This is a genomic window from Plantactinospora sp. B5E13 (assembly GCF_039871775.1).
Classification (GTDB): Bacteria; Actinomycetota; Actinomycetes; order Mycobacteriales; family Micromonosporaceae; genus Plantactinospora.
In genome coordinates, this window is the sequence record NZ_JBDPLT010000021.1 from 1 (window position 1) to 55,099 (window position 55,099).

At 72.0% G+C, this 55,099-nt stretch carries 59 protein-coding genes (1 of these 59 cut by a window edge); 27 read left to right on the plus strand and 32 right to left on the minus strand.

The genetic code is table 11. The annotated features are described in order from the left end of the window. Positions 1 to 131: 131 nt before the first annotated feature. From ABGB05_RS19740 to ABGB05_RS19750, 3 genes are all read left to right on the plus strand, one after another. Entirely contained in the window at positions 132 to 986 is an 855-nt protein-coding gene (locus ABGB05_RS19740; RefSeq protein WP_347654910.1) for an ABC transporter permease, read from the plus strand. Beyond that, complete coding sequence (locus ABGB05_RS19745; protein ID WP_347654911.1) at positions 983 to 2,104, plus strand: ABC transporter substrate-binding protein; 1,122 nt, start codon at positions 983 to 985, stop codon at positions 2,102 to 2,104. Before ABGB05_RS19740 ends, ABGB05_RS19745 begins: the two co-directional genes overlap by 4 nt. A 138-nt stretch (positions 2,105 to 2,242) precedes the next feature. Beyond that, the gene (locus tag ABGB05_RS19750; RefSeq protein ID WP_347654912.1) at positions 2,243 to 3,415 is read left to right on the plus strand and encodes a thiolase family protein; all 1,173 of its coding nucleotides are present in this window, start codon (positions 2,243 to 2,245) and stop codon (positions 3,413 to 3,415) included. Positions 3,416 to 3,504: 89 nt separating this feature from the next. Here the strand turns inward: ABGB05_RS19750 and ABGB05_RS19755 are convergent, their stop codons facing one another. Further along, entirely contained in the window at positions 3,505 to 4,170 is a 666-nt protein-coding gene (locus ABGB05_RS19755) for a hypothetical protein (RefSeq protein ID WP_347654913.1), read from the minus strand. 692 nt (positions 4,171 to 4,862) lie between these two features. Further along, the gene (locus ABGB05_RS19760; RefSeq protein ID WP_347654914.1) at positions 4,863 to 5,513 is read right to left on the minus strand and encodes a hypothetical protein; all 651 of its coding nucleotides are present in this window, start codon (positions 5,511 to 5,513) and stop codon (positions 4,863 to 4,865) included. 411 nt (positions 5,514 to 5,924) lie between these two features. Between ABGB05_RS19760 and ABGB05_RS19765 the strand changes: the two genes are divergently transcribed. Continuing rightward, positions 5,925 to 6,503: a hypothetical protein gene (locus ABGB05_RS19765; RefSeq protein WP_347654915.1), complete on the plus strand. Its 579-nt coding sequence runs from the start codon at positions 5,925 to 5,927 to the stop codon at positions 6,501 to 6,503. A 113-nt stretch (positions 6,504 to 6,616) separates the two neighbouring features. On the opposite strand, the gene ABGB05_RS19770 is transcribed toward ABGB05_RS19765, so the two are convergent. After that, positions 6,617 to 7,288: an NADPH-dependent F420 reductase gene (locus ABGB05_RS19770; protein ID WP_347654916.1), complete on the minus strand. Its 672-nt coding sequence runs from the start codon at positions 7,286 to 7,288 to the stop codon at positions 6,617 to 6,619. 250 nt (positions 7,289 to 7,538) lie between these two features. Between ABGB05_RS19770 and ABGB05_RS19775 the strand changes: the two genes are divergently transcribed. Together ABGB05_RS19775 and ABGB05_RS19780 are read left to right on the plus strand one after the other, a co-directional pair. Next, on the plus strand, positions 7,539 to 8,477 hold the full coding sequence (locus ABGB05_RS19775) for a sigma-70 family RNA polymerase sigma factor (protein WP_347654917.1): 939 nt from the start codon (positions 7,539 to 7,541) through the stop codon (positions 8,475 to 8,477). 94 nt (positions 8,478 to 8,571) lie between these two features. Next, on the plus strand, positions 8,572 to 9,450 hold the full coding sequence (locus tag ABGB05_RS19780; protein WP_347654918.1) for an alpha/beta hydrolase: 879 nt from the start codon (positions 8,572 to 8,574) through the stop codon (positions 9,448 to 9,450). A 134-nt stretch (positions 9,451 to 9,584) separates the two neighbouring features. Here the strand turns inward: ABGB05_RS19780 and ABGB05_RS19785 are convergent, their stop codons facing one another. After that, complete coding sequence (locus tag ABGB05_RS19785) at positions 9,585 to 9,887, minus strand: metal-sensitive transcriptional regulator (RefSeq protein ID WP_347654919.1); 303 nt, start codon at positions 9,885 to 9,887, stop codon at positions 9,585 to 9,587. 151 nt (positions 9,888 to 10,038) lie between these two features. Between ABGB05_RS19785 and ABGB05_RS19790 the strand changes: the two genes are divergently transcribed. Genes ABGB05_RS19790 through ABGB05_RS19800 form a run of 3 tightly spaced genes read left to right on the plus strand, consistent with a single transcriptional unit; the run spans position 10,039 to position 13,553 of the window. After that, positions 10,039 to 10,248 carry a cation transporter gene (locus ABGB05_RS19790; protein WP_347654920.1) on the plus strand — a complete coding sequence of 70 codons (210 nt, stop codon included), beginning with the start codon at positions 10,039 to 10,041 and terminating at the stop codon, positions 10,246 to 10,248. A gap of 28 nt (positions 10,249 to 10,276) precedes the next feature. Further along, positions 10,277 to 11,230: a hypothetical protein gene (locus tag ABGB05_RS19795; RefSeq protein ID WP_347654921.1), complete on the plus strand. Its 954-nt coding sequence runs from the start codon at positions 10,277 to 10,279 to the stop codon at positions 11,228 to 11,230. Between the two features lie 34 nt (positions 11,231 to 11,264). Then, complete coding sequence (locus tag ABGB05_RS19800; protein ID WP_347655023.1) at positions 11,265 to 13,553, plus strand: heavy metal translocating P-type ATPase; 2,289 nt, start codon at positions 11,265 to 11,267, stop codon at positions 13,551 to 13,553. Between the two features lie 30 nt (positions 13,554 to 13,583). On the opposite strand, the gene ABGB05_RS19805 is transcribed toward ABGB05_RS19800, so the two are convergent. After that, positions 13,584 to 14,690, minus strand: a complete 1,107-nt coding sequence (locus ABGB05_RS19805; RefSeq protein WP_347655024.1) for a geranylgeranyl reductase family protein — start codon at positions 14,688 to 14,690, stop codon at positions 13,584 to 13,586. A 184-nt stretch (positions 14,691 to 14,874) separates the two neighbouring features. Here ABGB05_RS19805 and ABGB05_RS19810 point away from each other — a divergent pair, with 184 nt between their 5' ends. The 7 genes from ABGB05_RS19810 (at position 14,875) to ABGB05_RS19840 (ending at position 19,092) form a co-directional block, all read left to right on the plus strand. After that, positions 14,875 to 15,111: a hypothetical protein gene (locus tag ABGB05_RS19810; RefSeq protein ID WP_347654922.1), complete on the plus strand. Its 237-nt coding sequence runs from the start codon at positions 14,875 to 14,877 to the stop codon at positions 15,109 to 15,111. 2 nt (positions 15,112 to 15,113) lie between these two features. After that, positions 15,114 to 16,637, plus strand: coding sequence for an MFS transporter (locus ABGB05_RS19815; RefSeq protein WP_347655025.1), 1,524 nt, complete (start codon positions 15,114 to 15,116; stop codon positions 16,635 to 16,637). Between the two features lie 95 nt (positions 16,638 to 16,732). Further along, a complete protein-coding gene (locus ABGB05_RS19820) occupies positions 16,733 to 16,921 on the plus strand; it encodes a hypothetical protein (RefSeq protein WP_347654923.1) in 189 nt (62 codons plus the stop codon). A 114-nt stretch (positions 16,922 to 17,035) separates the two neighbouring features. After that, on the plus strand, positions 17,036 to 17,524 hold the full coding sequence (locus ABGB05_RS19825) for an Asp23/Gls24 family envelope stress response protein (protein WP_347654924.1): 489 nt from the start codon (positions 17,036 to 17,038) through the stop codon (positions 17,522 to 17,524). A gap of 20 nt (positions 17,525 to 17,544) precedes the next feature. Continuing rightward, on the plus strand, positions 17,545 to 17,916 hold the full coding sequence (locus tag ABGB05_RS19830) for a hypothetical protein (protein WP_347654925.1): 372 nt from the start codon (positions 17,545 to 17,547) through the stop codon (positions 17,914 to 17,916). 2 nt (positions 17,917 to 17,918) lie between these two features. Next, entirely contained in the window at positions 17,919 to 18,467 is a 549-nt protein-coding gene (locus ABGB05_RS19835; RefSeq protein WP_347654926.1) for a hypothetical protein, read from the plus strand. A 22-nt stretch (positions 18,468 to 18,489) separates the two neighbouring features. Further along, the gene (locus ABGB05_RS19840; RefSeq protein ID WP_347654927.1) at positions 18,490 to 19,092 is read left to right on the plus strand and encodes a hypothetical protein; all 603 of its coding nucleotides are present in this window, start codon (positions 18,490 to 18,492) and stop codon (positions 19,090 to 19,092) included. 135 nt (positions 19,093 to 19,227) lie between these two features. Here ABGB05_RS19840 and ABGB05_RS19845 read toward each other — a convergent pair whose 3' ends face one another. Further along, a complete protein-coding gene (locus ABGB05_RS19845) occupies positions 19,228 to 19,701 on the minus strand; it encodes a MarR family winged helix-turn-helix transcriptional regulator (RefSeq protein WP_347654928.1) in 474 nt (157 codons plus the stop codon). Between the two features lie 75 nt (positions 19,702 to 19,776). Between ABGB05_RS19845 and ABGB05_RS19850 the strand changes: the two genes are divergently transcribed. Continuing rightward, entirely contained in the window at positions 19,777 to 20,151 is a 375-nt protein-coding gene (locus ABGB05_RS19850; protein ID WP_347654929.1) for a cupin, read from the plus strand. A 73-nt stretch (positions 20,152 to 20,224) separates the two neighbouring features. On the opposite strand, the gene ABGB05_RS19855 is transcribed toward ABGB05_RS19850, so the two are convergent. From ABGB05_RS19855 to ABGB05_RS19865, 3 genes are all read right to left on the minus strand, one after another. Further along, positions 20,225 to 20,371, minus strand: a complete 147-nt coding sequence (locus ABGB05_RS19855) for a hypothetical protein (protein WP_347654930.1) — start codon at positions 20,369 to 20,371, stop codon at positions 20,225 to 20,227. A 123-nt stretch (positions 20,372 to 20,494) separates the two neighbouring features. Next, positions 20,495 to 22,810, minus strand: coding sequence for an EAL domain-containing protein (locus ABGB05_RS19860; protein ID WP_347654931.1), 2,316 nt, complete (start codon positions 22,808 to 22,810; stop codon positions 20,495 to 20,497). Continuing rightward, complete coding sequence (locus ABGB05_RS19865) at positions 22,807 to 23,613, minus strand: SAM-dependent methyltransferase (RefSeq protein ID WP_347654932.1); 807 nt, start codon at positions 23,611 to 23,613, stop codon at positions 22,807 to 22,809. Before ABGB05_RS19865 ends, ABGB05_RS19860 begins: the two co-directional genes overlap by 4 nt. A 215-nt stretch (positions 23,614 to 23,828) precedes the next feature. On the opposite strand from ABGB05_RS19865, the gene ABGB05_RS19870 reads away from it, so the two are divergent. After that, entirely contained in the window at positions 23,829 to 24,197 is a 369-nt protein-coding gene (locus ABGB05_RS19870; protein WP_347654933.1) for an FKBP-type peptidyl-prolyl cis-trans isomerase, read from the plus strand. Positions 24,198 to 24,329: 132 nt separating this feature from the next. Here the strand turns inward: ABGB05_RS19870 and ABGB05_RS19875 are convergent, their stop codons facing one another. Together ABGB05_RS19875 and ABGB05_RS19880 are read right to left on the minus strand one after the other, a co-directional pair. Further along, positions 24,330 to 25,907, minus strand: a complete 1,578-nt coding sequence (locus ABGB05_RS19875) for a protein phosphatase 2C domain-containing protein (RefSeq protein WP_347654934.1) — start codon at positions 25,905 to 25,907, stop codon at positions 24,330 to 24,332. Next, the gene (locus ABGB05_RS19880; protein ID WP_347654935.1) at positions 25,904 to 27,964 is read right to left on the minus strand and encodes a tetratricopeptide repeat protein; all 2,061 of its coding nucleotides are present in this window, start codon (positions 27,962 to 27,964) and stop codon (positions 25,904 to 25,906) included. Before ABGB05_RS19880 ends, ABGB05_RS19875 begins: the two co-directional genes overlap by 4 nt. On the opposite strand from ABGB05_RS19880, the gene ABGB05_RS19885 reads away from it, so the two are divergent. Next, positions 27,957 to 28,370, plus strand: a complete 414-nt coding sequence (locus ABGB05_RS19885; RefSeq protein WP_347654936.1) for a hypothetical protein — start codon at positions 27,957 to 27,959, stop codon at positions 28,368 to 28,370. The two genes, ABGB05_RS19880 and ABGB05_RS19885, sit on opposite strands and share 8 nt — an antisense overlap. A 183-nt stretch (positions 28,371 to 28,553) precedes the next feature. Here the strand turns inward: ABGB05_RS19885 and ABGB05_RS19890 are convergent, their stop codons facing one another. From ABGB05_RS19890 to ABGB05_RS19900, 3 genes are all read right to left on the minus strand, one after another. After that, positions 28,554 to 29,537 (minus strand): glutamate ABC transporter substrate-binding protein, encoded by a 984-nt coding sequence (locus ABGB05_RS19890; RefSeq protein ID WP_347654937.1) that lies wholly within the window; start codon positions 29,535 to 29,537, stop codon positions 28,554 to 28,556. Next, on the minus strand, positions 29,534 to 30,922 hold the full coding sequence (locus ABGB05_RS19895; protein ID WP_347654938.1) for a hypothetical protein: 1,389 nt from the start codon (positions 30,920 to 30,922) through the stop codon (positions 29,534 to 29,536). The genes ABGB05_RS19890 and ABGB05_RS19895 overlap by 4 nt, the downstream gene beginning before the upstream one ends. A 190-nt stretch (positions 30,923 to 31,112) precedes the next feature. Then, a complete protein-coding gene (locus tag ABGB05_RS19900; RefSeq protein ID WP_347654939.1) occupies positions 31,113 to 32,108 on the minus strand; it encodes an ADP-ribosylglycohydrolase family protein in 996 nt (331 codons plus the stop codon). A gap of 85 nt (positions 32,109 to 32,193) precedes the next feature. On the opposite strand from ABGB05_RS19900, the gene ABGB05_RS19905 reads away from it, so the two are divergent. The 3 genes from ABGB05_RS19905 (at position 32,194) to ABGB05_RS19915 (ending at position 34,412) form a co-directional block, all read left to right on the plus strand. Then, positions 32,194 to 33,267, plus strand: coding sequence for an endonuclease/exonuclease/phosphatase family protein (locus ABGB05_RS19905; RefSeq protein ID WP_347654940.1), 1,074 nt, complete (start codon positions 32,194 to 32,196; stop codon positions 33,265 to 33,267). A gap of 205 nt (positions 33,268 to 33,472) precedes the next feature. Continuing rightward, complete coding sequence (locus ABGB05_RS19910) at positions 33,473 to 33,970, plus strand: DUF2231 domain-containing protein (RefSeq protein WP_347654941.1); 498 nt, start codon at positions 33,473 to 33,475, stop codon at positions 33,968 to 33,970. Positions 33,971 to 34,100: 130 nt separating this feature from the next. Further along, the gene (locus tag ABGB05_RS19915; RefSeq protein ID WP_347654942.1) at positions 34,101 to 34,412 is read left to right on the plus strand and encodes a hypothetical protein; all 312 of its coding nucleotides are present in this window, start codon (positions 34,101 to 34,103) and stop codon (positions 34,410 to 34,412) included. 16 nt (positions 34,413 to 34,428) lie between these two features. Here the strand turns inward: ABGB05_RS19915 and ABGB05_RS19920 are convergent, their stop codons facing one another. Continuing rightward, a complete protein-coding gene (locus ABGB05_RS19920) occupies positions 34,429 to 34,920 on the minus strand; it encodes an N-acetyltransferase (protein WP_347654943.1) in 492 nt (163 codons plus the stop codon). Between the two features lie 11 nt (positions 34,921 to 34,931). Next, a complete protein-coding gene (locus tag ABGB05_RS19925; RefSeq protein ID WP_347654944.1) occupies positions 34,932 to 35,681 on the minus strand; it encodes a 4'-phosphopantetheinyl transferase superfamily protein in 750 nt (249 codons plus the stop codon). A gap of 461 nt (positions 35,682 to 36,142) precedes the next feature. Here ABGB05_RS19925 and ABGB05_RS19930 point away from each other — a divergent pair, with 461 nt between their 5' ends. Continuing rightward, positions 36,143 to 36,493, plus strand: coding sequence for an Lsr2 family protein (locus tag ABGB05_RS19930; RefSeq protein WP_347654945.1), 351 nt, complete (start codon positions 36,143 to 36,145; stop codon positions 36,491 to 36,493). Positions 36,494 to 36,666: 173 nt separating this feature from the next. Here the strand turns inward: ABGB05_RS19930 and ABGB05_RS19935 are convergent, their stop codons facing one another. Then, a complete protein-coding gene (locus ABGB05_RS19935) occupies positions 36,667 to 37,938 on the minus strand; it encodes an Ig-like domain-containing protein (protein WP_347655026.1) in 1,272 nt (423 codons plus the stop codon). Between the two features lie 205 nt (positions 37,939 to 38,143). Here ABGB05_RS19935 and ABGB05_RS19940 point away from each other — a divergent pair, with 205 nt between their 5' ends. Beyond that, complete coding sequence (locus tag ABGB05_RS19940) at positions 38,144 to 38,752, plus strand: DUF1349 domain-containing protein (RefSeq protein WP_347654946.1); 609 nt, start codon at positions 38,144 to 38,146, stop codon at positions 38,750 to 38,752. 96 nt (positions 38,753 to 38,848) lie between these two features. Here ABGB05_RS19940 and ABGB05_RS19945 read toward each other — a convergent pair whose 3' ends face one another. The 5 genes from ABGB05_RS19945 to ABGB05_RS19965 all read right to left on the minus strand — a co-directional run bounded on the left by ABGB05_RS19945 (position 38,849) and on the right by ABGB05_RS19965 (position 42,511). Then, the gene (locus ABGB05_RS19945) at positions 38,849 to 39,298 is read right to left on the minus strand and encodes a DoxX family protein (RefSeq protein ID WP_347654947.1); all 450 of its coding nucleotides are present in this window, start codon (positions 39,296 to 39,298) and stop codon (positions 38,849 to 38,851) included. 164 nt (positions 39,299 to 39,462) lie between these two features. Continuing rightward, the gene (locus tag ABGB05_RS19950) at positions 39,463 to 39,783 is read right to left on the minus strand and encodes a protease inhibitor I42 family protein (RefSeq protein ID WP_347654948.1); all 321 of its coding nucleotides are present in this window, start codon (positions 39,781 to 39,783) and stop codon (positions 39,463 to 39,465) included. A 45-nt stretch (positions 39,784 to 39,828) separates the two neighbouring features. Beyond that, entirely contained in the window at positions 39,829 to 40,650 is an 822-nt protein-coding gene (locus ABGB05_RS19955) for a C1 family peptidase (RefSeq protein WP_347654949.1), read from the minus strand. Between the two features lie 271 nt (positions 40,651 to 40,921). Beyond that, positions 40,922 to 41,839: a hypothetical protein gene (locus tag ABGB05_RS19960; protein WP_347654950.1), complete on the minus strand. Its 918-nt coding sequence runs from the start codon at positions 41,837 to 41,839 to the stop codon at positions 40,922 to 40,924. Positions 41,840 to 41,923: 84 nt separating this feature from the next. Next, on the minus strand, positions 41,924 to 42,511 hold the full coding sequence (locus tag ABGB05_RS19965) for a TetR/AcrR family transcriptional regulator (RefSeq protein ID WP_347654951.1): 588 nt from the start codon (positions 42,509 to 42,511) through the stop codon (positions 41,924 to 41,926). Between the two features lie 74 nt (positions 42,512 to 42,585). Between ABGB05_RS19965 and ABGB05_RS19970 the strand changes: the two genes are divergently transcribed. Next, complete coding sequence (locus ABGB05_RS19970) at positions 42,586 to 43,047, plus strand: GNAT family N-acetyltransferase (RefSeq protein WP_347654952.1); 462 nt, start codon at positions 42,586 to 42,588, stop codon at positions 43,045 to 43,047. Between the two features lie 88 nt (positions 43,048 to 43,135). Here ABGB05_RS19970 and ABGB05_RS19975 read toward each other — a convergent pair whose 3' ends face one another. The 10 genes from ABGB05_RS19975 to ABGB05_RS20020 form a co-directional block, all read right to left on the minus strand. After that, the gene (locus ABGB05_RS19975) at positions 43,136 to 43,948 is read right to left on the minus strand and encodes a class I SAM-dependent methyltransferase (RefSeq protein ID WP_347654953.1); all 813 of its coding nucleotides are present in this window, start codon (positions 43,946 to 43,948) and stop codon (positions 43,136 to 43,138) included. Between the two features lie 113 nt (positions 43,949 to 44,061). Beyond that, on the minus strand, positions 44,062 to 44,958 hold the full coding sequence (locus ABGB05_RS19980) for an ABC transporter ATP-binding protein (protein WP_347654954.1): 897 nt from the start codon (positions 44,956 to 44,958) through the stop codon (positions 44,062 to 44,064). Next, complete coding sequence (locus ABGB05_RS19985; protein WP_347654955.1) at positions 44,958 to 45,704, minus strand: ABC transporter ATP-binding protein; 747 nt, start codon at positions 45,702 to 45,704, stop codon at positions 44,958 to 44,960. Before ABGB05_RS19985 ends, ABGB05_RS19980 begins: the two co-directional genes overlap by 1 nt. Beyond that, complete coding sequence (locus tag ABGB05_RS19990; protein ID WP_347654956.1) at positions 45,701 to 46,765, minus strand: branched-chain amino acid ABC transporter permease; 1,065 nt, start codon at positions 46,763 to 46,765, stop codon at positions 45,701 to 45,703. Before ABGB05_RS19990 ends, ABGB05_RS19985 begins: the two co-directional genes overlap by 4 nt. Next, complete coding sequence (locus tag ABGB05_RS19995) at positions 46,762 to 47,679, minus strand: branched-chain amino acid ABC transporter permease (protein WP_347654957.1); 918 nt, start codon at positions 47,677 to 47,679, stop codon at positions 46,762 to 46,764. Before ABGB05_RS19995 ends, ABGB05_RS19990 begins: the two co-directional genes overlap by 4 nt. Next, a complete protein-coding gene (locus ABGB05_RS20000; protein ID WP_347654958.1) occupies positions 47,676 to 48,875 on the minus strand; it encodes an ABC transporter substrate-binding protein in 1,200 nt (399 codons plus the stop codon). Before ABGB05_RS20000 ends, ABGB05_RS19995 begins: the two co-directional genes overlap by 4 nt. Positions 48,876 to 48,967: 92 nt before the next feature. Beyond that, the gene (locus tag ABGB05_RS20005) at positions 48,968 to 49,345 is read right to left on the minus strand and encodes a roadblock/LC7 domain-containing protein (RefSeq protein ID WP_347655028.1); all 378 of its coding nucleotides are present in this window, start codon (positions 49,343 to 49,345) and stop codon (positions 48,968 to 48,970) included. A 20-nt stretch (positions 49,346 to 49,365) separates the two neighbouring features. Then, positions 49,366 to 51,867: a nitrate- and nitrite sensing domain-containing protein gene (locus ABGB05_RS20010; RefSeq protein ID WP_347654959.1), complete on the minus strand. Its 2,502-nt coding sequence runs from the start codon at positions 51,865 to 51,867 to the stop codon at positions 49,366 to 49,368. Between the two features lie 255 nt (positions 51,868 to 52,122). Then, the gene (locus tag ABGB05_RS20015; RefSeq protein ID WP_347654960.1) at positions 52,123 to 52,782 is read right to left on the minus strand and encodes a helix-turn-helix transcriptional regulator; all 660 of its coding nucleotides are present in this window, start codon (positions 52,780 to 52,782) and stop codon (positions 52,123 to 52,125) included. Between the two features lie 289 nt (positions 52,783 to 53,071). Next, positions 53,072 to 54,361 carry a cytochrome P450 gene (locus tag ABGB05_RS20020; RefSeq protein WP_347654961.1) on the minus strand — a complete coding sequence of 430 codons (1,290 nt, stop codon included), beginning with the start codon at positions 54,359 to 54,361 and terminating at the stop codon, positions 53,072 to 53,074. A 349-nt stretch (positions 54,362 to 54,710) separates the two neighbouring features. Here ABGB05_RS20020 and ABGB05_RS20025 point away from each other — a divergent pair, with 349 nt between their 5' ends. Continuing rightward, the gene (locus tag ABGB05_RS20025) at positions 54,711 to 54,878 is read left to right on the plus strand and encodes a hypothetical protein (protein ID WP_347654962.1); all 168 of its coding nucleotides are present in this window, start codon (positions 54,711 to 54,713) and stop codon (positions 54,876 to 54,878) included. Between the two features lie 153 nt (positions 54,879 to 55,031). Continuing rightward, a protein-coding gene (locus ABGB05_RS20030) for a M14 family zinc carboxypeptidase (RefSeq protein WP_347654963.1) crosses the window boundary here: on the plus strand, positions 55,032 to 55,099 show its 5' end (the start). It continues 2,086 nt past the right edge of the window; only the first 68 of its 2,154 coding nucleotides appear in the window; the start codon lies at positions 55,032 to 55,034; the stop codon falls past the right edge of the window.

A 55,099-nucleotide genomic window follows, 5' to 3' on the forward strand; every position in this document is an offset into this window, starting at 1 on the left:
TCTCACCTGCGAGGTGCCCTCTCGAACCGAGCGATAGAAGCCTGAAGCACTCCTATCCTTCCAGTTCAGAGGGCACTTTCTATCTCCGGGGTCCTGCCGGGCCGATCTTCATCGGTGGATCGAGGCTGAGGATGACCACTTCCGTCCCCACCGCAGATCCGACCGGACCACCCCGGTCGGCTGATCTCCCCACCAGCACGCCGCGCCGGACCTGGGCGCGGGCGGCCCGCCGGTGGACACCCAGCCTCCTGCTGCTCGCCCTGCTCCTCGTCGCCTGGCAGTTCGTGCCCGGGCTGACCGAAACCGAGGAGTTCATCTTCCCGCCCCTGTCGGCGGTACTCGACCGGCTCACCACCCCCGAAACGCTCCACCTCTACCTCTCCAACGCGTGGGTGACCACGTACGAGGCGCTCATCGGGCTCGCGATCGGCCTCGTCCTCGGCGTGCTCACCGGATTCCTCCTCGGCACCTTCTCCGGCGCCCGACGCGCGGTCTACCCCTTCCTCGTCGCACTGCAGGCCCTGCCCAAGGTCGCCGTCGCGCCGCTGTTCGTCGTCTGGTTCGGCTTCGACCTGACCCCGAAGGTGCTGGTCGTCGTCCTGCTCGCGTTCTTCCCGGTCCTGGTCAACACGATGAGCGGGGTGATGAGCATCGACCAGGACAAGGTCGACCTGTTCCGCTCCAACGTGGCGACCCGCTGGCAGCTCTGGCGCCACCTGCTCTTCCCGTGGAGCCTGCCCGGGATCTTCGCCGGGCTCGAGGTCGCGGCGGTGCTCGCCCTGCTCGGCGCGATCGTCGGCGAGTTCGTCTCGGCACGCGAGGGCCTCGGCGTCGTCCTGCAACAGCAGCAGAACACGTACGACACCGCCGGCGTCTTCGCCGTCCTCATCATCCTGTCCGTCATCGGACTGCTCATGAACCTCGCGATCCGCCTGGTCCGCCGCACCGCCCTCTCGTGGAGCACCTCCGAAGGAGCCGAACTATGACCGACACAGTCACCCCGCGACGGCCACGGCGACGGTTCACCGCCGTCACCCTCGCCGCGCTCGCCGGCCTCCTCGCCGCAGCCGCGACCGGATGCGGTCCGGGCGGCGGCCCGGCCGGCGCGGGCGGCAAGGGCGAGACGATCACGTTCGGCATCTCCACCCCGACCATGACCGCGAACTTCGTCGCCCTGGCGGTCGGCAAGGAGGAGGGGTTCTTCGCCGAGGCGGGACTCACGGTCGACGACGTGTTCCTCAAGGACAGCGGCACCGTGCTCCAGGCGATGGCCGGCGGGAAGGTGGACATCGGCACACCGACCCCGGACGTGGCCTTCGCCGCGATCGACCAGGGGCAGGACGTCAAGCTGATCTACAACTGGGCCCGTCGCCCGGTGGCCGCGTTCTCCGTACTCGACAGCAGCCCGATCACCGCGGTCCGGGACCTCACCGGTAAGAAGATCGGCGTCCAGTCCCTCTCCGCCGGTACGACAACCCTGGCGAAGGCGTCGCTCACCCAGGCCGGCGTGGACGTCAATACGGTCACCTTCGTCGAGGTCGGACTCGGAGCCCCCGCGCTCGACGCCCTGCAGCGCGGCCGGGTCGACAGCGTCGTGCAGTACGACGCCCAGTCCTCGGCCCAGATCAGTGCCGGCGCCAAGCTTCGGCTGATCAGCCCGGAAGGCGTCGAGGACCTCTTCGCCACCACGTTCGTCTCGAGTTCGGCCTTCCTCACCAGCGACAGCGCGGCGGTCAAGGGGTTCGGCCGGGCCTGGAGCAAGGCGTCGGTCTGGGCGCTCGCCAACCCGGAGGCGGCCATCCGGATCATGTGGAAGCTCTACCCGGCGAGCAAGACCGGTGACGGTGACAAGGCGATGCAGAACGCGCTCGCCATCTTCAAAGCCCGGATGGACAGCGCGGTGAACGTCGACGACGTGACGACGAAAAAGATCTGGGGGCAGTACGACGAGTCGGCCGTCCAGCACTGGCTCGACTTCGCCCACCAGAACGGCATCACGAAGTCACCGCTGAAGACCTCGGACGTGTACACCAACGCCGATGTCCCCGACTACAACAACTTCGACGCCGCCGCGATCCAGAAGGCCGCCGCCGAAGCCAGGTGAGCGACGGCCTGGCGGACGCCGAGGTAGCAACCGGCGGGAGCCGGCGAGCCCGGCGCGGGTACGAGGCCACCCCAGCAGCCTCGTACCCGCGCCGCCTGTCAGGATGACCACCACCCACCACCTCCGGGAAGGCACATCATGCCCGCGAGTTTCGTCTACGACGCCGTCCGTACCCCCTTCGGACGTTACGGCAAGGCCCTCGCCGTCGTACGTCCCGACGATCTGGCCGCCCACGTGATCGGGGCTCTGCTCGCCCGGCACCCCGATCTCGACCCGGCCACGATCGACGACGTCCTACTCGGCGACGCGAACGCGGCGGGCGAGGACAACAGGAACGTGGCCCGGATGGCCGCACTGCTGGCCGGGCTGCCCACCGCTGTGCCGGGGGCGACCCTCAACCGGCTCTGCGGCTCGGGCGTCGAGGCGGTCATCCAGGCGAGCCGAGCGGTCGAGACCGGCGACGCCGACCTGGTCCTGGCGGGTGGGGTCGAGTCGATGAGCCGGGCGCCGTGGGTGCTGCCGAAACCCGACCGCGCCTTCCCGAGCGCCCACGCGACGCTGCACTCGACGACCCTCGGCTGGCGCATGGTCAACCCCCGGATGCCCGAGCGGTGGACCATCCCGCTCGGCGAGACGGCGGAGATCCTCGCCGACCGGTACGACATATCGCGGGAACGCCAGGACGAGTTCGCGCTCGCGAGTCACCGGCACGCCGCCGCGGCCTGGGACGCCGGTGTGTTCGCGCGTGAGGTCGTCGCGGTGCCCGGCGTCGACCTGGTCCGCGACGAGGGCGTGCGGCGGGACACCTCCCTCGAGGCTCTCGCCGCGCTGCCCCCGGCGTTCCGGCCGCAGGGCACGGTGACCGCCGGCAACTCGTCGCCGTTGAACGACGGCGCCGGTGCGATCCTGGTCGGGTCGGAGCGGGCGCCCTTCTGCGCCGAGCCACTCGCCCGGATCGTCGCACGTGGCGTGGCGGCCAATGATCCCGACATCTTCGGCATCGCCCCGGTCGAGGCAGCCAACCGGGCCCTGGCCCGAGCCGGCCGGAGCTGGGACGACGTGGACGTTGTGGAGCTCAACGAGGCCTTCGCCGCGCAGAGTCTCGCCTGCCTCGGCCTCTGGCCAGATCTTGACCCGAGCAAGGTCAACATTCACGGCGGGGCGATCGCGATCGGGCACCCGCTGGGCGCGTCCGGTGCCCGGATCGTCGGCCACGTCGCACACGAACTGGCCCGACGCGGCGGCGGGGTCGGCGTCGCGGCCATCTGCATCGGCGTCGGTCAGGGCCTGGCCGTGGTCCTCGAACGCTGAGCACGCCCCCACCGGATCCGGATACGCCGCTGGCCGGGTCCCCGTGGTGGGGACCCGGCCAGCGGTCGGTCCTACATCTTGTTCCAGCGTCAGCTGTTGTTCCAGGCGTTGGCGACCAGGTCAGCAGCCTGGTTCTCCCACTTCGCGTACGCGTCCGGGAACGCCGACACCTGCACCTTCTGCGCGGCAACAGTCAGCGGCAGATCATGCCAACCATCAACCTGCTTCAACCCATCCAGGAACGCGGTCGTCGAGTACTGCGGATCAGTAATCTGATCCGGCGAACCCCAACCCGAACTCGGACGCTGCTGGAACAGACCCAACGAGTCATGATCGTTGCTGGCACCCAGATGACCCAGGTTCTCCAACTTCGACTCCTGCAGCGACGTACCGACAGCGATCACCGCGGCCCGCTCGTCCAGACCAGCCTTCTTCGTCGCCTTCACAATCGCCTTCACGTTGTCCGCCTGCTCAGGCGAGATCGGAATCGACGCCTGCTCACCCTGCACACCATGCGGAACCAGCCGGTCCCGCGACGGCTTACCGTCATCCTTCTTGTGGCCACCCTTGTCCACAGTCACCGACTGCGCCACCAGGTTCACCCCGTGATGCTCAGGGGCGGCCTGCGCGGCAACCGCCGGACCAGCGACAGCGCCACCAACAAACGCCAGACCAGTCAGACCCAGCGCCGTCTTACGAACCAGAGAAGTCTCAGTGATGGCCGGAATCCACCGACCGAACAGCATCCTGTTCATGATCGTCGTTCCTTCCAATCGGGGATGAACACCCACACGCAGGGGGGCGCATGCAAGTGCCAGAGAAAGAGAACGGCCCACACCAGAAGAACCAACACTCTTCCGGGGACCAGAAGCTCGATCGCCACGTACCAAGGAGGGCTGGTACTCAAGCGAACGCCATATGTAACGACCGGCAACCCCGGATCATTCCCAGACCCGAACCCATCAACCCAGCTCACCAGCCGCGCTACTCAGCCGTACGCGTAATGTAACGACCCCCAGCCCGCCAACATTCCACCGGATCGAGTTGATCATCAACCGGAACCGGACACCGGAGCCGCAAACCGACAGGCTGACGCCGCCGCCTCGACGGCACCCGCGCGAACCGGACGGGGCCGCCCGCAAACCGCGCTCAACCCCGTCCCGGGCCCGCGCGCCGATCCGCCGCAGCGAGTACAGCCCGAGGCAGCCGTTGCCGTTGATGATCTGAGCACGACGAACCTCACCCCGCCCGGATAAGGGCCATGGCGCTCAGATCATCAACGATCCCGACGAACCTGCCGAACCGGCAACGGCCAACGCCCCCTGCCCGACAGAGAGCACGTCCCGGGGGAACCTGCCGACACCCACCCAAGACGCCGTTGGCCGGGTCCCCGTGGTGGGGACCCGGCCAACGGTCGGTCCTACGTCTTCATCTGTTGTTCCGGGGGTCAGCTGTTGTTCCAGGCGTTGGCGACCAGGTCAGCAGCCTGGTTCTCCCACTTCGCGTACGCGTCCGGGAACGCCGACACCTGCACCTTCTGCGCGGCAACAGTCAGCGGCAGATCATGCCAACCATCAACCTCACGAAGACCCTTCAGGAACGCGGTCGTCGAGTACTGCGGATCAGTAATCTGATCCGGCGAACCCCAACCCGACGACGGACGCTGCTGGAACAGACCCAACGAGTCATGATCGTTGCTGGCACCCAGATGACCCAGATTCTCCAACTTCGACTCCTGAAGGCTGGTGCCCACCGCGATCACCGCGGCCCGCTCGTCCAGACCAGCCTTCTTCGTCGCCTTCACAATCGCCTTCACGTTGTCCGCCTGCTCAGGCGAGATCGGAATCGACGCCTGCGCACCCTGCACACCATGCGGAACCAACTTGTCCCGCGACGGCTTGTGATCGCCCTTGTCCACGACCACCGACTGCGCCACCAGGTTCACCCCGTGATGCTCAGGAGCGGCCTGCGCGGCAACCGCCGGACCAGCGACAGCGCCACCAACAAACGCCAGACCAGTCAGACCCAGCGCCGTCCTACGAACCAGAGAAGTCTCAGTGATGGCCGGAATCCACCGACCGAACAGCATCCTGTTCATGATCGTCGTTCCTTCCAATCGGGGATGAACACCCACACACGCAAGGGGGGCGCACGCACGTGCCAGAGAAAGAGAACGGCCCACACCAGAAGAACCAACACTCTTCCGGGGACCAGAAGAACGCCACGCACCAAGAGGGCTGGCACTCAAGCGAACGCCATATGTAACGACCGGCAGCCCCGGATCATTCCCGGACCCGAACCCATCAGCCCAGCTCACCAGCCGTGCTACTCAGCCGTACGCGTAATGTAACGACCCCCAGCCCGCCAACATTCCACCGGATCGAGTTGATCATCAACCGGAACCGGACACCGGAAACGACCGGCCGACAACCACCCGGGCTCACCCGTGGGTCTCCGACAAACCGGCCAGGGATCGCGGCGCTCGTCGACGGCACGATAGCGTCGCCACGTGGACGAGGGCGGGGAGGGTGCGCGGATCGGTGCCGGACTGGGCGGATGGTTGGCACGGGTGACCTTCACCGACCAGACCACCGACGAGGTCACCGAGTTACTGATCGATTCGGTGGCGGCCTGGGCGATGGCTCAGGGCTGGCGGGTGTACCGCCGCGCGGCGAGTGTAATGCCGCTGCCTCCGCCGTACGCCCACCGGCACTCCATCGTCGACCTCGGCTTGGCCCGAGAAACCGGCCATCCGGTGGTGGTCGAGGTGGATCACTCCGACCGGCGCCGGACTCTCGACAAACTCCGGATGGAGGCGGCGGCCGGTCGCATCCCGATCTGGGTGCGCTGGGGCGAACGTCCGTTCAGTCCACCTCCGGCCCCCGTCACGATGGTGCCCGTCCAGGTGTCGTCCCGATCCGGGCCCGGTCGCACCGGCCGGCTGTACTCGAGGGTCCCGGCACCACAACGGCCGGCACCCGCGCACACCGTGCCCGAGGTCGGGGCGGTCGAACAGGTGGACCTTTTCGGGGCGGGCCGGTCGGACGGCCGGCACCCGCCGACCGTCCGACCGGACCTGGACCGTTAGCGCCGGGGGCACGACCGACCCTTATCGGCGGGGGACGCATCCGGACCGGCGAGGAAAACCGGACCGACCAGCCGGAACCGGTGGCACAGGTCCGGGGACGGTCGGTGGCGGGATCAGCGTCCGCGGGCGAGCAGGGTCCGGACCTGGTCCACGCCGGACGGCTTGCCCGGCCGCTCCCAGAAGTTCGGCCCGTCGGCATAGGCGCCGTAGACCGGGGTGCCCGGCTGGAAGCGTCGGCCCTCGGCGAGCGGACCAGCGTCAACGCTGTCGTAGCCGATCGTGTCGAGGAAGTCGACCAGCGCCGCCTTCGCCCCGGTGTCGTCACCCGCGATCGGCAGCGCGGTGCGGTCGGCTGCCCCCGCCGGCCGGGGCAGCTCCGCGAGGTGCCGGTAGAAGATGTTGTTGAAGCCCTTCACGACCTTCGCCGTCGGCAGGTGCCGTTGCAGCAGTTCACTACTGGTGGTGGAATCGTCGTCCAGCTCCGGGATCTGCCCGTCACGCTCCGGGTAGTAGTTGTTGGTGTCCACGACGACCTTCCCGGCCAGTGGTTCGACGGGAACGCTGGCGTACGCCTTCAACGGGATCGACACCACCACCAGCTCTCCGGCCTGGGCCGCCTCCTCCACAGTGGCGGCCCGGGCCCGTGACCCGAGTTCGGACACCAGGTCACTGAGGGTCTCTGGGCCGCGGGAGTTGCTCAGGACGACGTCGTAGCCGGCGGCGACCGCCAGGCGGGCGAGCGTGCCACCGATGTTGCCGCTGCCGATCAGTCCAATGGTTGTCATATCTGCCCTGAACCCCCGCTCTGCCGGCACCATTCCGATCCTCTACGGTTCGGCGACGGATGTGACGCGATCAACACATGCCCGATATCGGCTGCTTATGTGTTTCGCCGGCTCCGGTAACTTTATCGGGGGCCGCCCCCGGGGAATCGCGAACCGCGGGACCACTGCGGAAATCCACGCTCCGCGGGCGAACTGTCCGTCCACCACCGCACCTGGTGGCGGGGCGCGGATCACCGGAAGGGAAGCTGCTGTGCCGTACCTCGACAGCCCGGACGCGGACCTGGTCCGCAGCGTCCAGTCCGGGGATGCGTCCGGGCTGGGCGCGCTGCTGGCCAGGCACGAGGCGGGCATGAGGGCGGTCGCGCTGAGCCTGCTCGGTTACGGGCCGGATGCCGAGGACGCCGTACAGGACGCGATGCTGACGGCGGTCCGGCACATCGGTGAACTACGGGACCCACACGCCGCCGGCCCGTGGCTCCGGACGATCGTCCGCAACAACTGTCGGGCACGGCTGCGGACGCCGGGGCCGGTGCTGCTCGGCGACGCCACCCCGGCGCTGCCGAGCCGCGAACCGACGCCGGAGGACCTCCTGGAGGCGACCGCGCTGCGGGACTGGGTCTGGCACGCGGTGGGCGAACTGTCCGAACCACTCCGCCTCGTCACACTGCTCCGGTACTTCACCGGCGTGACGTCGTACGAGCAGATCGCCCGCCTCTGCGGCGTGCCGGTGGGTACCGTGCGCAGTCGGTTGAGCCAGGCCCGCGGCAAGCTCACCACGGCGCTGCGGCAGACCACCGACCGGGCGTACGACGACGCGGCCGGGACGAACACAAGGTGGCACCACGAGGCCGAGGAGATTCTCGGCGCGGCGCGGCGCGGCGAGTTCGCCCGGGCGGTGCGGGAGTACTGGTGGCCCGACGCCGAGTTCATCATTCCGAACGGGCAGCGCGCGCCCGGCCTGGACTTCATGATCCGTGGCATGGAGCAGGACCTCTCGCACGGCGTACGACAGCGGCTCCGGCAGGTGACGGCCAGCGGCGACGTGATGGTCTGGGAGGCCGACCTGATCAGCCCGCCGGACAACCCGGAGCACTGCCCACCCGGGCTGGTCTGGCTGCACCGGCTGCGCGAGGGACGGATCACCCAACTACGCATCTTCCATCCCGAACCGGCCCGATCTACCGGCTGAACCAGAAGATCCGCGTTCCGATCGAACTTTTCCCGACCCCGCGTCATCTGGTTCTCGACCAGGCACCCCGCCTGGCAGGACCGCGGGAGAGACGATGAGTTCCACCCTCACCACCGACAGCCCCCTCGCGCCGGGTACGCACAGCGTGGAGATCGACGGAGTACGGCAGGTCTACCACGTCGCCGGGCGCGGGCCGGTCTGCGTGGTGCACTCCGGTGGCCCCGGCATCGAGTGGCGTTACCTGCGGATGCCGGCGCTCGAGGAGCATCTGACGATGGTGTACCTGGAGCCGGTCGGCACCGGCGCGTCCGGCCGGCTCGCCGACCCCCGGGAGTACCGGCTGGAGACGTACGCGCGGTTTGTCCACGGTGTGGTCGAGGCACTCGGGACGCCGAAGGTGTTCCTGCTCGGCCACTCGCACGGCGGGTTCGTGGTACAGCGCTACGCCCTGGCGCACCCGGACCGGGTCGCCGGTCTGGTGCTCTACGACACCTCCCCGGTGACCGGACCGGAATTCTGGGCTGCCGCGATGGCCAACATCGCCAGTTACCCGGCGCGGCACCCGGACCGGCCGGAGGCCGCCGCGATCCCGACGGCGTTCCAGCGGGCGGTGACCGCCACCGACGACGAGTCGATGACCCGGAGCCTGCGGTCGATCATGCCGCTGTACTTCGCCGACTACTGGGCCGACGAGGAACGACTCGCGCCCCTGGTCGCCTCGGTACGGTCCTGGGCCGATCCGCAGCGGGGCGAGCAGCCGCCGTTCGACCTACGGGAGGAGTTGGGCTCGGTCACCGCCCCGGTCCTGGTCATCGTCGGCACACACGACTTCATCTGTGGTGAACCCTGGGCGCGGATGCTGCACGAGGCGATTCCCGGCTCCCGGCTGACCGTACTGGCCCGGAGCGGGCACTTCGGCCACGTCGAGGAGCCGGAGTTGTTCACCCGGGCGGTTGTCGAGTTCGCCCGCTGACCGCCGGCGCCCGCGCCCTGGAGCGGCACGCCCCGTTCCCGGGCGCGGTAACCGCCGGTCCCGCGGTCGGCCGACCGCCACCCGCTTGCCGACCACCGGCACCCGCGGGTCGGCGTCACCCGCACTACGGGGAACTATCCGCGCTTCATCAACCGCCCCACGGCGGCCATCATCTCGGTGGCCATCTCGTCGGCCCGGCCCTCGGCGGCGCCCTCGTGCATGCAGTGCCGGGCGTGTCCGTCGAGCAGTCCGAGTGCCACCTTGTCCAGGGCGGCCTGGATGGCGGAGATCTGGGTGAGGATGTCGATGCAGTAGCGGTCGTCCTCGACCATCCGTTCGATGCCCCGGACCTGGCCCTCGACGCGTCGAAGCCGCGCGAGCAACTGCTCCTTGCTGGCGGTGTAGCCACGGGTCGGGGTGTCGGCTGCTGACGTCATGCAACCAAGCATAGCTAACCCCCCGGGGGTATGCTACGGTCACACCACTACCCCTACGGGGTACCTGTATCACCACGGCGATTCAGCACCCACCTGCCCGCCGGATACCCCCCACGGGTATAGGCTGGCAGGGGCGGAAGGGAGAAGCGAGATGATCACCGAGAAGTACCGGGTCACGGGCATGACCTGCGGCCACTGCGTCAACGCCGTCAGCACCGAGGTCAGCGCCATCCCCGGCGTGACCGGGGTGACCGTCGACCTCGCCTCCGGCGAGGTCACCGTGCAGAGCACCGAGCCGGTCGACGTGGCCGCCGTACGCGCGGCCGTCGACGAGGCCGGCTACGAACTCGTCGACGCCTGAGCCGCTGCCGGAAACGAAGGATGCACCCGTGAACACCGCGATCAGGCTGGGCGGCTTCGTGCTCGGACTCGCGACCGTGTTCGGTGCCGCGTACGGGGTGGGACAGCTGTCCGGCCCGGTACGCGGCACCGCCGCCACCCACCAGTCCGACTCCCCGCACCAGTCCGACCCCGTCAACTCCCGGCCACCGGGCGGACTGCTCGTCTCCGACCGTGGCTACACCCTCACCCCGGCACCGGCCGCCGCCGGAGAGTTCGCCTTCCGGATCAACGGCCCGGACGGGCGGCCGGTGACCGACTACGACGTCACGCACGACCAGCGGATGCACCTGATCGTGGCCCGGCGTGACCTGTCAGGCTACCGGCACGTCCACCCCGTCATGGACCCCGACGGCACCTGGCGGACCGACAGCCCGCTGACCGCGCCCGGCAGTTGGCGGGCGTTCGCCGACTTCGTGCCCCGCGCGGCGGAGCCGTTGACCCTCGGGGTCGACCTCTCCGTGCCGGGTGACTACCGGCCCGAGCCCCTGCCGCCACCCGCACCGGCCGCGCAGGTCGACGGCTACACCGTCCGGCTCGACGGCACCCTGACCCCGGGACGGACCAGCAGCCTCGGTTTGACGGTGAGCCGCGACGGTCGCCCGGTCACCGACCTGCAGCCCTACCTCGGCGCGTACGGCCACCTGGTCGCGCTCCGCGACGGCGACCTGGCCTACCTGCACGTACACCCGGAGGGCACGCCGGGCGACGGACGGACGCCGGCCGGCCCGACGATCACGTTCTCCGTCGAGGTGCCGTCGGCCGGTTCGTACCGGCTCTACCTCGACTTCCGGCACGCCGGCACGGTCCGTACCGCCGAGTTCACCCTGACCGCCGCCGGGCCCGCCGGTCCCCCACCGGCGCCGATGCCGACGCCGACCACCCCGGCACCGGAGGAGACACACTCCGGTACCACCGGCACACCGGGCCACGGCCATGGCTGAACCGGCCACCGAGATCCCCGAACAGGAGGCGATGATGGCACCCGCCGCCAAGCGGCTACCCACGGCGCCGAACCGGATCGAACTCGCGATCGGCGGGATGACCTGCGCCTCGTGCGCGTCCCGGATCGAGAAGAAACTCAACCGGCTCGACGGTGTCACGGCCACGGTCAACTACGCCACCGAGAAGGCCACCGTCGACTACGACAACGGCCACACCCCCGACGATCTGATCGCCGTTGTCGAGAAGACCGGCTACACGGCCAGCCTGCCGCCACCGCCTCGACCGGCCGGCGACGCCACCCCCGAACCGGGCTCCCCGGTCGACGAGCTGCGGACCCTACGCACCCGGTTGTGGGTGTCGTTGGTGCTGACCGTACCGGTGGTGGTGCTCGCGATGGTGCCGGCCTGGCAGTTCACCTACTGGCAGTGGCTCTCGCTCACCCTCGCCGCACCGGTCGTCGCCTACGGTGGGCTGCCCTTCCACCGGGCCGCCTGGATCAACCTGCGGCACGGGGCGGCCACCATGGACACCCTGATCTCGCTCGGTACGCTCGCCGCGCTCGGCTGGTCGGTGTGGGCACTCTTCCTCGGCACCGCCGGCACCCCCGGCATGACCCACCCGTTCAGTTTCGACATCGGAACGACCGACGGCGCCGGCACCATCTACCTGGAGACGGCGGCCGCGGTCACCCTGTTCATCCTCGCCGGGCGCTACTTCGAGGCCCGGGCCAAACGACGGGCCGGCGCCGCGCTGCGGGCGCTGCTCGAGCTGGGCGCCAAGGAGGTCACCGTGCTGCGCGGCGGGGTCGAGAGCCGGATTCCGGTCGACCAGCTCGCGGTCGGTGAGCGGTTTGTCGTACGGCCCGGGGAGAAGATCGCCACCGACGGCGTCGTGGCGGACGGCTCGTCCGCGGTCGACCTCAGCCTGCTCACCGGAGAGTCGGTACCGGTCGAGGTCGGCCCGGGTGACGAGGTGGTGGGCGCGACCGTCAACGCCGGAGGCCGGCTGGTCGTCCGGGCCACCCGGATCGGCGCGGACACCCAGCTCGCCCAGATGGCCACCCTGGTCGAGCAGGCCCAGTCCGGGAAGGCACCGGTGCAGCGGTTGGCGGACCGGATCTCCGCGGTCTTCGTCCCGGTCGTGATCGCCCTCGCGGTCGCCGCCCTCGGCTTCTGGCTCGGCACCGGGGCCGACGGCGCCACCGCGTTCACCGCCGCCGTGGCCGTACTCATCATCGCCTGCCCGTGCGCCCTCGGGTTGGCCACCCCGACCGCCCTGCTGGTCGGCACCGGTCGGGGCGCCCAGCTGGGCATCCTGATCAAGGGTCCCGAGATGCTCGAGTCCACCCGTCGGGTCGACACCGTGCTGCTGGACAAGACCGGCACCGTGACCAGCGGTCAGCTCTCCCTCGTCGAGGTCGTCGCGGCCGACGGCGACCACGCCGACGAGGTGCTCCGGCTGGCCGGGGCGGTCGAGGCCGCCTCGGAACACCCGGTGGCCCGGGCGGTCGCCACGGCCGCCCGGGCCACCGGCGAGCATCCCGAGGTGACCGACTTCGCCAACCGGGCCGGGCTCGGGGTGACCGGCCTGGTCGACGGGCGCGCGGTGGTGGTCGGCCGGGCCCGGCTCCTCGCCGAGCAGGGCCTCACGCTCCCGGCCGACCTGGACCGGGCCGCCGTCACGGCGGAGGCGGCGGGTCACACCGTGGTCCTGGTCGGCTGGGACGGCCGGGCCCGGGGAGCCGTCTCCGTCGCCGACACGGTCCGGCCGACCAGTCGGGAAGCGGTCGCCGGGCTGCGCCGGCTCGGCCTCCGTCCGGTGCTGCTGACCGGGGACAACCAGACGGTGGCCCGGTCGGTCGCCGGCCAGGTCGGCATCGACGAGGTGATCGCCGAGGTACTGCCGGCGGACAAGGTCGACGTGGTACGGCGTCTGCAGGCCGAGGACCGGGTGGTGGCGATGGTCGGGGACGGGGTCAACGACGCCGCCGCCCTCGCCCAGGCTGACCTCGGACTGGCCATGGGCACCGGTACGGACGTCGCCATCGAGGCCTCCGACCTGACCCTGGTACGCGGCGACCTGACCGCCGCCGTCGACGCGATCCGGCTCTCCCGGGCCACCCTGCGAATCATCAGGGGAAACCTGTTCTGGGCATTCGCCTACAACGTCGCCGCGCTGCCCCTGGCCGCCGCCGGAATGCTCAACCCGATGATCGCCGGAGCGGCGATGGCCTTCTCCTCGGTTTTTGTCGTCGGCAACTCGCTGCGGCTACGCCGCTTCACGCCGTACCCCGCCGGTCGGCGCGCCACCACGCAGAGCTGACCGGCACCGCCGGTCGGTACCGCGCGGCGGTCAGCCCAGCAGGGCCAACGCCGCGCGTACCGGCCGACGGGTCAGGGTCTGGTCGAAGGTCGCCTCGCCCCGGCAGAAGGCGGTGAACATCCGCCAGCCCGCCGGAGTGGCCAGCATCGTGTGGAAGATCCCGGGATGCCGGGAGAACGCGGTGAGGATCCGGTGTCCGGCCCGCATCGACGGGACGAGCTGGTCGTGCACCGCGCGGACGTACCCGTCGAGGTCGCCACCGGCGGCGGCGGTGCCGGCGAGCGTGCCCGAGCGGAGCGCGAAGCTGATCCCCTCCCGGGTCCACGGTTCGAGCAGCCCGGCCGCGTCCCCGGCGACCAGTACCCGGCCCCGGCGCAGCGGGGACTGCTCGGCCCGGCAGCGGGTGAGGTGCCCGGAGTCGTGCGCCGGCTCCAGACCGTCGAGGCCGAGCCGGTCGACGAAGCCACGCAGGTAGCGCCGGGTCCGCTCGCCCTCGCCCCGGCCCGCGATGACGCCGACGGTGAGCCGGTCGCCCTTGGGGAAGACCCAGGCGTACGAGCCGGGCAGCGGCCCCCAGTCCAGCAGCAGCCGTCCCCGCCACTGTCGGCGGACCGGCTCGGGAACCGGGATCTCCAACTCCAGCCCCAGGTCGACCTGGCGGTACTCCACCCCGACGTGCCGCGCCGTGACGCCGGCCGAGCCGTCCGCGCCGACCGCCACCCCGGCCCGCAACTCCGAGCCGTCGGCGAGCCGGACCCGTACGTGGTCGGGCTCCTGGTCGAGCCCCCGGACCGCGACCCGTTGCCGGATCTCCGCGCCCGCCTCGACCGCCGCGACCCGCAGCCGGTCGTCGAACTCCTCCCGGCGCACCATGGTGAGCAACTGCTCCGGGTGGCGGCGGGTGAATCCGCGTCGCCCGTCGGCGGTGAAGGTGACCTGGTCGACCCGGTCGTCCGCCGGTACGTCGATCCGGGCCGCGGCCGCCGCCAACGAGGTGCCGATCAGCCCACCACCGCAGGTCTTGTAGCGGGGGTGCTCGGCCTTCTCCAGTACGACCGTCCGCGCCCCGGCCCGGGCAGCGGCGTACCCGGCGGAAAGTCCCGCCGGCCCGGCGCCGATCACGGCCACGTCCCACATCACGGGTAGCAGCGTAGGGGACGCCGGCGGCGGCACCGGTCAGGGGCGCGGCCAGCCGGCCCCGGTCGTCGCCGGGCCCGCGCCGGTCGGCGGGTCGGGGATCCGGTGGAATCTTCCGCGTCACGGCGGGTAATCGCGGCCTCGCGAACTGCCCGACGCATCGTGCACGGGCGAGGAGGTCATCATGCGACAGCTGAATCTCACCGACCTCGAACAGCGGGTGTACGTCGCGGTCACCGCGCTGGAAGCCCGGGGCCAGGTGCCGTTTCCCGAGGCCATCGCCGCGGAGGTCGGCCTGCCGGAGGAGCAGTTGGCGACGCCGCTGCACGTACTCGGCGAGAAGAACCTGCTGCACCGCGAGGACTCACCGCTGGAGGGCCTGGACTTCGGTCCACGCTGGTGCTCCCAGCAGCTCGCCTGACCATGGGCGACGTGCCGGACCGGGACCGGTCCCCACCGGGCTCCGGGGGGCTCCCGGGCAGCCGGGCCGGCGACCGCCAGCGCCGCCAGGTCCTCACGATCGGACTGGTCGCCGCGTTCATGACGCTGCTCGACGTGAGCATCGTGAACGTCGCGATCCCGTCGATCCAGCGGGCCATCCGGGCGGACTCCAGCGACCTGCAGTGGATTCTCTCCGGGTACGCGCTGACCTTCGGGCTGATGCTGGTGCCGGCCGGACGGTTCGGTGACGCCCGGGGCCGCCGTACGGTGTTCATCATCGGTCTCGCGCTCTTCACCGCCGCCAGCGCGGCGGCCGGCCTGGCCGGGTCACCGGCCTGGCTGATCGGCGCCCGGCTGCTCCAGGGTGCGGCGGCCGGCCTGGTCAACCCACAGGTGGTCGGACTGATCCAACAGCTGTACCAGGGGGCGGACCGGGGGCGTCCGTTCGGGTTGCTCGGCGCGACCATCGGCATCTCGACGGCGGTCGGTCCGCTGCTCGGCGGCGCCCTGATCGAACTCGGCGGCCCGCACGAGGGCTGGCGGTGGGTGTTCTTCGTCAACATCCCGGTCGGCATCGTGACGATCGTCTTCGGCTGGCGTCTGCTTCCGACCGGGACCGCCGGTGGACGGGCCCGACGACGGCAGAACCTCGACCCGTTCGGCGTGCTGCTGCTGGGAGTCGGGGTGGTGCTGCTGCTCCTGCCGCTGGTCCAGGAGCGACAGTGGCAGGGCCCGCTCAAGTGGCTGCTGGTTCCCGCCGGTCTCGCGGTACTGGGCGGCTTCGTCGGCTGGGAACTCCGGTACCGCCGCCGCGCCGAGCCGCTGTTCGACCTGGCGCTGTTCCGGCTCAGGTCGTACACCCTGGGTGTCCTGATCGGGCTGCTCTACTTCGCCGGCTTCGTCGCGGTCTTCTTCCTGTTCACGCTCTACCTGCAGATCGGGCTCCGATACACCGCGCTGGAGGCAGGACTGGCCGTCACCCCGTTCGCCGCCGGTTCGGCGGTCACCGCGGCCCTCGGTGGCCGGGTCGTCAACCGTTTCGGCCGACCCCTGGTGGCGATCGGACTGGCCACGGTCGTGGTGAGCCTCGGCGGGGTGGTGGCCGCGCTGCACGTCGTGCCCGGTCGTGGGGCCCCGCTGGCCACCGCCGTACCGCTGCTGCTCGCCGGCCTGGGTAGCGGCCTGGTCATCACCCCCAACCAGACGCTCACCCTCTCCGAGGTGCCGGTCGCCCAGGCCGGCAGCGCGGCCGGCATGTTGCAGACCGGCCAGCGGATCGGGGCCGCCGCCGGCATCGCCGGGGTCGGCGCGATCTTCTTCAGCGTCCTGGCCGCCACGCACGGCGGCTGGTCCCGGGCGTTCCGGGACGCGCTCCTGGTCACCATCGGCTTCGTCGCGGTCGCCCTGGTCGCCGCGATCGTGGACAGTCGGACCGAACGGCTCGGCGCGTCGGGCGGCGGTTCGGGTGCGGGAGCGCCGCCCGACCGATCCGGCAACCAGATGTGACCTGGATCACAAAATATTCTGGTCGTCAGGGGTTCGACTCGGCCGACAACGTGTATGCCACTGCGGACCTGCCGCCGCGCCACCGGGAGGAACACATGTCCCGTCAACAGTTCGGTTTTGTCGCCGGTTTCCTCATCGCGGCGGTGTGGGCCGTCGCCGGTTTCGGTGCGGCGGCCGGCGCACTGCTCGCCGGGCTGGTCGGCTGGCTCGTCGTACGGGTGATCGACGGTGACATCACGGTCGGTGGCCTGGCCGACCGGGCGTCCGCGTCCCGTCGGCAGTAGCCGTACGGGCCGGCACGGCCAGCGCCGGACCGCTGGCAGTAGCCGTACGGGCCGGCACGGGACCACCGGCGCCGGGGCGGAGTCACCGCCGCCGGCAGGAATTGGGGGCAGGAGATGGCCGACACGAACACCGCCACCAGGAACGACCACCGGGAGAAGACGTCGTCCGACAGGTTCTCCCTGCCGGGAGGCGAACCGGCCCGGGCCCAGATCACCACCGACCGGGGCCGGACCAGGATCGCGGAGGGCGTGGTCGCCAAGATCGCCGGCTTCGCGGCCCGGGAGATCCCGGGCGTGCACTCGATGGGTTCCGGGATGGCCCGGCGGGTAGGACAGTTGCGCAACCTCGTCCCCGGCGGCGCCGAGACGGTCCGGCAGGGCGTCTCGGTCGAGGTCGGCGAACGGGAGGCGGCCATCGACCTCGACGTCGTCACGTGGTACGGCCAGAGCATCGTCGACGTCTCCGACGCGATACGCCGCAACGTCGTGGAGCGGGTGCAGAGCATGACCGGCCTGGAGGTCGTCGAGGTGAACATCAACGTCGACGACGTGTACGTCGAGGGTGACCAGGACGGCGACGACGGCGCGCCGCGGGCGCACTGACGGACCGGCGGTGATGGGCGATGGCAACAGGTACGACAATCGCGGCTGGGACACCGACCAACGGGGAGGGCGCCGGACCGGATCCGGCGACGGTCGCGGAACAGGTCCGGACGGCGGTGCTCGGGGTGGCCGGGGTGGCCGGGCTACACCCGGGCACCGGAGGTGTGGAGGTGGCGACCCAGTTCGCCGGTGGGAAGATCAGCGGGATCCGGCTCGGTGACCCGGTCGAGGTGCACGTCAGGATCGACCCGGTGCCGATCGGGCCGCTCGCCGAGCAGGTCCGGGACGCGGTGCGGACCGTACTCGCCACGTTCGGCCAACACCCCTCGGTCGACGTCGTCGTGGCGGACATCGGTCTGGTCGTCCCGTCCACCGACGACGGACGGAGCTGACCGTGCGTCTGGTCAACCGGGTCGCCGCACTGCTGCTCACGCTGGGCCTGCTGCTCGGCGGCCTGCTGCTGGTGGCCGAGGTGGTCACGGTCGCGCTGAACCGCCCGGGGCTGGTCGCCGACCACGACGGGTGGTACCGGACCCTCACCAGCACCCGACTACGGGATCCGTGGGTCCGGACCGGGATCATCGCGGCCGGGGTACTCGGCCTGCTGGTCCTCTTCGGACAGCTGGTGCGCTGGAAGCCCGACCGGCTGCCAGCCCGGCTCGCCGACGGCTGGCACCTGCAGCGCCGCTCGGTCGAACAGCACCTGGCCGGTACGGCGGACGGGGTGGCCGGGGTCGCCTCCGCCGCCGTGGTGGTCCGCCGGCACGGAGCCGGCTGGCGGACCCGGGTCCGGGCGGTCGGCGAGGCGTCGCTCGCCCCGGCGGTGGAGACGGCGGTCCGGCGGGAACTGGAACGCCTCGGCGCCTCGGCGGACGACCCGGTCGGGGTGGACATGGTCAGGCCCGGACCGGCCCGACGGACCGGGATCAGGCTCCGACGGTGATCGGGGAACTCGGGGTGACACCATGACGAACAGTCGGCTGCGGGTGCTCTGGACCGTGGTCGGTCTGGTGCTGACCGCGATCGGGGTGGTCGGCCTGATCGCCAGCCTCGGTCACCTGGCCGGCGTCGACGAGGACGCGCCACTGCTCTGGTCCGGCCTGCTCGACCTCTGGCGGGACATCGACCCGTGGGGGCTGGTCATCCTCGGCGTACTCGGGGCGTTCTTCGCCTGGCTCGGCTTCCACCTGCTCGGCCGGCAACTCCGGCCACAGCGTTATCCCGTGATGGGCGACCTCGACCTGCGGACGACAACCGGACCGACGGCCGCCGAGACCGACCTGCCCCCCGGCGTCACCCGGGTACGCGGTGCCCGGCTGGTCCGGGGCCTCGAACGGGATCTGGCCCGGGACCCACAGGTCCGCAAGGCGTCCGTCACCCTGGCCGGTACGACACCGCGGCCGGAGCTCTGGATCGACCTGCGACTCAGTTCCCGGGCCGGTCTGGCCGCCGTCCGGGAGCACGTCACCGCCGCCGTCGGACGGTTCCGGGACACCTCCGGGCTGGAGCCCAGCCGGCTGGAGGTCACCGCGCGGATCGACCGCACCGGGCCGGCCCGGGTCCGCTGACTCAGACCCGGAGCCGACGGGCCACGACGACGTCAGACAGGCTCGACCGGGTGCGTGGTCGCGAACGCCGCACCCTCACGAAACGCCGCACCGTCGCGAGCCGACCGGTGTGGTCAGCCGGTCCGCGGAGGCGGCTCACCAGATCGGGCGCAGCGGTGGCGGGGAGTCGCCGGCCAGGTGTCGGATCAGTCGGGCCAGATCGGCCCGCAGGGCGACCAGGTCGCCGGGACCGACCCCGGAGGCGAGTTCGGCCTCCAGGTCCCGCAGCACCCCACCGGCGACGGCCAGGTGTGCGGTCGCCTGGTCGGTGAGGACGACCAGCCGGCGCCGCCCGCCGTCGGGATGGGCCTCACGCCGCAGGTAGCCGCGCCGCTCCAGGTCGTCGACGAGCTGTCCGGCGGCCTGTTTGGTGACGCCGAGTCGCTCGGCCAACTCGGTGGCGGTCGCTCCGGGGCCCTGCAACACCTGGAACACCATCCCGTGCACCGGACGCAGGTCCGGATAGCCGGCGGCGGCCACTCGGCGGACGAACTCCGCGAGCACGAGCTGGAAGCCCATGCCGAGCAGGAAGGTGAGGTCGGTGCGGGCCAGCGGATCCTCTGTGGTCACGCCTCATCTTGACACGCCCTGAGTCAAGCTGCTTGACTCGTAACACAAGTAAAGCACTTTTACTCAGGAGGCAACATGATCGTGGTGACCGAAACCGACGAACGCACCATCCGGTCAGACAGTGGCGCCGCGTTCGGGCTGGCCGCACCGAGCCAGGGCGGTCGGGAACTCGCCACCTGGCGAGTCCGGATGAATCCCGACACGGCCGGACCGCTCCACGCCATCGACCGGGAGCAGGTGTGGATGCCACTGACCGGATCGTTCGCCATCACCGTCGACGGCGCGACGCGGACAGTGGGCGCCGGCCAGGCCGCGATCCTTCCGGCCGACGTGGTCCGGCAGATCCGGTCCGGCGCCGAGCACGCCGAGGCACTCGTCTGCATGCCGGCCGGCGGCACCGCCACCGTGCCGGGAGAACCGGAGCGACGCGAGCTGCCCTGGGCCCGCTGACCCCAGCGTCCGCCCACACCCGGCGCGCCGCTCGTCCACAACCCGCCGTCGCGGCCGACTGACCGGGGTGGCGTCAGATCCAGCCGTACCGGCGGGCGATGCCCGCCGGTACGAAGCCGGTGCCGCCGCCGTACCGTCGCCGTAGGTCGCTGACCTGGACGACGGTTTCCCGGTCGGGCGGGGCCAGCACCGGACCGGCCGCCGTTGTCGTCTGACTCATGGACTCGATTGTTTGCTCCGGCGGGGACCGTCGGCAGTGCGCCCACTCACCGGTTCTGATGCGTTCCACCCGGCCGCCGCCATGACGTTTCTCATGTCAGGCCGGACATGGCGCCGCGGTAACTCAACGGGCGGGCGCGAACGCGACCGGATGGGCCTGCCGACCCGCCACCATCCGGCTGAGCAGTTCCGGCTCGCCGGGACGGGCGAACCACCAGCCCTGGGCATGGTCACAGCCCATCGACCGCAGCAGCTGGGCCTGCTCCCGGGTCTCCACCCCCTCGGCGGTGACGGTCAGGTTGAGACCGTGGGCCAGCCCGACCACGCTCGCCACGATCTGCCGGTCCGCCGGGGTGCCGGACAGTTCCGGGGTGAGCCCCTCGACAAACGCCCCGGCGATCTTCAGTTCGCGGACCGGTAGCCGGCGGAGATAGGCCAGATTGGAGTAGCCGGTGCCGAAGTCGTCGACCGCCACCCGTACCCCGTGCCGGGCCAGCACCTCGAGCGCGTCGGCGGGCCCCTGGGCGGGACCGAGCAGCGCGCTCTCGGTCAGTTCGAGCTGCAGCTGACCAGCCGGCAGGCCGACCTCGTCGAGGGTCGCCAGCAGCTCGTCCGCCAGACCGACGTCGTGCAGCTGCCGGGCGGAGAGGTTGATGCTGACAAACGGCGCCCGGTCGCCGAACTCCCGGTACCAGGACGCCGCCTGCCGGCAACCGCGGGTCAGCACCCATTTGCCGAGCTGTCCGATCAGCCCCAGTTCCTCGGCGAGTTCGATGAAGATCTCCGGAGCCACCGGGCCGTACTCCGGATGGGTCCAGCGCAGCAGCGCCTCGGCACCGACCGGTACGCCGTCGCGGAGCCGGACGATCGGCTGGTAGCGGATCACGAAATCGTCCTGGTGCAACGCCACCCGCAACCCGGAACCGAGCGTCGAGCGCAGCGCCTGGGCGTCGTGCCGGCCGGCGTCGTAGACCTCGTACCGGTCACCACCGGCCGCCTTCGCCCAGTACAACGCGACGTCGGCGGCGCGCAGCAGGTCCGCCGGCTGGTGGTGCGGGATGCGGTCGTCGGTCACCCCGACGCTGGCCGACACCGAGAGCTGGTGCCCCGCGGCCGGGATCGGGCGTCGAACGATGTCCACCAGCCGCTCCGCGACCCGGACGAGTTGGTCGAGGTCCGCACCGTCGCCCGCGACGATGACGAACTCGTCGCCGCCGAGCCGACCGGCCAACCAGCCCGGCCGGGCGGCGCAGGTCGCCAGCCGGTCCGCCACCGCCCGGAGTACGTCGTCCCCGGCCGCGTGCCCGAACGAGTCGTTGACGGTCTTGAAGCCGTCCAGGTCCAGGTAGCAGATCCCGACCTGGCCGGTGCCGGTACGCCGGCCCAGCAGCTCGTGCAGGTGTCGCAGCACCAGCGTACGGTTCGGCAGGTTGGTCAACGGATCGTGCAGGGCCTGGTGCGACAACGCCGACTGCAGGTGGTGCCGTTCGGTGTCGTCCTGCGCCGTGACGACGAGGTACTCGCCCCCGTCGTCGAGGACCGGTGCCAGCGAGAGGCGGAGCCACACCGTACCGCCGTCCGCCCGGCCGAAGGCCGCCTCCAGTTCGGCATGCGTCCGCTCGCCGGAGGTCAGTTCGCGGATCGCCTGCCCGACGGCGACCCGGTGCTCCCGACGGGCCAGGCCGGTCAGCCGTCGCCGCTGGAGGTCGACGACCGGGCAGGCGAGCATCCTGGCGAGGGCGGGGTTCGCCTGCACGATCCGGTCCTCGAGATCGATGACGCAGATGCCGCTGGCGGAGGAGACGAAGAGCGCCTCGAAGCGCGCCTCGCTGGCCACCCGGGCCCGTTCGGCGGACCGGCGGGCGGTCAACACCGCCCGGATGATCGATTCGAGTTCCCCCTGGGTCCGCTCCCGCAGCCCCCGGGCGTAGCCGGCGGCGAGCGCGCCGAGCAGCGCCGCCCGGGGGCTGGGATCGGCCACCTCGGCCGCACCTGGCCCGGGGTCAGGACGGTGCGCCACGGCGGCACCGGGCGGCAGGGCGGAGTCGGACGGGACGGCGGCATGGGACGCGACGGCGGGACCGGCCGCGACGGCGGAACCGGACGGCGGATCGGCGACGGGCGGCACGACGGCGTGCTCCGCCGGCGGAACGGGCAGAAGGTCGACCAGAGTGGCCAGGGTGACCGAGACCGCGGCCACGTGGGTGAACCCCTCGGCGACCAACGCCATCCCGATCTCCCGGGCCACGACGGTGCCGTCCTCCGGCCCGGTCAGCCGCTCCGCGTACCCGCGCAGCCTCTCCCGCAGGTCGTCGGGGCGTACCGGCACGTAACTGACCCGTGTCAACGACCGGGCCCAGTGTCGGGCGAACTCGTCGAGCGCCGCGGAGGTCGGATCGGGCTCGTCGGCCGAGGCCGGCCCGTCATCGCCGTCCGTCACAGTTTGCGGCCCACCCCGGCGTAGATGAGAGCGCCGGCGAACCGGTCGTCGACCTCCAGGGTCGGGTCGGGACGCCAGTCCGGCAGGTTCACCAGTCCCGGCTCGACCAGTTCGAAGCCGGCGAAGAACCGTTCGGTCTCCGCCCGGTCACGCGCGGTCAACGGCGTCGGTGTACGTCGGTAGAGTTCCCTGATCCGCTCGTCGGACTCCTCGCTCGCCCCGTGCGCGCCCTGGCTCAGCACCAGATAGCTGCCGGCCGGCACCCCCTCGGCGAGGCGGGCGATCGCCGAGTGTGGGTCGGCGGAGTCGGGGATGAAGTGCAGCAACGCGACCAGCAACAGGGCGACCGGCCGGTCCAGGTCGAGCAGCGCCTGGTCGCGGATCTGGTCGAGGATCTCCCCGGGGCGCCGCAGGTCCGCCTGCAGCACCGCGGTCCGGTCGTCACCGGCCAGGATCGCCCGACTGTGCGCCACCGCCACCGGATCGATGTCCACGTAGACCACCCGGGCGTCCGGGTTGCTCCGGCGGGCCACCTCGTGCACGTTGTTCGCGGTCGGGATCCCGGAACCGATGTCGAGGAACTGGTCGATCCCCCGCTCGGTGAGGAACCGGACCGCCCGGGACAGGAAGGCCCGGTTCGCACGGGCGTACCGGACGGCGTCGGGCCAGGCCGACTCGGTCTGTCGGGCGATCTCCCGGTCGACCTCGAAGTTGTGAGATCCACCGAGCCAGACGTCGTATATCCGGGACGCGCTGGGCCGATCGATGTCGATGTCGTCAGGCGCCCAATCCGGTCTTGCCACGGCCTCACCCCACCAGCTCGACACTCGGCTCCGGGAACTGCCACGGCACGCCGCACCGGCGGAGTCCGGGTCGGCACCGGGATTCCCGAGCCGACAGCGTACCGCCGTCGATACGTGTTACATCGAGACACGCCACCATGGGTTCGCCAGGTGGCCACCCTGGCGCGCCGACCGACGTACGCGATCTTGACCGCGACCCGTCGTATGGTCTTCGGATGGAAAAGCCCACCGTGGGGAAGGTCGAGGGCCCACCCCCGACCGACCTTGTCATTGAGGACATCACCGTCGGCACCGGCCAGGAGGTCGAGCCGGGCCGATGGGCCGAGGTGCACTACGTCGGCGTCTCGTTCGACACCGGCGACGAGTTCGACTCGTCGTGGAGCCGGGGCAAGCCGTTCGGCTTCCAGGCCGGCCGTGGCCGGGTCATCGAGGGCTGGGACCGGGGCGTGCTCGGCATGCGCGTCGGCGGCCGGCGCAGGCTGGTCGTCCCGCCACATCTCGGATACGGCAACCAGGGTGTGGCAGGCGTGATCAAGCCGGGCGCCACGCTCGTTTTTGTGGTCGACCTCGTCGGCATCAAGTAGGTCACCCGACGGCGGGGTCGGGGTGTCCGTACGACGCTCCGGACCCCGCCGTTCCCCCCTCCGGGTAACCGACGCCGCTCGCCCGCCGTCCCCCGCGGTTCGGCCGGTCGGCCACCCGGTCGGCCACGCCGCTCAGGTGTTCGGGCCGTCCGGCCGGGCGGTCGGCGGGAAGGGCAGTACGGCGACCGCGACGTTGTCGTGCCCACCCGACTCGACGGCGAACCGGGTCAGGTCGCGGGCGACCGCGATGGGTGCGCCGCCGCCCGGGCCGGGAACCCGTACCGCCAGCGCCTTCGGATCGCTCAGGTAGTGCGACAGGCCGTCGGAACAGAGCACCAGCCGACCCTGCCGGCTGGGCTGGAACGTCACCACCTGCGGATCGGCGTCCCTCGAGTCTGCGCCCAGCCACCGGATGAGAGCCCGGGAGGTCGGGTCCTGTTCCGCGCCGGGCGGCACCGGACGACCGGCCTGGATCTGCGCGACCACCGAGTCGTCGATCGTCAGGCAGACCGCGTCCTCGACCGCCCCGTCCGAGCCGAGCCAGTAGGCGCGGCTGTCCCCGATCCAGCCGACCGTCACGGAATCGACGGTGACCACGGCGGCGACGTAGGTGCAGCTCGGCGGCACCTGCCCGTCGTCGGCGGCCGCGGTGGCCCGGGCCGCCGCGGCCGCTGCCCGACCACCGGCGACCATGGTCTCGACGGCACCAAGTCCACCCGCCAACGCCGACAGCATCGCCGTCAGGCCGCCCTCCGCCGCCGCGTGCGCGGCGATGTCGGCCCGCAGCGACGTCGACACTCCGTCGCAGACGACCGCGACGGTCGCCGACCCGAGCCGCCCGACCGCGATCGCGTCCTCGTTGCGACGCCGCCGGGCCCGGTCGGTGACCGCCGCCACCGTGCCGAGGTCCAGGTCCGACCGGTCCCGGCCGACGTTCCACCGGTGTCCACAGCGCGGACAGACTCCGGGATTGCCCGACGGCACGGCACCGCAGCCCGGACAGGGCTGGCCGGCCGCCCTCGAGGAGAGCCAGGGCGTGGCCGGACCGACCGGCGCGGGATAACCGGACGACGGGGGATGACCGACGGACGCGGGCGCGGCGGGATAGCCCGCGGCGGGTCGGACCGGGGTGGCGGAGGTGACGGGGGTGGACCGGCCGACCGGGCGGGAAGGCCCGGCGAGCGCGTCGAGGCCGCCCGGCACGACCGGATCCGGCACTGCCCCGAGGGCTCGGGACGGTCCGGCGAGCGCCTCGAGGTCGCCTGGTACGACCGGATCCGGCAGTGCCCCGGAACCGCCCTGGCCGGTGGGAACGCCTGCCGCGACACCGGCCGCCGCCGGAACCGGACCGGACGGGCCACCCGGGCCGGCGGGCCCCGCTTGCCGCTCCGCCTGTGGCCAACGGGCGGTGACCGGGGCGGACGGCCGACTCCAGCCCGTCGTCTGGTCCGCCGACCCGGCCCGGCCGACCGGCCCGGAAGATCCGAACGAGCCCGATCCCGTACCGGCGGTGGTGGGCGTCCCCGCTCCGCCGTCACCGGCCGGAACCCCCGACCAGGCCGTCGCCGCGGTACCGACCTCCGTCACCGGTACCCGGTCCAGTTCCCGGCCACACTCCTCGCAGAACCGGTGCTCCGGCGCGTCCGGGGGCCCGTGCTCCGGACAGGGCTTCGGCACACTGCCGGCGGTACCGGCACCAGGGGCTGTCATACCAACGTCCTCGGTCGGACCGCGTTCGCGTGGTCCACCAGCGCGATGCGGAGCTGTGGTTCGCGGGCCAGTTGCGCCAACGTCCGGTACGCCCGCTCCAGACCGAAGCGGAGGCCCCGCTCGGTGAGTTCGTGACCGAGGATCCGCGTACCGGACGCCGGTGCCGACCGGTTCCTGAGCCAGGCGAGCGCGACCTCCAGCACCTCGATGGTGAGTCGGGTCTGCCGCTCGACATCGAGTTCGAGTCGTTCCAGCCGCGCGGACGCCCGGAGCAGGTCGTCCGGTCCGGTCGCCCCGGCGAGGCCGGGCAGGCTGGCCCGTACCGCCGCCACCTGTGCGGCGATGTGCTGGCTCGAACTGTCGGGCACCTGGTCGAGCACGGCCAGCGCGCCGGCCCGGTCACCGGTCAGGAACCGGATCCGGGCCAGCCCGAACGCGGCGCTCAGGTAGCCGCGGTCGACCCGCCACACCCGGTCGTACAGCCTGGCGGCCAGCGCCCGGTCTCCGCTGCACTCCGCGCTCGCCGCCAGTGCCAGTCGGGCCGCCGGCTCGCCGGGCAGGACGTCGTACACGGCGTCGAACGCCACCCGCGCCTCGGCCGGCCGGTGTGCGGTGAGGGCCAACAGACCCCGGTACCAGTCGACCCGCCAGTCGTACGGGTCCGCCGCGCCGAGCCGGTCCAGGTCGGCGGCGGCCCCGGCCAGGTCGCCGCGCTCGATCCGGGCCCGGGCCAACCGCAACGCCACCTCGACGCTACGGACCGGGGCGTTGTTCAGGTGGTGGACCAGCTCCCCCGGGTCGGTGGTGCCGAGCGAGGCGAGGAATCCCGCCCCGGGGTCGAGCACGTCCACCTGGGGCACCGGAAGCGCGGCGGCCACCGCGGGTGGGGCGGGTGCGATGGCACCGGACGGGATCCCGCCGCCGGCTCCCCCGGACCGGCCGGCCGGCCCCATCGTCACCTCGCCGGCGTCGGTGCCGAAGGCCCGCCGCTCCGGGGTGAACTGCCGGGACACCACCGGCCGGGGCAGCCCGTCGGCGGCCGAGAGCACCTCCCGCAGGACGCCGAGCAGTTGTTCGCTCATCTCGCCGGCGCTGGAGAACCGCCGTTCCGGATCCGAATGGGTGGCCCGGCGCAGCAGGCGGTGGTACGACATCTCGGCGGCGAACAGCGGCGCCTCGGCCGGGTCCGGTAGACGGTTGGCGTAGGCGCTGGAGAAGCCGCGGAAGTCCAGGCTCAACACGGCGAGGGCCCGGCCGACGGTGTAGATGTCCGAGGCCACCGACGGGCCGACGGTGCCGACCTCCGGTGCCTGGTAGCCGGGAGTGCCGAAGATCGCGCTGGTGAGGTCGTCGACGTGTCGGACGGCACCGAGGTCGATCAGCTTCAGCTGTTCCTCGGCGTGGATGACGTTGTCGGGTTTGAAGTCGCAGAACAACAGGTTCCGGTCGTGCAGGTAGTCCAACGCGGGCAGGATCTCGATGCCGTAGGCGAGCACCTCCGGCAGGGGCAGCGTCCGCTCGCCCCGGTCGCGTCGACGGGCGAGCAGCATGTCGCGCAGCGAGTGGCCGCCGACGTACTCCATCACGATGTAGCCGACCGGGGTGCCGGTACGCGGGTCGGGGTGCTCGACGAAGTCGTGGATCTTGACGATGTTGGGGTGGTCGAGCTCGACCAGGAACCGACGTTCCGCGACCGCCGAGGCCATCGCGTCGGCGTCGGAGGTGTTGATCAGTCCCTTGAGGACCACCCAACGGTCGCTGACCGTGTCGCTGACGTTCCGGTCCCGGGCCAGATAGATCCAGCCCAGCCCGCCGTACGCGAGGGCGCCGAGGATCTCGTAGCGACCGTTGATCACGTCGCCCGGGCCGAGCCTGGGCAGGAACGAGAACGCGGTGCCGCAGTGCGGGCAGAAGCCCTCGGCCCGGCCCGGCCGGCCGTCCCGGCCCCGGCCCACCGGCTTCTCGCAGCGGGCGCAGAACCGTCGCGCCTCGGCGACCTGCGGGTCGGCCATCACCGCGGTGGCCGGATCACGCAACGGGACCCGGGCGATGTCCACCAGTCCGGCCCCGAGTCCGCCCCGGGCGGCACTCCGCGACCGGCTGGAGCCGCGCGGTCCGGAACCCACCGTGCCCCGGCTGGGCATCGTCCCGAGGCCGCTCGGCACACTGCCGGAGACGCTCGGCGTCCGCCCACCGACACTGGCTGCCGTACCCGGGCCGGTGTTGCCGGACCCGCCCGCCGCCCCGGCGCCGGAGACCGGGGCCGCGCCGTGCGACGACGGCGGACCCGGGACCGGCGCATGGGACGGCGGACCCGGAACCGGGGCCGGGCCGGGCGCGGGCGGTCTGCCGGCACCGGCGGTCGGGACCGCGGCGCGGCCGGTACTGCGACCGGTGACCCCGGACGGGCGGGCCGACGTCGGCCCGGTGGACGGCGCCCGGTCGCCACAGCGGTCACAGTGACCGTCCGGACGGTACGAACCCGGGCAACCGGGCCGCAGACAACGGACGCTCATAGGTACGGCTCCCTTCGGCCCGGCGCGGGACGCCCGCTCAGGCTGCTCCGACAGCACCGGGGACGCGCGACGGTGCCGGACGACGGCCCGCCGGCCGGCACCACCCTGGACCGGACTCTCTCGCGCACGGTCAGTCCCGGTACCGGGCGGTGGGTGGCGACGGCGCCGGCCCCAGCGACCGAAGCCAGCGGTTGTAGAGCTGGGTCCAGGTGCCGTTGGCCCGGATCTTCGCCAGTACGCCGTTCACGAACCGGACCAGTTCGGGAGAGTCCTTGGAGATCGCCACCCCGTACGGCTCGTCACTGAACCTCGGCCCGACGACCTCGGTGTTCGGATCCTGGGCGGCGAGCCCGGCCAGGATGCTGTCGTCGGTCGACACCGCCACCACCTGGTTCTGCTGCAGCAGGACCAGACAGTCCGTCCAGTTGACCACCGAGACCGGTACGGTCCCCTGTTCCGCGATGTTACGGATCGAGGTGCTGCCGGCCGCCGCGCAGACCTTCTTGTCGCGCAGGTCCCTGATCGACCGGATCCCCGAACCCCGGTGCACCAGGATCCGCTGGCCGGCGGTGAAGTACTCGGTGGAGAAGGAGACCTGCTGCCAACGTTCGCAGTTCATCGTCATGGTCCGGACGACCAGGTCGACGCTGCGGTCCTGGATCACCTTGATCCGGTCGGCGGAACTGATGGCCCGGAACTGGATCTTGCCGGGATCACCGAAGAGCGCCCGGGCGACCTCCCTGGCGATGTCGATGTCGAAGCCGGTCAACTGTCCGGTGAGCGGGTCCCGGAAGCCGAACTGGTAACTGTTCTGGTCGACACCGACGATCAGCCGCTTGCGCTTCACGATCTCGGCCATCGCCGAACCGGACGGCATCTGCTGCGGAGCCGGCAACGCCCCGGTGGGGCGCAGGCTGAGCCGGGGGTTGCACGATCCAGACGAACCCGCCGGTCCACTCGGGATCACCGCCGGATCCTGCATGCCGACCGGTCGGGGCGGATCTGTCGGCACCCGGTTGTCGGGCAGCGCCTGGTTGTCGACACCACAGCCGGCGGTGACCAGCAGGACAAGGACGCCGGCGAGCAGCCGGCCGGCGCGCAGCCGGACTCTCATCGATACTCCGCTATCCGACGCTGAACTCCGAACACGGCCCCGATCAACATGAGCAGGGTCAGCCCGACCATGCCGACGTCGGCGCCGGTCAAGGCCCGGCCGGCGCTGGCCGCCTCACGCTCGAACCGCTCCCCGTTGTGGGTGATGGCCTGGGCGAGGACCTCGTCGAGCTCGGTGAAGATCGCCGCCGTGGTCCACCCCTCGCTACCCACGGTCGTCTGCACCGCCTTCTCGTAGTCGCCGGCGTCGTCGTGCTGGCGCACCTGGCGGTGCGTGATGGTCCACGCCTGGGCCTTCAGGACCGCCGTGCCCACCGCCTCGCGGGTGGTCTGGTCCGACGCCGCCGCCTGCGCCCGGCCGAGCAGACCGCCGGTGCCGTCCGGACCCACCAGCCGGGCCATGACCACGCCGAAGTCCTCCTCGAACGCGGCGCCGTTGCCCCGGGCGACCAGGGTCAGCGCCTCGTCGGCCCGGGCCTGCAGACCGGCGATCCGGGCCTCGGCGAGCAGGTTCATCTGCGCGGACCCGTCGTCGCGGCTCGCCCGCAGGTAACTGCCGGCCGCGACCGCCGACACGGCGAGCCAGCCCACCAGCAGCACCAGAGCACCGGTGCTGACCACCAGTCCGACGTTGAGCAACCGGTTGGTCCGCCGCGTCAGGTAGAGCTGGGCCAGCACAAGACCGCCCAGGGTGGCCAGCCCGAGCAGGGTCGCGATCCACGGGAAGCCGGCGGCCCGGTCCCGGGCCGCGTCCAGTTCGTCGGAGGCCGCGCCGTACAGCTCCTGCGCCGCCGGCAGCAACTCGCCGCGCATCAGACCGGAGGCCTGCTGCAGGTAGGCGACGCCGAGCGGCAGGCCCTGCCGGTTGTAGCTCCGGGCGGTCTCCACCAGACCGCTGTAGACCGGGAGTCGGGCGGTGATCCGGGCGATCGCCGAGACACTCCGCCCGTCGGTGGCGGCCGAGACCACGGTCAGCGCGGCGGCGGCGTCCGCCAGGTCCCGCTGGTACCGGTCGCGCAGGACCGGCGGTTCGAGGCCGTTGGAGAGGAACGCGCTCGCCGCGGTCGCGTCCGCGTCGGAGAGGGCCCGGTAGAGGTTCTGCGCGGCGACGAGCAACTCACCGCTGCGGGCGGTGACACCACGGACCAGATCGGCCCGCTGCCGGACGCCGACCAGGGCGGCCATGCCGGTGAGCAGGCCCAGCACCAGCACGGCGGCCAGGATCGCGGTGAGCCGGCCGGGGGTCTGCCGCAGCGGGGCGGTGATCCTCTGCAGCGCGCCGGGCGGTTTCGGTGCGGACGGGGTGGGCTGTGCCGGCACCGGCGGCTGCGGCGGCGCGGCCGTCCGGCCGCGGGGAACAGCGACCGCCGGCCCGTGTGAACCCACCCGTAACCTCCCCATCCCGACCACGGAACCCCGCGACTCCAGCCGTACGCGGATGGTCGGGTCATGATGACCGGGTTCAAGGTAACCAATCAGCTCAACCGGTGGGGGGCGGGGTGGCGGCCCCCGGCTGACCTGGACCGGCCAGGGTGGACGGCGCCGGCGGAAAGCGCGGAGCGGGTCGCGCGCCCGGTCATCCGGGACGGCGACCGTTGACCGGTCCGGCCGGGTCGCCGGTGCCGGGCCGGGGCGGACCGGGCGCGGTCGGCAGCTCCGGCAGCGGTTCGCGACGCGCCAGCCAGGTCGCCGGTATCCCGTTCGGTCCCCGACCGGTGTACGTCGCGACGATGCCGCCGACGATCGCGGCCGTGGTGTCGACGTCCCCGCCCGCCTCGACACAGGCGAGGACCGCCGACGGATAGTCGTCCAGGTGGGTCGCCGCCGCCCAGAGCGCGAACGGCACCGTGTCCTGCGCCAGCACCCGCGACCCGTTACCGAGCTCGTAGGCGGCCTCCGGGACGCCCGCGCCGAGCAGCCGGCGGGCCCGTTCGACGCCGGCGCGTACCTGGCTGTCGACGAGGTGGCCGAGCACCACGTCGAGCAACTCGCCGGGCTCCGGACGGTCCCGGACCCGCCGGGCCCAGCCGGCCTCGGCGGCGGCGACCGCCACGGCCACCGCGCCGAGGATGCCCTCCGGGTGGGCGTGCGTCACCTCCGCCGACCGCATCGCCTCCAGCGCCGCCGAGCGGGAGTCCCCGGCATGCCAGGCGCCGAGCGGGGCGACCCGCATCGCCGCACCGTTGCCCATCGAGCCCTGTCCGTCGAAGGCCGCCCGGGAAACGTCCCGCCAGTCGCCACCGTCGCTGATCTGCCGCAGGATGACCACGGCGCCACCGCCGTAGCCCCGGTAGGGGTCGAAGCGGGCGGCGAAGGCGGCGGCGAGCCGGTCCTGGTCGACCCGCCCGCCGGGGTCGAGTTCGGCGACGAGCACGCAGGCCATCTCGGTGTCGTCGGTCCACGGCCAGACCGGTTCGGGCAACCGTCCGCTCCGCAGGTCCGCGACCGACGTGCCGGGTACGAAGAACTGGGCACCGAGCGCGTCGCCGACAGAGAGGCCGTCGAGGCTGTCCCGACAGAGGTCGTGATGAGGACGGTGGTCCCGGGAGGAAGGGTGGTCGCGAGAGATCATGTCGACCGTCATCATGGCATGGCACACCCCCCGCCTCTCGGCGACGGAACCGGCGGCGGGTCACCCTTCGGACGGAGCACCGACGATGACATCCGGGGAACCCCGACCTGGCCGCGCCGGCGGGGCCCGGAACGCGCTGCTCCGCCGGCTGCCCTGGCGCGGGGACCTGACGGTCGGACGGCGTACCGGTGCCGGCGCGTGCCCCGGGCGGGGCCCCGCGTCACGACGCGGGCGCCTGCCGGCGGCGCTGGCCGTCCTGCTCGCCGCCCTCCTGCTCGGCCACGGTCACCTGCCGAACACCCCCGGCCGGCTGGGCAGCCTGCTGGAGACGTTCCTGCCCTGGCTCGGTCTGGGTGTGCCGGTCCTGGTGGGGGTCGCGCTGCTGCGCCGCCCGGTCGTCGCGCTGCTCGTACTCCTGCTGCCGGGTACGGCATGGCTCGGTCTCTTCGGTGCCGACCTGTTCCCGGTCGACGCCGCGCGGTACGACCTCACCGTCGTGCAGCACAACGTCAGCGACGAGAACCCGGATCCGGCGGGCACCGCGCGGACGCTGCTCGACATCCGGCCCGACCTCGTCGCGGTGCAGGAACTGACCCCGGCCGCGCTGCCGGCGTACGGGACGACGATGGCCGCCGAGCTTCCCCATCGGGCGGTGCACGGCACCGTCGGCCTCTGGTCGAGGTTCCCGTTGACCGACGTGCGCCCCCTGGACATCCGGCCGGCCGGGTTCGGCCCGGACTGGAACCGGGGTCTGCGGGCCACCGCCCGGACGCCCCGCGGTGACGTCGCCGTCCACGTGGCCCACCTGCCCTCGCTGCGGCTCGGCCTCCGGCACGGCTTCCGGTCCGGCTCGCGCGACGAGAGCGTCACCCTGCTCGGCGACGCGGTCGCCACCGAACCGGTGGACCGGGTACTGCTGCTCGGTGACCTCAACGGCACCGTCGACGACCGGGGGCTGGCGCCGGTGACATCGCGGATGACCTCGACCGGGCCACGCTTCCCGTTCAGTTGGCCGGTGGCGCTGCCGGTGGCCCGGATCGACCACGTGCTGGCCCGTGGTGCGACGATCGCCGACCTCTGGGCGCTGCCGGCGACCGGAAGTGACCACCTGCCGGTGGCCGCCCGGGTCTGGTTCCCCGACGGCGCCCCGGGACGGTGAGGCGGATCGGCCGACGACACGCCGAGGTACGAGGTGGACGGATGACCCTGTCGGCACACCGGCGGGCTGACGCCTCTGTGCTTCGGCGTGCCGGATCCGTACGCTTGCCTGGGCCATGCACAGTCGTCGCTGGGAGCCGGTACGACTCCGGTACCCGGTCGAGCGGCACGGCCGCCACTGACCAGTCCGCCCCGAGGAGACATCGGTGCTCGAGGAGTTCATGGGGGTGCCCACCCATCCCCTCCTGGTCCACGCCGCGGTGGTGTTCGTGCCGCTGCTCGCCGTCTCGGCGGTCGCGTACGCCTTCGTGCCGCTCGTCCGGCCGCATCTGCGCTGGGTGCTGGGCCTGCTGGCGGTCGCGACGCCGGTCGCCGCGCTGCTGGCGAAGCTCTCCGGGGACGCCTTCTTCGCCCGGCTCGAGTCCGGCGACCGGATCAGTCCGGAGTTCTACCCGAAGCTGGAGTCCCACCAGCAGCTGGGCAACCTGACGCTCACCGCGGCGGTGCTGCTCGGTCTGCTGACCCTGGCGCTGGTCTACCTGGTGGCCCCGCAGCCCGGGACGGATCCCGCCGGCACCACCCGGGCCCGTCGGGTCCTGCCCCAGGTGCTGGCGGTGTTGACGCTGCTCGCGGCCGGGGCCAGCCTCTACTACGTGATGCGCACCGGTGACTCCGGCGCGAAGGCGGTCTGGACCGGACTCTGAGCCACCCGGACGCCGCCCGCCCCGCCGGGTGCCGGACGCCACCCGAACACGTTTCCGCGACCCCGAGCAGTTCGGGCCGGCTCGGGGCATGCTCAGAGGGGTAGGCGGCGGCTGGTGAAGGGGGTACGGCGTGAAGGACTACGACGACGACTGGACCGAGGACCAGCGGGCCCTCTACGACGAGTGCTACGACCTGGGCGAGTCCTGGGCCGCCGATCCGGACACCCCGGCCGACGAGTTGCAGGACGTGCTGAACCTCGCCGAGCTCGACGAGGACGAACTCGGCGAGGTGGACCTGACGTACGCGCCGCTGGTGGACGCGGTGGCCGAGGCCACCGGGGAACAGGTGACCAGTGTGACCGCCGACCGGGACGATCCGGCGTTCCGGGGCTTTGTCGACGGCGCCCGGGACGGCGCCGAGGAGAGCGTCTTCGGTCTCTGACCCCGGTGCTCGCCGCTCAGTGGTTCCGGTTGTCGAGCCGCAGCACCGGGGTGGACGACGGCGCGAAGCCGAGCGACCGGTAGAGCGCCTCCCCCTCCGGGCTGGGCCGCAGGTCGACGACCGCGATCCCGCGTTCCCGGTACCACTCCAGCAACCGTTGCACGCAGGCCCGGGCATATCCCCGCCTGCGGTAGCCGGGCTCGGTGGCGACGTTGAACACGTACCCCGACTCCCCGGTCGGGTTTTCCGGGTCACCCAGCCTGGACTCGACAACACCGACCGCACACGCCACGAGTCGCCCCGGCACCGGGCCCGCGGCGGGATCCGGCCGGTCCACCACGAACGCGGCCAGCGAACCGTCGCCGAGTCGCCGCCGGAGGGTCCGCGCCGCGAGCTGCTGCCAGGGACCGGGCTCCGGGACGACGCCGCGCATGCCGGCCAGCATCACCGCGCGCAGTCGGACCAGTTCGGGCGTGTCGGCGACGACCGCGGGACGTACCTCCACCACGACGGGGAAGATTATCCGGCGGGACGGTACGCCGTGGCGACGGCCCCGAGCGGCAGCGTGGCCTGGGTGATCCGTACCGGCAGCGGGGTGAGGAGCGCGACGGCGGCGGTGTAACCCGGTCCCGCGTCGAGGTCGTGCAGCTGCGCCGGCGCGTCCAACGGCCGCTCGGCGGCCCAGTCGACCAGCCGGGCCGGTTCCTCGGGCGGGCTCACGGTGACCGTGTTCATCGGTACGGCGAGACCGTGCCCGGTCGCCTTCAGCAACGCCTCCTTGCGGGCCCAGTATCCGAAGAACGCCCGTCGGGCGTCGGGCGTCGACAGGTCGCGCCACCACCGCAGTTCCGCTGGCGAGAGTACCGCCGCGCTCAGTGCGGCCACGTCCGTCCCGTCCGTCGTCTCCTGCACGTCGAGACCGACCGGCACCGACGCCACCCCGACCGCGACCCAGCCCCCGGAATGGGTGACCGAGAACTCCAGCTTCGTCGCCGGATACGCCACCACCGGTTTTCCGTGTCCGGCTCCGCAGTGCCGACAATGCCGGGAGAAACGCAGTTCCGCCGGGGGAACTCGGAGATAGTGACCGAGCAGCAGCCGTACGCCGACATGTGCTGCCTGGTAGCGGTCCCGGTCGGCGGCCTGCCGGAAGCGCGCGTGCCGAATCCGCTCCCCCTCGTCGAGTACGTCGAAGTCGCGCCAGTACTCCACGCCGATCGGCAGTCGCCACACCTGGCACTCGTCGGTCGTCGGCGGCGCCAATTCCACCGGTACCGACTCCACCGACCCGGCCGGACCGGGTGTCGGCGGGCCGGACGACTCGCCGGATGAACGATCTGCTCGGCTCAACGGGCACCACCAACGGTCGCGGATCCGGCGTCGGCACCGGGACCCGGGCCGACCTATCCGCGAGCATGCCAGCCCGTCGGCCCGGCGGCCAGAGCGGTTGAGCCGAACGCCGGGGCGCGCCGGCCGCTTCCGGGCCGGGGTCGCGCTCCGATCCGGACCACCATGCAATGATCCAGACCGCCACGGAAAGTGGCACACCGACGCCACCGGCCCGGGCCGGAACAGTTCCGGCCGGCGCATACCGGGTCGCCCGGGGCGGGCGGAAAGGTGGGGGTGGTGGGCGGAGTGGAACGAGAATTGCCCGATGTCTTGCAGAATTGCCCGCCGATCAGTCAAACTCAACCCCTGGAAATAGATTTGTTCACGAGGAGTAATCGACCATGGCGAAGCAGGTAATCACACTGCTGACCGACGACCTCGACGGCGGCGAGGCGGACCGCACCGTCGAGTTCGGTATCGATGGCGTCAACTACACGATTGACCTGTCGGATAAGAACGCCGGCAAGCTCCGGAAGGCGCTGGATGTCTACATCCACGCGGGCAACCGGGTGGGGCGGGGTCCGGTGGAAACCCGTCGCACCGGCCGGCGTGGCGGTTCGACGAGCCCGACTCGGAGCGACCGGGAACTGAACCGAGCGATCCGCGAATGGGCGGTTCAGAACGGCTACGACGTTTCCGAGCGTGGACGCATTCCGTCGTCGGTGGTGCAGGCGTTCAACAGCCAGCGGTAAGGGCGTGACCGGCCCGTACGGGCGCCCTGCCGCCGGCTTCCCGTCGCGACCGGGACCGGGTGGCGGGATCCGACCCAGCCGTCGGCACCGCGCCGTCCCGGACCGCGGGGTGCCACCGACGACTTCCGTCGGTGGCACCGGTACGCGTACGTTCCGACCGAGCTACCCAACCACTACCGCCCACCGCTGGAAGGTGTCGGTGTCGGCGCCTTGTCGGCGGCGGGCGGGCCACCGTTCCCCGGGCCGGCCGGCGCCGGAGGAGCCGGCTTGAGGTCGGCCGGCACCGGCAGCGCACTTCCCTTGACGAACTCGTCCCAGCTCACGTTCCAGGCCGTCCACCCGTTGCCCTGGTCCAGCTTGACCTCGGTGCCCTTGATCGTGACCAGGTCACCGATCCGGGTGGTCTCCATCAGCCAGTCCGCGTTGGCGTTCGAGACGTTGGTGCAGCCGTGTGACACGTTGCGGCTCCCCTGCTCACCGACGGACCACGGCGCCGCGTGGATGAACTCGCCGCCCCAGGTCAACCGCTGGGCGTCCTCGACCTGGACCACGTACGGGTCAGGGGAGCCCGTGGTGTCGAAGATGGTCGACTCGTGCTTCTCCATGATTACCATCTTGCCGCTGGACGTCGGCGTGCTGCTCTTGCCGAGGCTCACCGGGATCTTGCGGATCAGCCGGTCGTCCTTGAACACCGACATCTGCTTGGTGGCGTTGTCGATCTCCAGGAACAGTCGGTGGTCGCCGATCCGGGCCTTCCCGGTCCGGTCGGTGTCGCCGTAGCTGCCGCCGCCCATCGGCACCCCGTCGAGTGCCGCCCGGACACTCAGCCGGGTGCCCGGCTGCCAGAAGTCCGGCGGCCGGTAGGAGACCTGCCGTCCGTTCGCCTCCCAGGCCCAGACGCCCGGCTGCGGCGGATCGCTGCTGACCAGCAGGCGTCGTTGGATGCCCGCACGCTTGTCCTTCGGGATCTCCGAGTCGAACGAGACCGTCACCGGCATCGCCACGCCGTACGTCTGCTTGTCCTGCACGTTCAGGTTGGTGACGGTACGTCTGGCCGGCTTGTCCATCGTGGTGAAGGTGGTCTGCTGGGTGACCGTCTTACCGGCGTCGTTCTTCGCCGTCACCTGGGCGGTGTATGTCCGTTTGTGGCCCAGCGCCCGGCTCGGCATCCACCCCGAGCCGTCGGCACGCATCGCCCCGTCGACCCGTACGCCCTTGTCATCAGTCACCACGACCTCGGAGATCTTTCCGTTGCCCACCGTGGTACCGATCTCCGCACTGGTCGGCAGATTTCGACTCTCCGGCGCCGGGGTGATCGCCAGCGTGGGTGGTGCCGGCGCCGGCCGGGACGCCCGTCTGATGGGCCCACCGGTGCAGCCGGCCAGCACCAACGGCACGGCGGTCAACAGCATCATCAGCAACAACACACCTCGACGCCTCAACATCATGCTCCACCCACCCCATTTCCCTCCTGCTCTCCAGATCGCATTCCGGCGCGTCCGTCGGCGACCCACGCGGCGCGTTCAGGTGTGGACCGCCGGTAACCCCCGAATCGCCGCTCATCCGGGCGGTAAACCCGCGGCGCCGGCGAAGCTTCGGCCCGTCTCGACCGGGTCCCCGCGGCCGGGTCCCTTCTGGCATCCTGCCCGGATGGGAATCAGCCTCGCTCCAATCCCGACACCATTGGCCTGGGAGGTCGAACCCGCCGAGTGGCACCACAATCGCGAGACGGGGCTCACCGTGACCGCACCGGCCGGAACGGACATGTTCGTGGATCCCGCGGGCGGTGAGCCGGTACTCAGCGCGCCCCGGCTGCTCGGCCCGGCCCCCTCCGGCGACTTCCGGCTCTCGGCCCGGGTCCGGGTCGACTTCGCCGCCACCTACGACGCGGGCTGCCTGCTGCTCTACGGCGGGCCACGGAACTGGGCGAAACTCGCCTACGAGCGGTCGCCGCAGAACACCGCCATGGCGGTCTCGGTGATCACGCGCGACGTGTCGGACGACGCCAACGGCTTTGTGGTACCGGACGGTGCGCCCCTCTGGTTACGGGTGAGCCGGGTGGGGGCGGCCTGGGCCTTCCACGCCAGCACCGACGGGTCCTGGTGGCACTTCGTCCGCTACTTCCGGCTGGAGGCACCGGACGAGCCGCTGCGGGTGGGCCTGGAGGCGCAGTCCCCGACGGGGTCCGGCTGCACGGTGGAGTTCGACCGGCTCGGCTTCGCGGTGGGCCGGCTCGCGGACCTGCGCGACGGCAGTTGACCACCATCGGTGGAACACGGCGTCGCGCCCGTTCCCGCGTCCGGCCGGGGCCGGGGTACGGAGAACGGGCGCGACGGGTGGCTGACGGCCGCTCGGTCAGCGGGCGGGCGCGGCCACCGGCTCGGGGCTCTCCACCACGCTCCGGGTGCGGCGTCGGGCGAGCGCGGCGTCCAGTGACCACCGCCCGCCGCCGAGCGCGGCGACCAGCAGGAAGGACCAGCAGAACATCGCGGCGAGTTCACCGCCGTTGTTCAGCGGCAGCAGGGCTTCCGGCTGGTGCACCACGAAGTACGCGTACGCCATCGAGCCGGAGCAGATGACGGCCGCGACGCGGGTGCTGAGGCCGACCAGCACGAGTACGCCGCCGACGAGCTGGATCAGCGCGGCGTACCACCCGGGCCAGGTGCCGAGCGGGATGGCCTCGCCGCTGCCCCGGTTGCCGCCGAAGACCCCGAACAGGGACGCGGCGCCGTGCAGGGCGAACATCAGGCCGAGCACGACCCGGAACAGGGTGGTGACGGTCTCGCTGACGCGGACGTTGGTCATGGGACACTCCTTGCGGCTGACAGGAAGTAACGGTCGGGTCCCACGGCGAAGTCACGGTAACCAAATGCATCGAAGACTGTCAATAGTTGCTGCTCCGCATGCATGACGCCGCCATACCCATCGTCACCCCACCGCGTCGACCGCCGCTGGCGGATTGACCGGCGTCACCGCACGGCGATGCTCACCTCGAACCGTCGAGCCACCGGCCCGGCCGGCTCCCAGCCGCGCCGCAGCGCCAGCCGCAGCGTCGTCCGGCCCTCGCCGACCACGCTGAACCGGAGCTGCCGGCTCCCCCCGGCGCCCAATCCGCCCGACCCGGGCCGGAAGACGTCCCCGGCGGGGGCGACCACCCGGTCGTCGAACGCCTCGAGGTGCCACCGGTAGCCGGAACTCGGCGTCTCACCGAGTTCGACGACAACCAGGTCACCGGGGACGGCCGCGTACGACCGCCCCGCGTCGCGCTCGGTCAGCTCATGGCGGGCCACCGGCGAACCTCCGATCCGCGGCCCGGGGTCGGACCACGTCCCGGTTCAGTGTGGCAGCTCCACCGCGCAGCACGCCTCCCCGCGATCCTGGAGCAGACCGTCGAAGTCGCCGCGCCTCATCTTGAACCGGCCGCCCTGCCCCCAGTCCGCGCCCCAGGAGTTCTGGAACAGGTAGGCGTCCTCGTCCTCGATCCGGTCGAGCATCAGATAGCAGTGGCCACCGCTGGCCGCCCCGGTCGGCTTGACGAACCCGTCCGCGTCCGGGTTGAACATGTCACTCGTCCAGGCGGTACCCACCACGATCGACCCCTGGCTGTCGATCCACTCGTCGATCTCCGCGGTGGTACGCGCGAAGGCGAAGGCGGCCAGCCGTCCCCGCTCCCGGACCGCCAGCGCCCCGGACCGTACGGTCGAACCGTTCTCCTTGCCCGGCTCCCCGTCGATCACCTTGCACTCGTAGTAGAGGGCGTGGCCGTCGGCGTTCTGGTAGGTGCCGGCGACCGGCATCGCGTCCACCCAGCCGGCCCAGCCGAATCCCACGCAGTGCCCGGTCTGGCCCTGGTCCAGCTGGACGGTCAACTCCCAGGCCGGGGCGGCGTCCCGTTTCGCGACCGGCTCCCGCTGGGTCCGCAGCCAGCGCCAGAAGACCAGGTACGCCCGCCAGTCCGAGAAGTACGGCGTGTCGGTGAGGATCTGCTCGACGGTCATCTGCCGGATCGACTCCGGCGGCTCGGCGATCTCCAGCAGTCGGGGGATGTCCCAGTCCCGCGCGTCCGGCTGGTAGCGCCAGCCGAGCAGCTGCGGGCCGGGCGTCGCACTCGCACTCGTCTGTGGTGGATCCACCGCGAAGCGCCTCTGCTGCTCCATCGACTCACCTTTCTCGACCGGCCGGCCGCGGGCGCCGCCCGGGCCCTACCGGGTGGGTGGGAGGCGGCCGGCCGCACCCGAGGGTGACGCCGGGCCGTTCCCGGCCCGTCCACCGTCGTCGTACCGGATCGGGAACGGGCCGGTCCGCGTCGAGGCCGCCGCGCCTCCCATTCTGCGCCGTTGGGTCCGGGCACGGGTCGGTTCAGCGGAGCCGTCCGGCGAACTGATCGGCTGGAAACCGGGCAGGCTGATCGGCTGGAACACCGGGGAGCTAATCGGTTGCAAGGTCGGCACACTCCGTCTCGTCAGGTAGCAGCGGACGCAGCGCGACCGTCCAACGGTCGTCGCCGGACGTCCACGGGGTCTGGGCGTTCGCCTTGGTGGCCATGGTCAACAGTTCGGACAGGGCGGCACCGCGCAGTTCGACGCAGCCCGGATCCGGGCCGGGCCCCAGCGACGGGCCCGGCAACGCCGGGCCGGGCCAGGCCAGCGCGGGCTGCGCCGGGAGGCCCTCCGGGTCCCCGGGCCAGGCGGTGGCCAGTGCCGCCACCGCGCTGGGCTGGTACGGCTCGGCCGGGCCGACCCGGTCGGCGCCCAGGGTGCCGGCGAGATCGGTGAGTGCCGCCACCAGTTCCCGCAGTTTCGCCCGACCGGCCCGCTGAGCTTCGGTCAGCCCGTCCGAAGGCGCCCCGCCCTCGGCCGACCCGTCCGGCTGCTGGAAGCCCGTGTCCAGGGCGTACACCTCCAGGACCTCGGTACCGGTGGCGAACCTGACGGTGAAGCGGGTCGAGGGGACGTCCGTGATGGAGGGCCGGCCAAGGTCGGTCCCGGCCTCGACACCGGCGGCCCGGGCCCGCTCGATCAACCGGTCGACGTCCTCCCCGGCGATCCGCTGGACCTGGACGTTCGGCAGCGCCGGGCCGGGAAAGGCGAGGGTCTGGGGCCCTTCGGTGATCACCCGTCCGTCGGCGTACACCGTCACCATCGGCAGCCGGCCGAGCAGGATGGCCGGGGTGACGTAGCCGCCGGTGTGCTCCACCCGCAACACGACCCCGGACGGGTCGGCAGCGTCGGCCACGGGCAGGCCGGGGGCACCGGCACCGGTTCCGTCGGCGCCCTGGGCGCAGGCCGTGACCAGTAGGAGCAGGGAACCGGCCGCGATCGCCGGGAGAGTCCGCCAGTTGTTCATGACCGGTCTGACGGATCACCGCACCGTACGGTTCCCGTGCCATCGTTTCCTCGCGACGACGACGGAGTCGCCGTGGCCATCGTCCTACAGCCGCGACAGCGATCCGACCGCGGCGTCGACGGCCGCCTGCTGCAGCTGTGCCGGATAGGTCTCCGGGTCGACCGCCGCCAGGGTGTTGAGCCCTTCGACGAGCGCGACCAGGTGTTTCGCCACCCGGTCCCGGTGGTCCAGCGGCCAGTCCGGATGGCTGGCGGCGACCAGCCGGGCGATCCGGCGACAGAAGGACCGGTTGTTGGCGGCGTGCAGCTCCGCGAGCCGGGGATCGGCCAACGCGGCGGCCAGGAAACCCAGCCAGACCCGGGCCTCCTCCCGCTTTTCCGGAGTCAGGCAGGCGGCTTGGAGGAGGACCGCGCGCAGCACCTCCGACGGTGGTCCACCGGCCGCCTCGGCCGCGTCCGCCCGTTCGGCGGTGCGCTGGTGCAGCAGCTCACGGGCGTGGACGAGGAGTGCCCGCTTGTCCGGGAAGGTGTGCAGCACCAGACCGGTCGTGCACCCGGCCCGCTCGGCGACCGCCCGCAGGGTGAGCCCCGACAGGCCCTGCTCGGCCAGGACCGCCCAGGTCGCCGCGGAGAGCCGGGCCTGCTGCTCCGGCAGGTCACGTTGTCTGCTCACCGCACCCCTTCCACCGAATCCGTTACCGTAACGCATGTTACGGTAACGTCCGTTACCAACGAGAGGAGCGGCGGATGGCCGGGACGGTGCTGGTCGAGCTCGCCGACTGGGACTCCCCGGACGGCGCCCGGCTGCGCGCGGCACAGCGGGCGGAACTGGACGCGCGGTACGGCAACAGCGACCACGAACCGGGCGAGCCCCCGTCGGCCGGCAGCGTCGCGGTGTTCGTCATCGCCCGCGCCCCGGACGGCACACCGCTCGGCTGTGGCGGACTACGCTTCCTCGACCACAACTCGGCCGAGATCAAGCGGATGTACGTCGTACCGACCGCCCGTGGCACCGGAATCGCGGTGGCCATCCTCCGGGCGCTTGAGGAGCGGGCCCGCCGGCGCGGGGTGGAGTCGCTGCTCCTGGAGACCGGCACCGCCCAGCCGGACGCGATGCGCTTCTACGAGCGCGAGGGCTACCGGCGCATCGACAACTTCGGCCCCTACCGCGACGAACCGCTGTCGGTCTGCTACGCCCGTCAACTGTGACGGACTCGGTGGGACCCGGGGCGTCGGGCGGGCCCCGGTCGGCCCGGTGCTGGTGGCGGGTCCGGACCCGCCACCAGCATCCACCGGGTCAGGACAGTGGTCGGGCCGCCCGCCGCCCCCGGGTGGAGACGAACTGGTACGACAGCGAGGCGAACGCGGGGTCCCGGGCCAGTTCCCGGAAAACGTGCAACTGGTCCGCCGACAGACCGGTGGCGAGCAGCCGCGGTTCGAGCTGACGGGAGTTCGTCTCGTGCAGGGACGCGCCGGTGGAGCCGCCGGGCCAGCTCTGCGAGTGGGTGATGGTGTCCACCTCCCCGAGACCGGCCAGCACCATCTCGGTGTGCACGTCCTGTGCCCAGGCCAGATCCGCACCCCGGTCCTGCAGGATGCCCAACGTCGCCTCCATCACCTCCTGGAAGAGCTTCGCCGCGTCGTCGGTCGGCGCGGCCAGCACCCGCAGCCCTGCCGTGCAGTCGAACTCCTCGACGACCAGCCAGCCGCCGGGCGCCAACGCGTTGATCAGTTCGGCCAGCACCCGGCGCCGCTCGGGCAGGTGCAGCAGCACCAGGCGGGCGTGGATCACGTCGAACGGCCCGCCCTCCGGCGCCCCGGTCCGTACGTCGTGCTGCCGTACCACGAGATTGCCCTCGGAGACCAGGTGCGAGGGTTCGATGTCGGTGGCGACGACCAGTCCGGTGGGGCCGACGGCCCGGGCCATCAGCCGGGCGATCGAGCCGCCCCCGGCGCCCACCTCCCAGCACCGTGCACCGGGGCCGAGCACCGGGGCCAACCGGTCCGCCGTTATCGGATCGAGGAACGTCTCCAGGGCCCGCATCTGCGCCTCGGCTTCCGGCGAACGGTTGTCGAAGGCGTAACCGGTGCGAACAGGGGTGGTTGTCACGATCGGTACCTCCTTGTTGATGATCTGTGACGACGGCCCGCCCATGCTTCATCGCGCGTCGGCACCGGAGGGGATTCCGGGGTGCGGAACGCGAGGACGTGGTACGGCGTACGTCAGGGTGCGGACGAGGACGAGGGAGTGACTGTCGAAGGGGAGGATGGTGCGGTCGGGGATTCGGATGGCAGAGCAGGCCCGCCCGGGCCGCCGACGGGACCGGGACGGGCGGGGTCGGACCCGTTGCGGGCCGTCCCCGGGTCGGACGGAACCGGTACGCTCCCGTCCACGGTGGCCGCGCCGGCCACGCTCAGCAACGCCTCGACCGGCGCGGGATCGGCGCGTACCGCGGCCGACGTGTCGGTGAAGACCACCCGGCCGTAGTCGAGCACGGCGATCCGGTCGGCGACCTCGATCGCGTGCGGCAGCTGTTGTTCGATCACCAGAATGCTCAGCCCGGCCGCCGCCAGCCGGCCGATGAGTTCCCGGACCCGGGCCGCCAACTCCGGGGCGAGCCCTTCGCCCGGTTCGTCGAGGAGCAGCACCCGGGGCTGGGTGAGCAGCGCCCGGGCGATCGCCAGCATCTGCTGCTCGCCGCCGGAGAGCTGGTCTCCCCGGTGCCGCAGCCGCTCGGCGAGCCGGGGCAGCAGTTCCAGCACCCCCGGAACCGTCCACTGCGGACCGGACGGCGGTACGCCCCGACGCCGAACCCCGGCGGCGAGGGTCAGGTGCTCGGCCACGGTCAGCCGGGGAAACACCCGGCGCCCCTGCGGCACCAGGCCGACGCCGGCCCGGGCCACCCGGTGCGCGGGCCGGCCGGCCAGGTCGACCCCGTCGACCCGGACCTCGCCACGGTACGGCCGGAGCAGACCGGCGACGGTGTGCACCAGGGTGCTCTTGCCCGCGCCGTTGCGGCCGACCACCGCCTGCACGGCACCGGCCGCCACCTCCACCCCCACGTCGTGCAGGACGGTGCCGCCGTCGTACCCGACGTGGAGTCCGCTCACCCGCAGCATCAGCGCACCGCCTCGGCGTAGGCCCGCCGGACCGCCGACGAGTCGCGGATCTCGGCCGGCCCGCCGGTCGCCACGTGCTGTCCGTCGTGCAGCACGGTGACCGTGTCGGCCAACGCGTACACCAGGTCGAGCCGGTGTTCGACCAGCAGCACCGACACCTCCCGGGACAGCTCCGACAGCAGGGTGACCAGCCGCTGCACCTCGACGCTGGAGAGCCCGGCGGCGGGCTCGTCGAGAAGCAGCAGCCGGGGCTGGCCGGCGAGCGCCATGGCGATCTCCAACTGGCGCCGCTGACCGTGCGAGAGATGGGCAGCGATGCTGGTCGCCACGTCGGTCAGGCCGACCCGGTCGAGCAGTGCGAGCGCGGGTTCCCGCAGCCGGCTACGGAACCGTCCCGGCGTGACGACGCCACGCAGCCCGCCGGCCCGCCGCCAGGCGGCCACCTCGACGTTCTCCCGCGCGGTCAGCGACGGCCAGACGGCCGGACGCTGGTGGATGCGACCGATGCCGATCCGGGCCCGTCGGGCCGGCCCGAGTCGGGTCACGTCCCGGCCGGCGAAACCGATCCGGCCGGCGTCGGCCCGGGTCGCGCCGCCGATCAGGTCCAGCAGGGTGGTCTTGCCGGCGCCGTTCGGACCGATCAGGGCGTGCCGCTCCCCCTCGGTGATCCGCAGGGTCACCCGGTCCACGGCGGTCAGCGAGCCGTACCGCCGGGTCACCGCCTCGGCGGCCAACAGGATGCTCATCCGGGCACCTCCGAGCGGGTCCGCGCCGGGTCGGTGCGGGCCGGCCCGCTCCCCGACGGCCGGTCGGGCCCCGGATCACCGGGCCGGGAACGGGTCCGGGCGCGGGACCGGAACAGGGCGGCCACGTCGGCGGCGGAACCGGCCACGCCCCGCGGGAAGAGGTACGCGGTCAGCACGAACAGACCGCCGAGCACCAGCGGCGCGTGCCCGGGCAGCTGCCCGGAGACCCAGTCCCGGACCGCGATCACCAGGGCGGTGCCGGCGATCGCGCCACCGATCGACGTCGCCCCGCCGATCACCACCCCGAGCAGCAGCAGCGCGGAGATGTCGAAGCCGAAGTCGGCCGGCGACAGGTACTGCTGCGCGGTGACCAACAGCGAACCGGCGACCCCGGCCACCGCCCCGCCGGCCACGAACGCGGCCGCCAGGTAACCGGTGACCGGATGCCCACTGGCCCGCATCCGGGCCTCGTCGTCCCGGCTGGCCCGCAGCAGCAGGCCGGCCGGGCTCCGCAGCACCATCAGCACGATCGCCACCACCACCGAGACCACAACGAGGGTGTAGAGATAGCGTGCCTGGTCGCTGTCCAGCACGCCCATGCCCCAGACGGGCCGGATCGCCGGCATCCCGGCGAGGCCGTCCGTCCCTCCGGTCACCGAACGCCACCGACTGGCGGCGGTCACCGTCAGTTCACCGATGGCCAAGGTGATCATGAGAACCACCACGCCCCGGGCGTAGACCACCAACGGCACGGTCAGCGCCGCGAACAGCGCACCCGCGGCCGCGCCGGTCAGCACCTGCACCACCCCGACCGACGAGACGTGCAACCCGACCAGGGCACCGGCGTAGGCGCCGGCGGCGTACGGCCCGGTCTGGCCGAGCGTCGGCAGCCCGGCCACCCCGGTCAGCAGCGCGACGCTCACCCCGACCAGACCGAGCACCAGGGTCCGGGCCAGCAGCGACGTGGTGTACGGGTCGGTCAGCCAGGGCACCGCCACCGCGACGGCGAGTACGCCGACCACGATGACCTGGATCAGCCGGCGACGGAGGGTCCCGGTCACGTCGTACCTCCCCAGCGGAGTCGGAGTCCCCGACCGGGCAACCCCCGGGCCCGGACCGCGAGCACCGCCGCCATCGCCGCGAAGAGCAGGAACGGGGCCACGGTCGGGGCCAGCGCCACGCCGAGGGTCTGGATCTCCCCGACCGCGAGCGCGGCCAGCAGAGTGCCCCGGACCGAGCCGAGTCCGCCGAGCACCACGACCACGAGCGAGAGCAGCAGCACGGTGTCGGCGGTGGTCGGGGCCGGGCCGATGATCGGCGCGCCGAGCACCCCCGCGGCCCCGGCCAGCGCACCGGCGGTGCAGAGCACACCGATCCGGATCCGCGCCGGGTTCACCCCGAGGGAGGCGACCATCTCCGGGTCGTCGACCGCAGCCCGGACCAGCATCCCGGCCCGGGTCCGGGTCACCGCCAGCGCGAGCAGCACCGCGATCACCATCGCCACGCCGATGAACCCCAGCCGGTACGCGGCGTACCGGTGGCCGGCCACCTCCACGGTGCCCTCCAGCGCGGCTGGGATCCGCACCGGCAGACTGTCCGGCCCGAAGGCGGCGACCAGCAGCGCGCCGCCGGCCAGGGCGACCCCGAAGGTCAGCAGCGCCTGGGTGAGATGGTCGCGCCGGGCGACCGGTGCGAGCAGCCCGGCGAGCAGGCCGCCCGCACCGGCCCCGGCAACCACCCCGACGGCCAGGGCCAGCAGGAGGCTGGCCCAGCCGCCGTCGGCCAGCGCCGCCACGGTGTACGCGCCGACCGCGTACAGGGTGCCGTGCGCCAGATTGAGGATGTTCGCCACCCCGAAGCAGAGCACCAGTCCGGACGCCGCGACGAAGAGCAGCAACCCGTAGGCGACCCCGTCCAGGGCGGGAATCAGGTACGGGTCGATCGCGTCGGTCACCCGCGCCGCGTACCCGGTCATCCGCCCACGGTCGCCAGGTCCCCGACGACCGTGTTGGAGAGTGCCCGACCGTCCTGGCGAACCTGCCGCAGATACCACTTCTGCACCGGGGAGTGGGTCGTCGGAGAGAACTGCCAGGTCCCCCGGGGGCTGTCGATCTGGCCGAGTCCGGCGATCGCGTTGTTTATCTCCTCCGGGGTGGGGTTCGTCCCCGCCGCGCCGATCGCCTTGTCCAGGACCGCCGCCGCGTCGTACGAGGCCATCGCGTACGTGGTCGGCGAGCCGTCGTGGTCCTCCTTCCAGGCCGCGACGAAGGACCGGTTCTCCGCGTTGTCCAGGTCGGGCGAGTAGTTCAGTACCGAGTAGATGTTCTTCGCCGCCTCGCCCTGGGCGTTCAGCACGCCGCCCTCGGTGAGGAAGCCGGCCGCGTAGAGCGGCAGGTGGCTGATCTCCGACTGGGCGTACTGCTTGACGAAGTCGACCGCGGCACCGCCGGCGTAGAACGTGTAGACGGCCTCGGCACCCGACGCCTTGATCTGGGCGAAGTACGGGGTGAAGTTGGTGGTCGCCGGGAACGGGGTCCACAGTGTCTTGCCGTCCGGATTGGCCAGCCTGCCACCGATCTTGGCGAAGGTGTCGGTGAAGCCGCGCAACTCGTCCCAGCCACCCTGGTAGTCGGGGCCGATCGCGAAGACCTCGCCCTTGACGTTGTCCCGGACGTACTCGGCGATGGCCTCACCCGGCTCGTCGGAGAGGTAGGAGGTGGTCCAGATCCGGGCGACGTCCTTGAGTTCGGGCCGGCCGTTCGAGCCGACGAACGGGATCTTCGCCTCGGTGAGCAGCGGGTAGACGGCGGCCACCGAACCGCCGCCGACGATGCCGGTGAGCACGTGCACCCGATCCTGTTTGATCAGTTTTGTCGCGGCCGGTACGGCGGTCGGCGCGCCGTTGCCCTCGTCCGCCACCACCAACTCGACCTTGTGCCCGCCGAGCTTGTTGTCGTGCATCTTCAGGTAGAGCTCAAAACCGTCGCGGATCTCGGTGCCGACCGCCTCGTACGTGCCGGAGAGCGAGGCGAGCAGACCGATCTTGATCGTGTCCGGTGCGCCGCCGCCGTTGGCGCCGCTGTTGCAGCCGCTGGCGGCGACGGTCAGCCCGAGGGCGAGCAGCGCCCCGGCCAGGGCACGACGCCGGCTGGTACCGGTGGGAAATGGCATGGGTCTTCTCCAGGAGGGGGTGGAAGAGGATGGTGGGGATGTCCCGGGGAGCCGGGAGCCGAGCCGTCCGGTGCTTGTCGCGACCGCCTCGGTCACCGCCCCTGGGTCAGCGCGGCCCGGGCGGTCGGGGTCAGCACGTCGCCGATCCGGTTCGCCAACTCGGTCATCTCGTAGGAGACCTTGCCGACGTCGCAGTGGGGTGCGGCGAGGACCAGCAGCGAGGCGCCGTCGTTGAACGCCATCGAGAACATGAAGCCGCCCTCGAGCTGGGTGACGTTCGAGATCACCGCGCCGGCCTCGAAGAAGCCTGCGGCCCCCCGGAGCAGGCTGACCAGGCCGCTACCGGTCGCCGCCAACTGGTCGGCCCGGTCAGGCGGCAGATTCCGGGTGGAGGCCACCATCAGGCCGTCGGCGGAAATCGCGATGGCGTGGCTGACCTCCGGGGCCCGTTCGACAAAACTGTCCAGCATCCAGCCGAGGTCTCGTTGGTTCACGTCGTACTCCCTGTCGCGTCGCTTGTCGCCGAGGCGTTGACCAGCTTGGGACGGCGGGCGGCCACACCGCGGGCGTAGGCGGACATCGCGTTGGCCACCTCGGCCGGGTCCCGGTGCTCCGCGCCCTGCTGACGTGGAACCGGCGTGACGCCGCCGGGTACGAGGTGCCGCTGCGGCTGTCGTTTCGGCAGCCCGGACTGGGTGGTGGCGACGATGTCGGGGTTGACCACGCTGGTGGCGGCCCGCCATCCCTCGTCGGCCCGGGTCTGCCAGTCCGACACCGGTTGACTGACCGTGCCGTTCGCCGTGGCCGGTGCCGGCGCGGGCCAGCTCGGCGGCGGCTCCACGGGCACCGCCGGGGACGTTCCACGGTCGGTTCGGAACCAGTGGTTGACCTGCTGGAAGATGACCAGCTCCTGGGTCTGGTCGTCGCTGCGGTCGCCGCGCCGGGGAGCCGGTTGGAAGACCGAACCGGCCGGCAGCGCCCGTTCGGCCGGCGGTTGCCGGTTCGGACTCCGGCCGTCCGGCGGCCCGGGATACGGCTGCCCGGTGGTGACCGGGCCACGGGCCCGGGACTCCGGAATGGACGCGAGCCGTCCGGGGGCGAGCAGTTGGCTCTCCGGCGGCACGGGTCGGATCAACGCGGCCGGCAGGGAGATCTCGGCGATGGTGCCCAGCTTGGGGCCGGGCCGCAGCTCGACCGTGACGCCGAGCCGGTTGGCGAGCTGCCCGACCACCACCAGACCCATCGCCCGGACCGCCGCGACGTCGGTCGCCGGTGGTCGGGCCAGCAGGTCGTTGAGCTGCCCCAACCGCTGCGGGGAGAGCCCCACGCCCTCATCGCTGACCTGCAGGATGACCCGGTCGCCGAGACTGCGTGCGGTCACCCACGCCTCGGTCTCCGGCGGCGAGTACGACGTGGCGTTGTCCATCAGCTCGGCGAGCAGGTGCACGACCTCGTCGACCTTGTCGGCGACGACCGCCACGTCCGGGTCGACCACGCCGATCCGTACCCGGGTGTAGTGCTCGATCTGGGACAGTGCCGCCTGGACGACCTTCTGCATCGGTACGTCCTCGTGGCGTACCCGGCCGACGCCGACGCCCCCGAGCACCAGGAGGCTGGCGTTGATCCGGCCCATCCGGGTGGCCAGGCTGTCGAGTTTGTAGAGCTGCTGCAGCCGTTCCGGGTCGGTCTCGTCCCGTTCGACCCGGTCCACCTGGGCCAGTACGGCGTCGACCAGTCGCTGCTCACGCCGGCTGAGGTGGACGAAGATGTCCGCGGTGTTGGCCCGCATGACGGCCTGCTCGGCGGCGGTGCGGACGGCCGCCTGGTGCACTGCGGTGAACGCCTGGCCGACCTCGCCGATCTCGTCTCCGCTGTACGCCTCCAGGTGGGACGTCGACTGCCGGGCCAACGTCTCGGGGTGGATACCGGCGCTGTCGATGTGGCGCAGTTCGGCGACCATCGCGGGGAGTTCGGTGAAGGCGACGGAGTGGGCCGCGTCGCGCAGCCGCCGCAGCCGGCGGGTGATCTGCCGGGCCACCGCCCAGGTGACCAGCACGGTGAGCAGCAGGGCGACGGCCGTCGCGGCCGCCTCGGCGATCGCCCGCCACCGCTGTTCGACCCGGGCGGCGTCGACGTCGTCCAGCACCGCCGCGTCGACCCGCTGCTGTACGTCGAAGAGCCGGGCGGCCCAGCCCTGGGTGGCGCCGATCCAGGCGTTGATGTCGACGTCGAGCGGAGCACCGATCTCGGCGCGGGAGACCTCGTCCTGGAGACGCTGCAACGTCAGCGCCTCCTTGCCGCTGCCGGCCTGCTCCCACCAGACGTCCCACTCGCTGCGGGCCAGGCCGAGGAAGGAGAGACTGGCCTCGGTGAATCCGGTCCGGGCGGCCGTGATGTCCTGCTGCATCGCCGGGGTGAGCTGTCCGGCCGCGATCGCCCGCAGCACCGCGACCTGCTGCTGGCCGAGCGACTCCGCGGTCTTCGACAGCGCGGCGGCGGCCCGGATGCCGTCCGCCACCTCGGCCGAGGCGACTCCCTGGGCGATCGCCTCCCGGTAGGCGAGCAGGTCGGCGACGATGATCCGGTAGCTGAACGTGGTGGCGGAGACCGCCGCGTGTGCGGCGGTCCGCACCTGGGCCCGCAACGGCGGGAGGGCGGCCAACGCCTTGTCGACCCGGAGCAGAACCGCCTCCGGGCCGGCGGTCACCGCCGGGATCCGGGCACGTTGTCGGTGGTAGCGGGCGACGATGTCGTCGGTCTCGGCGGCCTGCCGCGCGTAGGTGTCCTGTTGGCGGGCGCCGGCCGAGGTCAACAGATCGGCCGCGGCGGCGCGTTCCCGCTGCAACTGGTAGGCCAGCCGGCCGGCCTCCGCGCCGAGTTCGGCGAGCCGGCCGAGGTCACTGGCGCGCTCCGCCTGCCGGACGCTGTCGGCGAGGGCCAGGCCGGCGAAGCCGACGACCGCCACCAACGGCGCGGCCACGATGATGCGCATCCGTGAGGCGATCTTCCAACCGCGTCGACGTACGGGCTGGGGCCGGGCCGCGTGGGATCCGGTGGTCGTGGCCAAGACTGACTCCCACGGCTCGTCATCGAGGAGATCTGCACCTTGCAATTAGCAAGTCCCATTCCGCCGGACGGCGGGGACGGATGACCAGGGTTCTCGGTGGTACAAACAGCTCGTACCACTACTTGTACCCAACAGCGGACCGACAGTCACTGTCACGGTGCTGGCGGACGGCATCACCGGTCAGCCGCGCCACCGGGCGGCGCCGGCCCGACCCCGGCGGGGCTCGGACGCCCGCCCACGCCCCTCCCCGGTCAGCCTCCGCCGGTCGACGGCCGGCTCGGCAGCCGGCTCCCCCGACCGGTCGGCCCGGTCCACACCCGGGTCCCGCAACTCCGCCCGAACCCCGGGCGTCGCCGCCCCGGGCGTCGCCAGGCCCGCCCGGGCCAGGGCCAGCTCCACCGACGACCGTTCCACGTCGGAGGGCAGGTGGACCCGGAGCATCTGGTCGATCAGCCCGCGCAGCTCGTCGATCGCCTCCACCACCGCCCGCCGGTCCCGGTCCTCCGGGAGCGGATCAACACCGGCCGGCTCTGCCCGTTCGGACCCGGCGACCCGGGGACCGCGCCGACCGTCCGCGGCGGCCTGCTCCTCCGCCACCCGCGGCCACAGCTCGGCGAGCCGACCACCGGTGCCGAGCACCTGGTCGCAGCGGATCGCCAACTCCTGGCTACCGAACCGGCGCCCCGCCTCCACCGCCGCGACGGTCTCCCGGCTGAACCGGACCCGGTCGGCGAGCGCGCGCTGGGTGAGCCCCTTGCGGGTACGCCAGCGGCGCAGCTCCCGTTGAAACTGTCGAGCGGCCGTCAATTCGGCGATCTCTCTGGCGGGCGCAGCATCCATTTACTCACCTTCGCGCGTCGGCGATTTGATCACGGCAGTGATGTGATCAGTCGACGGAACCATGAGCCAGGCACGCCGAAGATCATGATCCAGCAATTGCCGGGGCCAATTCTCGCCCTCCGGCGGCGGCCTGTGAAGATGCGTAGGCCACCCGTCGTTGACGGTAAGTGAAAAACCTAGTACGCGAAGCTACTTGACGAATTGAATTGATCTCTGACGTGCCCGCCGCGGCGGCCGGCCCCGCCCCGTGGCGACAAAGCCCGAGGCGGCCGACACCGGCCGAGCCGGGTCAGGCCGCCCGGGCCGACGTGCCGGACGGGTCGCCCGGCCGGTCCGACGGCAGCGTACCGGCATCGACAACCGCCGGCAGGATCTGGTGTGCCCGGAACGCGACATTCGGTTTGTAGGCGGTCACGTACCCGGTGGCCAGCCGTAGCGCCGGAATTGCCTCGGCGAGTCGGCCGAGCGCGATCCGTGCCTCCAGCCGGGCCAGCGCCGCGCCGATGCAGAAATGTGGACCGTAGCCGAAGGAAAGATGATCGCGGGCCGTAACCCGATCCGGATCGAATCGTTGCGGGTCGGCGAAGACCGCCGGATCACGGTTCGCCGCGCCGATCAACAGGAGGCACCGGGCGCCGGCCGGAATGGTCACCCCGCCGATCGTCACCGGTCGCCGGGTCACCCGCAGCCAGCCGTCGATGGCCGGCCCGAACCGCAACGTCTCCTCGAGGAACCCCGGTACACTTGCCGGCTCCTCGGCCAGCCGTCGCCACCGGTCCGGCGTGGTCAGCGCCTGCTCCAGGGCGTGGGCGAGCAGGCCGGCGGTGGTCTCGTGCCCTGCGACGAGCAGGTTGAACGCCATGCTCGCCACCTCGGGCTCGGTGAGCACCTCGTCGTCACCGTCGCGGTGGCGCAGCACCCGGCTGACGAAGTCGTCACCGGTGGCGCCCTCGTCGATCCGCCGGGCCACCAACTCCTGGCAGTAGTGCCAGAAGTCCAGCAACCCCTGGGCCAGCCGGACCTGCTCGGCCGGCTCGGGCCGGCCCCAGATCAACGCGATCTGACCGTCCGCCCAGCCACGGATGCGGGGCACGTCCCGGTCCGGTACGCCGAGGATGTCCACCACCACCAGCAGCGGCAGCAGGGCGGTGAACTCGGGCACGAGGTCCACCACCTCGCCCCGTCGCCGGGCGATCCCGTCGACCAGCTCGTCGACCCGACGGCGCACGATCGGTCCGAACTGGACGGAGACCCGGCCGGCCGTGTTGGCGAAGGTGGCCCGCAGCGCGGCCCGGGTCCGGGTGTGCACCGGCGAGTCGGCGGCGGCCGTGGTCGGCGGCACGTCCAGCCGCATCACCACCGCCAACGCCTCCGGGCACATCTCGTACACCGGCGCCAGGGTCAACGCGTTGCCGAAGCTCTCCGGATCCCCGAACGCCTGCCGTACCTGCTCGTGCCGGCTGATCAGCCACATCCCGAGGTCGTCGGCGTAGTGCACACCCTGGTCACGGTGCAGCAGGTCGCGCCAGACGGCGCCCGGATCGGTGAGATACGTACCAGCGAACGGGCGAAGTTCCATGGCCGCCTCCTGGCCCACGCGGTGGCGCGGCGACACGCCCTCCGTCGGTATCGGTTTCACCGTCGGGAATGTGTCGACCTCCGGATCCCCGGGACATCTGGGATTCCCACGATGCGCCCACCGGCGACGGTAGTCAAGGCATTGGCACATGCCGTTGTCCGGGTGCCACCGCACGATGCGCGGCGGCGGATGCGGCACCCCGTTCCGGCCCCGCCGGGCCACTTGCACCGCGCACTTGCACCGCTGGTCACGGTGGGTAACCCGACCTGGGTGCAGAAAATCGGCGGTCGGCGACGACGCCGGAAACCGGACCTCGGGCGGCCCCGTACCACACCACCGTGGACCACCGGTGGAGACGCTCACCGAGCCGGCACCAAAACGACCGTTAATCGTCGTCGACCAGGCAGCCGAATTTCCGATCATCGTCGACCTGAATGGACGCGACAGCTCGTCGCGCACGACAGTACGAATCACGCGCACGTTCCATTGTGGCCCCCGCTCGACGGCCAACCAGTGACAGCCTGACCCCGGGAGGTGACGGTAGGTCACCGCGACCGGCGGGCGGGCCACCCGCTGGCGACGTCATGATCACGTCGAGGTGGACGTCTTGACATAATTCGATCAAGGGACTGGTCTGTACCCAGAAACCTCGACTCCGTCAGGAGGTTCCGTGTCCCCCAGACGATGGTGGACGGCCACCGCCGCCACACTTGTCCTGACCACCACCGCGCTCGTCGC

Coding starts and splice junctions, on each gene's coding strand:
- ABGB05_RS19960 (WP_347654950.1), bottom strand. CDS start 41,839: ATGAACAACTGGCGGACTCTCCCGGCGATCGCGGCCGGTTCCCTGCTC.
- ABGB05_RS19970 (WP_347654952.1), top strand. CDS start 42,586: ATGGCCGGGACGGTGCTGGTCGAGCTCGCCGACTGGGACTCCCCGGAC.
- ABGB05_RS19800 (WP_347655023.1), top strand. CDS start 11,265: ATGGCACCCGCCGCCAAGCGGCTACCCACGGCGCCGAACCGGATCGAA.
- ABGB05_RS20010 (WP_347654959.1), bottom strand. CDS start 51,867: ATGCGCATCATCGTGGCCGCGCCGTTGGTGGCGGTCGTCGGCTTCGCC.
- ABGB05_RS19810 (WP_347654922.1), top strand. CDS start 14,875: ATGCGACAGCTGAATCTCACCGACCTCGAACAGCGGGTGTACGTCGCG.
- ABGB05_RS19870 (WP_347654933.1), top strand. CDS start 23,829: ATGGAAAAGCCCACCGTGGGGAAGGTCGAGGGCCCACCCCCGACCGAC.
- ABGB05_RS19840 (WP_347654927.1), top strand. CDS start 18,490: ATGACGAACAGTCGGCTGCGGGTGCTCTGGACCGTGGTCGGTCTGGTG.
- ABGB05_RS19890 (WP_347654937.1), bottom strand. CDS start 29,537: ATGAGAGTCCGGCTGCGCGCCGGCCGGCTGCTCGCCGGCGTCCTTGTC.
- ABGB05_RS19780 (WP_347654918.1), top strand. CDS start 8,572: ATGAGTTCCACCCTCACCACCGACAGCCCCCTCGCGCCGGGTACGCAC.
- ABGB05_RS19980 (WP_347654954.1), bottom strand. CDS start 44,958: ATGCTGCGGGTGAGCGGACTCCACGTCGGGTACGACGGCGGCACCGTC.
- ABGB05_RS19945 (WP_347654947.1), bottom strand. CDS start 39,298: ATGACCAACGTCCGCGTCAGCGAGACCGTCACCACCCTGTTCCGGGTC.
- ABGB05_RS19995 (WP_347654957.1), bottom strand. CDS start 47,679: ATGACCGGGTACGCGGCGCGGGTGACCGACGCGATCGACCCGTACCTG.
- ABGB05_RS20005 (WP_347655028.1), bottom strand. CDS start 49,345: ATGCTGGACAGTTTTGTCGAACGGGCCCCGGAGGTCAGCCACGCCATC.
- ABGB05_RS19900 (WP_347654939.1), bottom strand. CDS start 32,108: ATGATCTCTCGCGACCACCCTTCCTCCCGGGACCACCGTCCTCATCAC.
- ABGB05_RS19760 (WP_347654914.1), bottom strand. CDS start 5,513: ATGAACAGGATGCTGTTCGGTCGGTGGATTCCGGCCATCACTGAGACT.
- ABGB05_RS19820 (WP_347654923.1), top strand. CDS start 16,733: ATGTCCCGTCAACAGTTCGGTTTTGTCGCCGGTTTCCTCATCGCGGCG.
- ABGB05_RS19805 (WP_347655024.1), bottom strand. CDS start 14,690: ATGTGGGACGTGGCCGTGATCGGCGCCGGGCCGGCGGGACTTTCCGCC.
- ABGB05_RS19875 (WP_347654934.1), bottom strand. CDS start 25,907: ATGACAGCCCCTGGTGCCGGTACCGCCGGCAGTGTGCCGAAGCCCTGT.
- ABGB05_RS19825 (WP_347654924.1), top strand. CDS start 17,036: ATGGCCGACACGAACACCGCCACCAGGAACGACCACCGGGAGAAGACG.
- ABGB05_RS19940 (WP_347654946.1), top strand. CDS start 38,144: ATGGGAATCAGCCTCGCTCCAATCCCGACACCATTGGCCTGGGAGGTC.
- ABGB05_RS19930 (WP_347654945.1), top strand. CDS start 36,143: ATGGCGAAGCAGGTAATCACACTGCTGACCGACGACCTCGACGGCGGC.
- ABGB05_RS19935 (WP_347655026.1), bottom strand. CDS start 37,938: ATGTTGAGGCGTCGAGGTGTGTTGTTGCTGATGATGCTGTTGACCGCC.
- ABGB05_RS20020 (WP_347654961.1), bottom strand. CDS start 54,361: ATGGAACTTCGCCCGTTCGCTGGTACGTATCTCACCGATCCGGGCGCC.
- ABGB05_RS19785 (WP_347654919.1), bottom strand. CDS start 9,887: ATGACGTCAGCAGCCGACACCCCGACCCGTGGCTACACCGCCAGCAAG.
- ABGB05_RS19750 (WP_347654912.1), top strand. CDS start 2,243: ATGCCCGCGAGTTTCGTCTACGACGCCGTCCGTACCCCCTTCGGACGT.
- ABGB05_RS19745 (WP_347654911.1), top strand. CDS start 983: ATGACCGACACAGTCACCCCGCGACGGCCACGGCGACGGTTCACCGCC.
- ABGB05_RS19830 (WP_347654925.1), top strand. CDS start 17,545: ATGGCAACAGGTACGACAATCGCGGCTGGGACACCGACCAACGGGGAG.
- ABGB05_RS19815 (WP_347655025.1), top strand. CDS start 15,114: ATGGGCGACGTGCCGGACCGGGACCGGTCCCCACCGGGCTCCGGGGGG.
- ABGB05_RS19740 (WP_347654910.1), top strand. CDS start 132: ATGACCACTTCCGTCCCCACCGCAGATCCGACCGGACCACCCCGGTCG.
- ABGB05_RS20000 (WP_347654958.1), bottom strand. CDS start 48,875: ATGCCATTTCCCACCGGTACCAGCCGGCGTCGTGCCCTGGCCGGGGCG.
- ABGB05_RS19855 (WP_347654930.1), bottom strand. CDS start 20,371: ATGAGTCAGACGACAACGGCGGCCGGTCCGGTGCTGGCCCCGCCCGAC.
- ABGB05_RS19850 (WP_347654929.1), top strand. CDS start 19,777: ATGATCGTGGTGACCGAAACCGACGAACGCACCATCCGGTCAGACAGT.
- ABGB05_RS19755 (WP_347654913.1), bottom strand. CDS start 4,170: ATGAACAGGATGCTGTTCGGTCGGTGGATTCCGGCCATCACTGAGACT.
- ABGB05_RS19905 (WP_347654940.1), top strand. CDS start 32,194: ATGACATCCGGGGAACCCCGACCTGGCCGCGCCGGCGGGGCCCGGAAC.
- ABGB05_RS19885 (WP_347654936.1), top strand. CDS start 27,957: ATGTCCACCAGTCCGGCCCCGAGTCCGCCCCGGGCGGCACTCCGCGAC.
- ABGB05_RS19985 (WP_347654955.1), bottom strand. CDS start 45,704: ATGAGCATCCTGTTGGCCGCCGAGGCGGTGACCCGGCGGTACGGCTCG.
- ABGB05_RS19770 (WP_347654916.1), bottom strand. CDS start 7,288: ATGACAACCATTGGACTGATCGGCAGCGGCAACATCGGTGGCACGCTC.
- ABGB05_RS19955 (WP_347654949.1), bottom strand. CDS start 40,650: ATGGAGCAGCAGAGGCGCTTCGCGGTGGATCCACCACAGACGAGTGCG.
- ABGB05_RS19790 (WP_347654920.1), top strand. CDS start 10,039: ATGATCACCGAGAAGTACCGGGTCACGGGCATGACCTGCGGCCACTGC.
- ABGB05_RS20015 (WP_347654960.1), bottom strand. CDS start 52,782: ATGGATGCTGCGCCCGCCAGAGAGATCGCCGAATTGACGGCCGCTCGA.